Source organism: Helicobacter sp. MIT 99-5507, from assembly GCF_003364295.1.
Taxonomy (GTDB): Bacteria; Campylobacterota; Campylobacteria; order Campylobacterales; family Helicobacteraceae; genus NHYM01.
Genome location: NZ_NXLO01000004.1, coordinates 173,015 through 230,685 on the forward strand (window position 1 = coordinate 173,015; position 57,671 = coordinate 230,685).

The window sequence follows — 57,671 nt, forward strand, 5'->3', positions numbered from 1 at the left end:
GAACATGGGATAAAATGTGAAGAATCTGCAGATTTTTATATGAGTTTTTATTATGCAATAAATGATAAATTAGTTGCGCGATTTAGTCTTGAAGACAAACTAAAAGATAATGCAAAAGATGTGATAGATTATTTTAAAGCAAATGGTTTTAAAGTAGTGCTTTTAAGCGGTGATAGAAAAAGTGTTGTTTGTAAAATTGCTAAAAATCTTGGAATATCACAATATTATTATGAACAAAGTCCAAAAGATAAAAGTGATTTTATAGATTTATTGCATAAAGATGGCTATAAAAATGCCTTTGTAGGCGATGGTATAAATGATGCAATTGCATTAAATAAAAGTGATATAGCAATAAGTATGTGGAATGGAAGTGATATAGCAATACAATCTAGCGATATAGTTTTACTTGATGATAAGCTAAATAGCCTGATTTTGGCACATAAACTAGCATTAAAAACTTATAGCACTATAAAACAAAATATCGCAATAAGTATCATTTATAATTTACTTACAATTCCTCTTGCTTGCTTTGGATTTATCATCCCGCTTTTTGCAGCACTTTCTATGAGCTTTAGCTCTATTTTAGTTACTCTCAATTCACTAAAGATTTCAAAAACAAAACTATAACTTTTTATAAAAGTATGCTTGGTTTATATACTACATCGCCTTCTTTTGCCTCTAGTGTATTTAGTATTTTTATTATTTCATCATTTTTAGAGCATATTTTTATTATTTCATCATTTTTGCCAAACATATTTATATAAGATTCTAGTGTGAGATTCCAATTTATCACTTTTTCTTTGTTGTTTATATTTGCTTGTATTTCATTTAGATAGCTTATATTAAAGATATTATCTAATCTGTTTTTCCAAAATGGTATATCAAAGCAATCTTTTAGAATCTTATATGCCATTTCATAATTATTATTATTTATACAATCAAATGCGCTATCAAATATTTGATTAAAATGATTGTTCATAGCGACATATTCAGTGCTTCCTTTAAATATTGCAAATAAATCTAGTGATTGATAGATTTGTTTGTATGCTTTTTTGTTGTATAGCTCAAGAAATTTTAATCTTAGATTGATTTCATTTTTTTTATCATTTGCTACTAATTTAAATGGAATAAATTGCATTAATACTTCATTTAATTCTAGGGCTTTATTATATTTTCCTTTACTCTCAAGCTCATTTATCGTAGCGATGATTTGCTTGCCAAGAGCTAGAATCTTTTTGTATGTTTTTGTATTTTGTATTTCTTTAAAGTTTTCTGCAAGCCTAAAATATTCTCCAAAATGTTTATTTTTGGCAAGAGATTCTGCTTGAATGAATTTATTTGTATTTCGCAATAAATTATTTATAGAATCTTTTTTACTTGCAACATTCATAAATGGCTTAAGCAGCATGTTTGCTTTATTTGATGATTCTTCAGATGGATTGATTAAGAGATTTTTAGCATTTTCAAATATTTGATGATATATTTCTTCTAGCTTTTCAAATTCACTCATTTGTTTTAGCATCGTATTTTCATCCGCGATTTTATATGCAAGAGCATAGTCTTTATTTGCTATTGCTACATTAAAATCTTTAAAGATTCCAATATTTGATACAAAATCGCTAAATACTTGTTTTTTGCTTTCATCTTCAAAAAATGCTTCAAGATCATTGATAATGTGGCTCATATTTTCATTGCTCAAATCTTCTTGTAATTTTATTTTTGCTTTTTGAAATAGCTCTTGCCATGTATTGTCCATAAAATCTATATAATTTTTTAGTGTTTTTAGTGATATATTTTTATCGCTTATATTTTTTGCATTTTTGTAGTCTTTTTTATTTATTGCAATTTGTAATTTATCTTCAAATTTTGCTAAATCAAATATATGCAAATGCCCATCGCTATAACCTAAATGCAATTTTGTATTTGCAACACGCATAGAAGCTACTCCATATTCAAGCTCTAGCTTTGCTTGATATTTTGGGGAATTAGTTGCTAAATTTAGATATGAAAGCAGATTCCCTCTTGAGCCTATATAAGCATAGTTTCCATCTTTGCTAAGTCCGCCTCTAGTAAGCCATTCATTGTAATTATGCTTTAGATTTAGGGATTTAGATTCTATATCATAGATTCCACTATCACCATTTGAACAAATGCAAAATATTTTTTTATCATCATCAAAAAATACTATATCTTCTACAACGCTATTTGTAACAAAAGTTCCAATAATTTTATTTTCTTCCATATTAAATACACAATTATGTAAATCATATGAGCTATATACAATTAGATTTGCTATTCGTCCAAAATGTATATTTGATATATAATCTGGTCTTGATGGAAGTATATTTACTACATTAAAATCTGGCAATCTAAATAAAAATACTTTTCCATCTTCCCCACCTGTAATTAGAAATTTTCCATCTCTTGAGAATCTTATATTGTATATATCTGCCTTATGCCATTCTAGTGTTTTTATATGTTTTAGATTCTTGTTTTCAAGATGAAAGATCTCACAAATATTGCTTTTTGGGATTCCAATGGCGATATATCCTTGCATGGATACTGCACATGCTTTGCTAAAAGAGTGATGATTTTCAAAATCAAATATTTTTTTTGTATATATAAAAGTATTTGTATTAAATTCATAGACATGATAACTGCTATCTAATAATATGATGTTGTTTTTATTTGAGCCAATGGAGAGAATGCTAGAGTTTAATTTATATTTTGCAATTAATGGTAGCATAAGAGCGCCTTTTTAAGTGATTAGATGGTAATATATCAAATTTTATTAAAGGCTTGTTTAAAAATGAATAGATATAAAACTAAACAGATTTGTGTTGGAAATGTAAAGATTGGCGGTGATGCACCAATTAGTGTGCAAAGTATGACTTTTACTAAAACAAAAGATATAAAAGCTACAAAAGAGCAAATCGATAGATTGCAGCTTGCAGGATGTGATATAGTCCGCGTTGCAGTTAGTGATGAAGATGATGCAAATGCGCTAAAAGAGCTAAAAAAAGAGATTTCTTTGCCACTTGTAGCTGATATTCATTTTAGATACAAATTAGCACTTAAAGCTTTACAAGTTGTAGATTGCATAAGGATAAATCCAGGAAATATCGGTGATAAAAGTCGTGTAAAAGAGATTGCAAAAGGCTGTAATGAATATAAGATTCCAATTAGAATTGGTGTAAATGGAGGAAGTTTAGAGAAACAATTTGAGCAAAAATATGGTCCAACTCCAAAAGGTATGATTGAATCTGCTTTATATAATATAAAATTGCTTGAAGATTGTGGTTTTGATAATATTAAAGTTTCTCTCAAAGCAAGTGATGTTGAACGAACAATAGCTGCATATAGAATGCTTCGTCCTCTTGTTGTCTATCCATTTCATATAGGCGTAACAGAAGCAGGAAGTCTTTATCATTCTATGATAAAAAGCTCTATGGCATTAGGAAATTTATTACTTGATGGGATAGGTGATACGATGAGGGTATCAATAACAGGAGAATTAGAAGAAGAAGTAAATGTAGCAAAATCTATATTAAAATATTCAGGCAGACAAAAAGAAGGGGTAACAATCATATCTTGTCCAACATGCGGTAGGATTGAAGCGGATTTAATAAAGGCTGTAAAAATTGTAGAAGATAAATTAAAAAATATAAAAGCACCATTGCAGATTTCTGTAATGGGCTGTGCTGTAAATGCGCTAGGTGAGGCAAAACATGCAGATTTGGCTATAGCATTTGGCAACAAGAGCGGTCTTATTATCAAAAAAGGTAAGATATTGTGCAAATTAGATGAAGATAAGATTCTAGATGTATTTTTAGAAGAAGTGCAAAAAGCTGCAGATGAGATGGCTAAGCAATGTTAATAAATATAATTAAAATATAAAAACTTGAGTTTTAAGAAATAAATAAGTAGAATGCTATCGTTTTAGGGTAAGCCCTAAAGTTAAATCAACAAAAGAGGTTTGTAATGAAAAAGTTAGTTTTAATTTGTCTTTTTAGTGTGGCTAGTTTAATGGCAGCAGATGGTGCAGCATTGTATAAAAAATGTGCAGTTTGTCATGGTGCAGCTGGAGACAAAATTCCACCAGGTTCAAAAGCTACAACTACAGTTAATTCTCTATCAAAAGATAAAATTGTAGAAGATCTTAAAGGTTATAAAGCAAAAACTTTAAATCAATTTGGTGCTGGTCCTTTGATGTTTGCACAAGCTGCAAATTTAAGCGAAGCAGATATGATTGCTTTAGCTGATTATATTGTAACATTAAAAAAATAATTTAAATTGGGAGTATAGATGAATATTTTAAATCAATACAGAATCTATATTTCCTTGTATCAGATTCTATAAGCTATATGCTTTTTAGGATTTGATATGCCTTCATTTATTATTTCTAAATCTAAACTTTTTTCTAATTTAACATTTTTAAAAAATCATATCAATTCACAAATTGCCTGTGTAATCAAAGATAATGCTTATGGACATGGTATTGATGAGATTAGCTCTTTATTAGTTGAGTTTGGCATAAAAAGTGTGTTTGTAAAAAATAATTTAGAAGCAAATAAAATAAAAGATAAATTTGAACATATAACAATACTATATCCAAGCGCATTTGAAAATTTGGGTAGTAATATTTATTTTAGTGTATCAAGCGTTGATTGTATATCAAAGATTCCGCCAAATGTTGGAATTGAATTAAAAGTAAATACAGGAATGAATAGAAATGGCATAGAAATCTTTGAATTACAAAATGCTTTGAATTTAATAAAACAAAATAATATTAGATTGATTGGTGTATTTACTCATAATGGCTATGGTGATTTTGGAGATGAGAATCTTAGTGATGAATTTATATCACAGCAAAAAAAATTTAAAATTCTAAAAGAAAAAGTATTGGAATTTATTAATAAACACAATATGCCTAAGCCCAGATTCCACTCTCTTAGCTCATCTGGTGCAATTAAATATAAAAATATAGATGATGATTTAGTGCGAATTGGTATTGCAATGTATGGATATTTAGGTATTAGTAATAGATTTGGTTTAAAGCCTATTGCAGAGCTTTGGGCAGATAAAATATCAAGTAGATTCTTATGTGCTGGTAGCAAAATAGGCTATGATGGTAAATATGTATTAAAAAGTGATTGTGTTGTATCAAGTTATGATATTGGATATGGAGATGGTTTGTTTAGATTAAATGAAAATCATAGCGAATTAAGAACAAAAGAAGGCTATCTTGTGCTTCCTAGAATGTCTATGGATTCTACATCAATAATTTCAAATAAAGATAGAGTTTGTATAATGCATGATGCAGATAAAATTGCTAGAATCTTTGGAAGTATTTCTTATGAAATATTATGCAGAATCTCACCATTTATAAAAAGAGAGATAGTATCTTAATGCGATATTTATTACTTTTCTTTATACTTGTTGGTATTATTAATGCAGAATTTATTGGTGAAATAACATTAAAAAAAGATGAAGTAAAAAATATCGAGCTTTTTGTAGAGAATTCTAAAAAAATATTAACTTTTAGATGGACACTTTATAAAGATGGTGTGCTAATTACGCATTTTAAATATGATGGAATCCCATATCAATTTTCATTATACAAAGAGCATTCAAATTCTGCAAAAATCACTTTAAGCAGTATCAATAGCGCAAATAATGCAAATCCATATATGATTTTTTATTTTACAAATTATGATGATATGCAAAAAGAGGCGCGATTTAGGTATTATATATTTAATTTTAATAGCAATGTAGAGGTAATGTAAGTGGAGAAATTAGAGCTTGTTAAATCCACTATAAAGGGTTATTTTGATGATTTAGGAAATGATTCATTTAATCGCTTTAGAGATGATTTTTCATTTGGAAAAATGCTAAGAAGTAAATTAGTCTTTGCTATAGCACCAGATTCTGCTTATAGTGTAAAACTTTGTGCTATTATAGAGCTTATTCATTTTGCTTCATTGCTTCATGATGATGTTATTGATGATTCTACTCTAAGACGCGGCAAAATTAGTATAAATGCAAAATATGGCAATAAAAATGCAATAATGCTTGGAGATATTTTGTATTCAAAAGCATTTTATGAAATATCAACTATAGATTCTAATCTATCAAAAATTATTGCAGATTCTGTATTAAAACTTAGCTTAGGAGAATTAGAAGATGTAGAATTAAGCCTTAGTTTTAATCTTGATGAAAATAAATATCTAAAAATGATTGAATATAAAACTGCTGCATTAATAGAAGCTAGCTCACAATGTGCTGGAATCTTAATCGGTGATAATAGCGATAAATATAAGATTTATGGTAATTGCATAGGGATTGCATTTCAAATTATTGATGATATTCTTGATGTTACTTATAATGATGATACATTAGGGAAAAATTCATTTAGTGACTTAAAAGAAGGCAAAGCAACTCTTCCATACATTTATCTATACAAAAAAATGAATAAACAAGATCAAGACTTGCTATTATCTTTATTTAAAAAAGAATTAGATTCTAAGGAAATTTCTTGGATAAAACAAAAAATACAACAATATAGTATTATCAATGATGTCAAAGAAGTTGTAAAAAAATATGCAAATAAAGCACTTAGCGTGCTTGAAAGTCAAGATTTGCAGCTTGAATTAATCATGAAAGATATGCTTGATAGGAATTTTTAATGCAATATTTAGTTCTTAGTTTTTCTCATAAAAATACACCGCTAAACTTACGTCAAAAGCTTTCACTTAGCGAATCCAATGCTGATTTATTATTAAAATTTGTTTTGGATTCTAATATTATAAAAGAGATGATTTTGCTTTCTACCTGCAATCGCTTAGAATTATTGATGATAGCAGATGATGCTTATGAAGCATTTCAATTATGTTTTAGCAAACTATCTATTTTGTCAAATACAAATAAAGATGAATTAGAAGGCAGAGCAAATACTTTTGAAGGGTATAGTGCAATTCATCATATATTTTTAGTAGCAAGTAGCCTAGAGAGTTTGGTTGTTGGTGAGACGCAAATTTCAGGACAGCTAAAAAAGGCTTATAGATACGCATTACATTGTAATTATTGTAGCAATAATGGTCTTGGGGTTGTTATAGATTTTGCATTTAAATGTGCTTCTATTGTGCGAAATGAAACAGGTATATCAAAAAAGCCTATTTCAATCGCATCTGTTGCTGTATCAAGTATAAAAAATTTTATTTTTGATAAAAAAGAAGCAGTAGTAGTTGGTATCGGTGAGATGGGCAAATTTACTATAAAACATCTCTTGAATCTTGATTTTAAAGTAAGATTATTAAATAGAAATAAGCAAAAAGCCCTAGATTTTAAAGATGAATTAAAGAGCGATAATCTATCTATTGGCAATTTTGATGATTTAAAAAATGAGGTTAATAAAGTAGAATTACTCTTTAGTGCCACTTCAAGTGAGATTCCAATTATTACAAATGATATGATAGAAAATACACCATTTAAAAGGTATTTTTTCGATTTAGCTATTCCTAGAGATATTGAGGATTTAAAAGATTCTAATATCACAATAACTACGATTGATGATTTGCAAAATATTGTAGATGAAAATATAAATTTTAGAAAAGAGAGCTTAAATAGGGCATATGAGATAGTTGGCGATGAGGTAAATGAATTTTTTAAATATTTGAGTGTTTTATCTGTCACACCAATCATAAAAACACTTAGACAGATTGCAAAGGAAGCTTCTATTAGCGAGATAGATAAAGCAATCCAAAAAGGCTTCCTTCCAGAATCTTATAAAAACAATATAGCAAAAACAATTCATAATGTTTTTAATATTTTTTTACACACTCCAACAAAGAATCTAAAAAGTATATCTTCATCATCGCAATTAGGTGAGATAGAACGCACTTTAAAAATGCTTTTTGAAATTAGTGATGATAGCTTAAAAAAAGCAGAGCAAAAGCATGATAATAATGCAAAAATGAGGTAAGTTATGAGATTTTCAAAGTTATTTGCTTTTAGTATGAAAGAGACGCCAAAGGATTGTGTATTAAAAAGCCATGAATATTTAATACGTGGTAGTTTTATAAAACAAGTAGGAAGCGGTATTTATGATTTTCTTCCACTTGGTAAAATAATCCTTGATAAAGTTATAAAAATCATAAAAGAAGAGATGGATAAAAGTGGTGCAAATGAGCTAAGTTTGGGTTTTGTTACGCCCGCAGAGCTTTGGATGAAAAGTGATAGATATAATAAATATGGTAAAGAGCTTTTAAAATTTAATGATAGAAAAAATAATCCATTTGTCCTTGGACCAACACATGAAGAAGCAATAGTTGATTGTGTAAATGGAATGATAAAAAGCTACAAACAACTTCCAATAAATCTATATCAAATAAATTTAAAATTTAGAGATGAGATTCGCCCTAGATTTGGAATCTTGCGTGCAAGAGAATTTATCATGAAAGATTCTTATAGTTTTCATAGTAGCAATAGCGATTTAGATAGAGAATTTGACTTGATGGAGCAAACTTATATCAATATTTTTAATAGATTAGGTGTTGATTTTAGGGTAGTTGAGGCTGATAGTGGTGCAATAGGTGGCAGCGGAAGCAAAGAGTTTATGATACTTGCACCAAGTGGGGAAGATGATATTGTAATTTGCACAAGTTGTAATTATGCATCAAATATAGAAATCGCAAAAAGAAAACCAAAAGAGACGACAAATCCTCCACCACAAGCAGATTTTGCGAAATTTTTTACACCAAATATTAAAAGTATTGATGAATTAAGTAAATTTTTTAAAGTAGATTCATTTTATTTGCTTAAATGTGTAGCAAAAAAGGCAGTATTTAGCGATGGTAAAAATGAAGTTTGTTTTTTCTTTCTTAGAGGTTGTGATGAATTATCGCCTACAAAAGCACTAAATGCGATACCAAATGCACTAGATTTAATAGATATAGATTCTAGAGAACTAGAATCTATGGGCTTATTTAGCGGATTTATGGGACCATATGGAATCAAAAATATTACAAATGCTAAGCATATTTATTTTGATGATGAATTAATTGGTGCTAATAACCTTATTTGTGGTGCAAATATAAAAGATTATCATTTTGTTGGAGTTAATTTAGATTTATTTGAAGGGCTAGAATTTAGAGATTTACTAGAAGTAAAAGTTGGTGATTTATGCCATAAATGCAGTGCTTCACTTGATATCACTAAAGGCATTGAAATAGGACATATTTTTAAGCTTGGTGATAGATATTCAAAAAGCTTAGAAGCGACATTTTTAGATAAAGATGGCAAGGCACAATTTTTTATAATGGGTTGCTATGGCATTGGAGTAAGTAGAATCTTAGGAGCAATACTAGAGCAAAAATCTGATGACAAAGGCGCAATTTGGGGGAATATCGCTCCATTTTGTGTAGTCATAATCATCTCAAATATAAAAAATGAGAATGAAGTAAAACTTGCAAATAAAATTTATAAAGACTTGCTAGATAGCAAAATAGATGTGTTACTAGATGATAGAGATTTGAGATTTGGTGCTAAAATCGGAGATTTTGAGTTGCTTGGAATTAGCAATGCAATCATAATAGGCAAAGAATTGCAAAATAATAAAATAGAGCTCGTAAAAAGGGAAGGATTAAAGAAAATACAACTAGAATCTAACATTACAAAAGATGAGATTCTATATCTATTGGAGAATAAAAATTGAAATTCTTATTGGCTATTATTTATTTTTTTATTGAAATATTTTGTATAGTTGAATTTGCTGATGAGTTTGGGATACTTAGCTTATTTTTAGAGATGATTATTACTGCGATTTTGGGCTTTGGCATATTGCTAAGTCAAGCATCAACGCTTCCTAATGCATACAATGAAATACTAAGCGGCGGAATTAGTAATTTTATAGGACGCAATTTGTTTCGCTTAATTGGTGCAGTGATGCTAATAATCCCTGGAATCTTATGTGATATCGTAGGGATTAGTTTTGTTTTTATATCTTTATTTTTCAAGACAAAAGAGACAAGATATGAATACAAAAAAGATGATGATAGCGATATTATTGATGTTGAAATCATAGAAGATAAAAAATAATTTGCAATATTTATTAACTAAAAAAAGAATAAAAAATATAATACTTCGAGTTGATAGATATGGAAATATCAAGATAAGTGCCCCTATTTGGGTGAAAAATGATGTAATTGATAGATTTATAAACTCAAAAAGAGAATGGATAGAATCTAGACAAAATGCAATAAAAAATAATTTAACAAAATATATTAATGGAGAGAAGATTTCTTATTTTGAAAACACATATACACTAAATCTAATTTACTTTAACAGAAATAAAGTAAATATTATTGATGATGTTTTAAATGTTTATACGACAGATTTGCTAAATACAAAAAAGATTGAAAAACTAATTTTTGGTTTTTTCTCTAAAATTTCAAATGCTTATATAAATGAGATTCTATATAAATATAAAAATGTAATAACTAGAGATGTAAAATCTATAAAATTTAGAAACATGACAAGCAGGTGGGGTAGTTGTAGCACGAGGGCGGCAACCATTAGACTAAATACATGTTTATTTAAAAAACCTCGTATATGTTTGGAATATGTTTTATTGCATGAATTAGTCCATTTAGTATATGCAAATCATGGAAGAGATTTTTATAATCTCTTAGAATCTCTTATGCCTAATTGGCGTAAAATTCGAGATATATTAGAATCTTAAAGGAGTGTTTATGAGTGTTTTGGTTACAGGCGCCTCTGTTGGGTTTGGGGCTGCTATTGTTAAACTTTTAGTAGAGAAAAATTACAAAGTAATAGCACTAGCAAGAAGAGAGGATAAACTAAAAGAATTACAAAACGAATGCGGTAAAAACTGCAAGATTTTAGCACTTGATGTAAGAGATGCACAAAAGATAAAAGATGAGATTGATAAATTTGATGATGATTTTAGAAATGTTGATATCTTGATAAATAATGCAGGACTTGCTCTTGGGCTTTGTAGTGCAGATAAAGCAGATATAAAAGATTGGGAAGAGATGATTGAGATAAATGTGTTAGCACTTGTTAGATTAAGCAGAATCTTTCTTCCTAGTATGGTAGAAAATAAAAATGGACATATTATAAATATTGGTTCTATTGCAGGTAGCTACCCATATCCTGGTGGAAATGTATATGGTGCTACAAAGGCATTTGTAAAGCAATTTAGTCTAAACCTTAGAGCAGATTTATTTGATAAAAATATTAGAGTTACAGATATAGAACCAGGGCTTAGCGGTGGAAGTGAATTTTCTTTGGTGAGATTTAAAGGCGATAAAAAAGCTTCTGATAAAGTATATGAAAATGCAAATCCACTTTTGCCGCAAGATATAGCAGAAGCGGTATTTTTTGCAATTAGTATGCCAAAACATGTAAATATAAATAGAATAGAAATGATGCCTACTACTCAAGCTCCAAGTGCATTAAATGTATTTAGAGGTTAGTTTTTAAAAGCAAAATATTTGCTAAATATGTATCCACTAATTGTGTAAAATACCGAAGCAATAATAGTTGCTATATATTTATCTACACCAAAATTTCTATATAGTATGACCAATACGATAAAATTGATGAGATAAGAGCAAATCATACATATTACAAATCTAAAAAATTCTTTTTTAGATTTTGTTTTTGTCCTAAAAGTATAAATCTTATTTAAGACATATGATATGATGATACCAATTATATAACCAATGATATTTGCAATCTCTGGAATCACCAAAAAAGCCATTAAAATAAAGATAATGCCATAGCCAATAGCTGTATTAAATACACCAATAATCAAATATCTAACGAATTTGGAATCTTTTATCATTTATTGCCTAACTATCCTTATTGTCAGGGAGGATTCTACCTAAAATAAGATAGAATCTCACAATAAAATTAATGGAGATTGCTTGAGATTTCAAAAAATCTATATAGAATTAAGTGATATTTGTGGGCTAAAATGCCAATTTTGTCCATCAATAAAAGGCAGAAGAGGGACTATGTCGCTTAGTTTATTTTCTAAAATTGCACTAGATTGTGCTAAATTTACAAAGCTAATAGCATTGCATATACTTGGCGACCCACTAAAAATCAAGAATCTAAAAGATTATTTATTAATTGCAAAAAAATGTAATCTAAAAGTTGAAATCACAACAAGCGGAATCTATTTGGATGAATTTGATTTTTTATTAGAATCTCCAATTAAGCAAGTAAATTTTTCTCTTGATGCAATTATGGAGATAGAATCTAGAGAATCTAGAGATATAGCTTTTAATAAAATATTTAAATTTTGTAGATATAAAGATTCTATAAATAGCGATATTTTTATAAATCTAAGAATCCAAAATCGCACAGCTCCCAAGACTTTGGAATTGAAAAATATTTTAAAACAAGAGTTTGGTTTGTCGCATTTAAGTTCAAATATAAGAGTTGGCAAAAAAACAATCATTACTTTTAGAGAGCCATTTTTGTGGAATCTAGATAATGATAAAATTGCTAATAAAGGCTTTTGTTATGGGCTTATAAGTCATTTTGGGATTCTATCAAATGGCAGTGTAGTCCCTTGTTGCATCGATGCGGATGGTGATATCATTCTTGGAAATTTAAAGTCTCAATCTTTAGATGATATTTTATATGGAGATAGAGCTATTAGTATAAGAAATGGATTTAAAAACAAAGTTATTATCGAGCAAAAATGCCTAAAGTGTAATTATAGAGAGCAATTTAATAATAATATTGTTATAAAATGATATAATTTGCCGATATTAGTCAAAATCAATTTTTTTAGGAGTAAATTTTATGAAAAAGATTTTATTTGGCTCGTTTGCAGTTGCTGGTTTATTGAGCTTTGCACAAGCAGAATTTGATCCTTATGGACATCTTGGTTTATATGGAGAAACAAATACAAGTAATAATAGCGGTGATTATGCAGGGCTTAGTGCATCTGTTGGATTTAATGTATATGGTAATGGTTTTTCATTTGGATTAGGTGGTTGGGCTGCTATTCCTATTTATGAAAATACTAAGAAAAATGCAGATAATACTTATAAAGATATATTTGTATTAAGTGAAATATATTTTGGATATGATAGCAAGCCATTTGGAATAACACTTGGTAGATACGATACAAATCAAATGGGTTATGAGTGGTTTAGTGGTCATAATGAAGGTGCTTCTATTAGATTTGGTGTTGGTAATTTTATGAATATATGGGCATTATATTCTTATGAACAAGCTTTCCAATTCCAAAGAGTAAATAGAGAGACTTCAAGTCAAATCAATGCTTTATGGAATTATAAAAGACATGCAGGTAATAATCATTTAGCAGCAGGAGGTATTGATTTCTTTTTTGGTGATGTATTTACTATATCTCCATATGCATATTTTGTAACAGATCAAATTGTTGCACCTGGTGTTACATTGGATTTATTACTAGGTAAAAAGACTGATTTATATTCTCAAACTCAATTTAAATATACATATATGGATGGTATTGGTAAATTAAAATCAATTAATTCAGGACAATTATTTTTAATCGATCAAGAGTTTGGTTACAATTGGTTTAAATTAGGTGGTGGTTATTATAAAACTACAGGAAATGGTGTAGGACATTTATCTTCTTATGGTGATAGCAGTAGATTCTATGGTGGTATGGTAGGTGCAAATTTCTACAATAAAGCTACAGCTCCATATTTTAATGGCAAACAATCTACTTGGTATGCTTTTATGGGTGCTAGACATAATATGTTTAAGTTTGACTTATTGTATGCAAATGGTGGATACAAAGAGCTATCAGCATTATTATCACTTGTATTATTTAATCACTTAGAATTTGGTGCTGGATATATAGATTTAGCAAATATTGGAAACAATAAAAATAATTATGTAACTGGATTTATCAAAGCAATATGGTAAATCAAACTAATAAAGGGTTATCCCTTTATTAGCATTTATTGTGGATTTAAAAAGATATATAGAGATACTACTTCAGATACGCTAAGATTATATTTTGGCATAAAACTCTTTCCAAGTTTCAATGCTTCTTCAAACTTATCAAATGAGATACCTGTTATTTTTGGTGCTATTATTGGCTTTAATTTGCCATTTTGCTTGATATAACTTATTATTGTTCCTTCTCCATATTGTCCGTGACATTTAATACAGCCAATGCCTCTTGGATTCTTGTATAATGCTTTGCCATATTCATAAGGGCTTAAAAAATGATTACTATAAGCAATAGAACACAATAATATTGATATTAAAAAAATCTTTTTCATTTTTTTACCTTTAGAATAAAATATAGTAATTCTAGTAAATATTATTCAAACATAAGTATTTAAATCTTTATTTTATTATAATTACACTTTATTTTAAGCAAAGGCATTGTTTGAATATTTTAAATGGAAAGGCATATAGCCAAGAGATTGAAAAAGAATTATCTATAGAAGTCGCTAGATTAAAAGATTTTAATATTACCCCATGCTTATATGTGATTTTGGTAGGTAATGATCCTGCATCATTTAGCTATGTAACAATGAAAAACAAGGCATGCAATAGAGTTGGTATAGAATCTAAGATAATTAGATTTGAAGAGAGCGTATCTCAAGATGAATTATTAAATGAAATATATAAATTAAATAATGATAAAAAAGTCAATGGAATCTTAGTGCAACTTCCACTTCCAAAGCATATTAATTCAAGTGCTATTTTAGAATCTATTGATATCAATAAAGATGTAGATGGCTTTCACCCTTATAATATGGGTAGATTATTTTGTAATTTAGATTCTTTATTTCCTGCCACGCCTCTTGGGATTATGATGCTTTTAAATCATTATAATATAGATGTAAAAGGTAAAGATGTTGTGATTGTTGGTGCAAGCAATATAGTAGGCAAACCACTTTCATTATTGATGTTAAATGCTGGTGCTAGCGTATCTATATGTCATATATTAACAAAAGATGTCAAAAAATATACAAAAGATGCAGATATCGTCTGTGTTGGTGTTGGAAAAGTAAAACTGCTTAGCGATGATATGATAAAAGATGGTGCAATTATAATTGATATAGGTATTAATAAACTTGATGATGGAAGTATAGTTGGAGATGTTGATTTTAAAAATGTATCTATAAAAGCTTCTTATATTACGCCAGTTCCTGGTGGTGTTGGACCTATGACAATTAGTGCATTGCTATCAAACACAATAAAAGCTACAAAATTGCAATATAAGGCTATTAAATGAATTTCTTAAAGAATCTATATAGATTTTCTACTACTTGGACTGGCACAATTATTATTGTTTTGTTTGTTATATTTTTTATAGCACAAGCTTTTGTTATTCCAAGTAGATCGATGGTAAATACTCTTTATGAAGGTGATTTTTTATTTGTTAAAAAATTTTCATATGGGATTCCAATTCCTAGAATCCCTTGGATTGAAGTGCCTATATTGCCAGATTTTAATAAAAATGGACATATCATAGAAGGAAAGCGACCAAATAGAGGTGAGATTGTCATTTTTATTCCACCGCATATAGAAAAACAATATTTTGTAAAAAGGACTTTTGCGACAGGTGGTGATGAGGTTGTTATGGGTAAAGATGGGCTATATTTGCGTCCAAAAGAAGGTGATAACTTTATAAAAGAGAATTTTCCAAATGCTATTACTAAAGATATTTTAGGCAGGACTTTTATCTATGATCCGTATTTAGATAAATATAAAGGTGTGCATTATGGAGATGAACCTACAGCTTATAAATTATTATTAGATATTGCAGATCATGGGGTAGGTGTAATGAGTAGAATACAAGAAAATGGTGAGACTTATTTTTATTATAAAGTTGAAGATGATCATTTTTTTATGATTGGTGATAATAGAGATGGAAGTGAAGATTCTAGATTCTGGGGTTCTATATCGTATTCTGCGGTGATTGGCACACCTTGGTTTATATATCTTAGCCTAAATCTACCAAATAGTAATGAAGCAAAATTGCACCCAGATAATATATATAAGATTCGCTGGGAGAGAATGTTTAAAGGAATTGAAGGGATAGAGAATCTTAGTGCTAAAAATATAGAAAATGATGCATTTAATACAGAAGAATTTAAAATGCAGGATTTTATAGAATCTAATCCATAGGCTTTCAATATGAGTTACCTTAATATAACATCTGTGGTTATATCATTATGTGCGTTACTTGTGGCTATTATTGGTCATGAGATAATGCATGGTTTGGCTGCTTTGTATTATGGCGATGATACTGCAAAAGTTGCTAAACGACTTAGTATAAATCCAATAAAACATATAGATTTAGTTGGTTCTATAATATTGCCTATTAGCTTAGTATTATTACATGCTCCATTTATGTTTGGCTGGGCAAAGCCTGTGCCAGTAAATATTAGAGAAGTTATCAAAAATGGGGGCTATAATGCTGCTATAATAGTTTCTCTTGCAGGAATAATTTATAATTTTTTATTGGCTATTTGTGCATATTTATTGCTTAAAAGTGGAATAATATTTAAATATGACATAGAAGTTGTATATTATTTTTTAATAAATTTAATTATTATAAATATAATACTTGGTTTTTTCAATCTACTTCCTATTCCTCCGCTTGATGGCTCACAGGCACTTGGATACTTATCACTTAAATTTAATAATGATACTATTCCTATATTTTTTAATAAAATAGAGAGATTTGGTATTTTTATTTTGATTGGAATTTTACTAATTCCACCAGTTGCTAAAATTATACTTTTACCACCTTTTCTTATTTCAAAATTTCTTTTAAAGGGGATTATGTGACTTGTGTTATTGGATGTGATCATGCGGGATTGAGATTGGCTTATGAGGTAATTGATTTATTATCAAATATGGATAATGTAGATAAGATTGTTGAGATTATTCCACAAGATTCTACAAAAGTGGATTATCCAGATTTTGCAGCTTTGGTATGTAAAGAAGTAGCAAATAAGCAAGATCATTTTGGTATTTTGATATGTGGAAGTGGCATAGGTATGTCTATTTGTGCAAATAAGATAAGTGGCATTAGAGCGGCTTTGTGTGTCAATGAATATATGGCTAGGTATGCACGATTACATAATGATGCAAATGTATTATGTCTTGGTGAACGTTTGATGGGCTTTGGTATTGCAAGAGATGTAGTTAATATATTTTTAAATACAAAATTTGAAGCTGGTAGGCATAAACTTAGAGTTGATAAGGTAAATGCACTTCTTTAAAACTAGAATAGAAATTTTTATAAAAAAGGTTAATAATGGATTCTAAAAAAGTAGTTTTTTCTGGTATTCAACCAACCGGAAACATACATTTAGGAAATTATTTGGGTGCTGTGAAAAATTGGGTTGATATGCAAGATATGTATGACAATATTTTTTGTATTGTAAATTCTCATGCAATCACAATAAAGCAGAATCCAAAAGAATTAATCCAAAAGACACTAGATTTAGCTTGCATATTGATTGCTTGTGGAATAGATCCAAAAAAATCAAATCTATTTATTCAAAGCAAAATTGATTATCACCCAGCTTTAGCGTGGATTCTAGATTGTAATATTTTTATGGGTGATATGACTAGAATGACTCAATTTAAAGATAAATCAAATAAAAATCCAAAAAATATAAATGTCGGACTTTTTAATTATCCAGCATTAATGGCAGCTGATATTTTATTGTATCAAGTTGATTTAGTGCCTGTTGGAAGCGACCAAAAACAGCATATTGAACTTACAAGAAATGTCGCTATGAAGTTTAATAGAGATTTTGGGGAATGCTTTAAAATACCAGAACCCCTTATACTAAAAGAAGGTGCTAGAGTGATGGGATTGGATGATCCAACAACTAAAATGAGTAAAAGTGCAACAGGTAAAAATCACGCAATATTTTTATTAGATGAACCAGATGTGATTATATCAAAGATAAAAAAAGCAACCACAGATTCTAACTCCAATATAGTTTTTGATGAAAACAGGGCGGGTGTTTATAATCTTTTGTGTATATATGAAGTATTGAGTAAAAAAAATAGAGCAAGTATAGAAGATGAATTTGCTAACAAGGGTTATGGTGTGTTTAAAAATGCGCTTGCAGAAATCATTATCGATACATTGCGTCCAATACAAACAAAATATAGAGAATTAAATAATGATAAAAAATATATACAAGAGATTCTGCAAAATGGCTTAGATTCTGTATTGCCAAGAGCAGAATCTACATATAATAAGGCTAAAGAATTGATAGGTTTATTATAGTGTTGTAATAAAATTTACTTAAAAATTTATAGAGATTGTATTATATTTTGATAGAATCTAAGGAATATTTTACTCTCTAATTCAAGGAATACAATGTCATCTGAAATAACGCACTGGTTCATACTAAGTGCATTTATATTATTTGTATTATTTATGGTAGTAAAAACTTTTTTTTATAAAAATATTGCTCAAAGAGAAGAAAAAACTTCTGCATCTATTAAATTAACACTGCATGAAGCAGAGATCTTAATAAGAAAACATCAATTGCAATTACAAAGGGCACTTGGAAATATAGATATTTTAACAGAAGAAATGAATACAATGAAAAATGAGATAAAAGTCTTAAAACAACGCAATTCTCAATATAAAATTGAAAGTGATAAATATAAAACAAAAATAAGAGATTTAGAGCAAAAAATAGAAGCTTTATTATAAGTTTAAAGGAAGTATATGAATCTAGAAATATTACAAAATGAGTTAAGTGGGACTATTAGAACCGTGCCTGATTTTCCAAAACCTGGCATTCAATTTAAAGATATAACAACTTTGATAAATAATGCAAAAGCATTCAATATGCTTATGGAATTTTTAGAAGAAAGATATAAAAAAAATGATTTAGATTTTATTGCTGGTATTGAGAGTAGAGGATTTATATTTGGTGCGGCTCTTGCTACTAGATTGAAAAAAGGTTTTGTTCCTATTAGAAAAAAAGGCAAGCTTCCATTTACTAGTGTTGCCGAAAAATATGTATTAGAATATGGATTTGATGAAGTTGAGATTCATATTGATGCATTTAGGGATATACAAAAAGCAAAAGTATTGCTTATTGATGACTTGATAGCTACAGGTGGCACAGCAGAAGCTAGTGTAAAACTCATCAATTCAATAGGTGGTAATTGTGTAGAAGCATGCTTTTTATTAAGGTTATTAGACTTTGATGCAGTTGATAAAATAAAACAATATACAAAAGTTTTTACTATTTTAGATATTTAAGATTGTATGGGTATGGAAGCGTATATTATTGATTTATGGAATACTTATGTATCTGATTGGGGCTATCTTATACTTTTTTTATGGAGTATATTAGAAGGCGAATTAGGACTTATATTTGCAGGTCTTGCAGCACATACCGGGCATCTAAATGTATTTTTAGCTATTTTTATAGCTGGACTTGGTGGATTTGTAGGTGATCAGATATATTTTTATATTGGTAGATTTAATAAAGCATACATACAAAAGCGATTTAAAAATCAAAGACGAAAACTTGCCTTTGCTCATTTATTATTACAAAAATATGGCTGGCCTATAATATTTATACAAAGATATATGTATGGTATGAGGACTGTTATACCAATTAGTATAGGACTTACTAGATATAGTGCATTAAAATTTGCAATTATTAATCTTATCAGTGCTTGGGTTTGGGCTGCTGTAACTATCATCTTAGCATATATTTTTGGTGACTATATATTGCAGCTTTTAGAATGGTTTAAAAATAAACCATATATTTTTATTGCATTACTTATTGTTTTTGCTGGCGGGATATTTTATTATTTCGAGATTCAAACAAAAAAAGTAGATAAAAAAATAGAACAATTACAAAAAAGTTTAAAGGAGAAACCAAATGAGTCTTAATATCAAATTTACAAAAGATGATGATGTTAAAAGTGATATAGAAATAGTATTTATTGATCAAAATTTATTTAAAAAACTTCCAAAATCTAAGACTAGTATTTTATCGCTACAAAGTTTTAGTGCTAAAGATGGAGAAGCAGTATTTTTACAAAGTGATAAGATTCTGTATTATGGGACTATTTTAGATGATATAGATTCTATTCGTGAGGCTGCAGCAAAAGCGATTCGTATCGTAAAAAAATACGATATAAAATCACTAAAAATAAAAGGATTTGAAAATAGTGATTTTAATTATGCGTTATTTATTGGGATTTTACTTGGTGATTATGAATTTATCGATTATAAAAGCAAGATTACAAAAACAACTCTAACAGATATTTTTATCATTACAAAAAAAGATTATAAAAGTGAATTACATAAAGCGATGATAGTTGCAAATAGCACAAATTTGGCAAGAAATATTGTAAATACTCCACCACAAGATTGCACTCCAATTGTATTAGCAGATATTGCAAAAAAAATAGCAAAAGATTTTATGTTAGATTATAAAATTGGTGATGTAAAATTTTTACAAAAAGAAAAAATGGAGCTTATATTGTCTGTTGCTAGGGCAAGCACGCATGAGCCACGATTTATAGAGCTTATATATAAACCAAAAAAAACTAAAAAAAGAATAGTTTTAGTAGGAAAAGGGCTTACTTATGATAGTGGAGGACTTAGCCTAAAACCTGCTGATTATATGACTACAATGAAAGCTGATAAAGGTGGGGGCTGTGCAGTGCTTGGTGTAATGCAAGCTATTGCAGGATTAAAGCCAGATATTGAAGTAGTCGGAATTATTGGTGCTACAGAAAATATGATAGGCGGTAATGCTTATAAACCAGATGATATTCTAAGATCAAGAGAAGGTATAACAATAGAAGTTAAAAACACTGATGCAGAGGGTAGATTGGTGCTTGCTGATTGCTTATCTTATGCACAAGATTTAAAGCCAGATTTTATTATAGATTTAGCTACGCTAACAGGTGCTTGTGTAGTGGGACTTGGTGAATATACAAGCGGAATTATGGGCTATAACAAAAAATTAAATATAGAATTTGAAAAAGTCGCAAGTAAAAGTGGCGAGCTAACCGCTATATTGCCATTTAATAAGCACTTAGAAAAATTAATAGATTCTAAAAATGCTGATATATCAAATGTATCATCTACGCGTTATGGCGGTGCATTGACAGCAGGAATATTTTTAGGAAGATTTATAAGAGAAGAATATAAAGATAAGTGGATTCACTTAGATATTGCAGGACCGGCATTTGTAGAAAAAGAATGGGATGTTAATAGTTTTGGTGCAAGTGGTATTGGTGTAAGAAGTGTCATTGATTTTATCTTAAAGGTTGCAAATGGGGCTTAGTGTAGGAATTATAGGATTGCCAAATGTTGGCAAATCAACTACATTTAATGTACTTACAAAGACACAGAATGCACAAAGTGCTAATTATCCATTTTGCACTATCGAGCCAAATAAAGCTGTCGTTCCAGTGCCAGATTCTAGGCTAGGCGATATTGCAAAGATAATAAATCCACAAAAGATTCTGCATTCTGTAATTGAATTTGTTGATATTGCAGGGCTTGTAAAAGGTGCTTCAAAAGGCGAGGGCTTAGGAAATCAGTTTTTAGCAAATATCAAAGAAGCAGATGCACTTTTACATATTGTGCGTTGTTTTGAAGATTCTAATATCACGCATGTTGAAGGCAGAATAGATCCCATAAAAGATATAGAGATTATAGAGTTAGAATTGCTTTTTGCAGATTTGCAGACTTTGGAAAAAAGGATTGAGCGATTAAATCGTGCTTCAAAATCTAGCAAAGATTCTGCTAAATCTTTGCAAATGGCTTTAGCACTAAAAAAGCATTTAGAAGAAAATAAACCAATTAGAATCTTTGAAAATAAAGATGATGAAGAGTTTATAGCTCTAAATAAAGAGCTTAGATTTTTAAGTAACAAAGAGCTAATTTATGGTGCAAATGTAGATGAAAGTATGGATAATAAATATTTAGATTCTCTTAAAGAATATGCTTCTAAGAATGCAAGTGAGGTTATTACAATTTGCTCAAAACTTGAGGAAGAGATGATTGAAATGAGCGATGAAGAGAGAGCAGAGTTTTTAGAGAGTATTGGTATAAAAGAAAATGGGCTAGAGCAAATTATAAAAACTAGCTTTAAGAAACTAAATCTTATAAGCTATTTTACCGCTGGAGTAAAAGAAGTTCGCTCTTGGACTATTCCTGCTGGTGCTACTGCTCCACAAGCTGCTGGCGTGATACATAATGACTTTGAAAAAGGTTTTATTAAAGCTGAAATAATTGCTTATGATGACTTTATTAAATATGGCGGAGAACAAAAATCAAAAGAAGCCGGAGCTATGAGAATAGAAGGTAAAGAATACATTATGAAAGATGGCGATATAGCACATTTTAGGTTTAATGTATAAAAGTAGATTTTATATCGATATCGGCGCAAATGATGGTATAACCCTTAGTAATACATATCTACTAGAAAAGCTCGGATGGAGAGGAATCTGCATAGAAGCAAATAAGGATATTTTCACTTTACTAAAGAAAATGCTATTGTTACAATGTAGCATTTACAGATAGCGATAAAGAAGTGCTATTTTTGAAAGTAAATGGTGAAAATAATATGCTAAGTGGAATAATAGAATCTGACCTAGAGAGCAAATTCTCACAAAATAATCTCTACATAAAAAATAATCACAAAATAGATGATAGCGAAGTGGTAAAAGTCCAAGGAATGAGTTTTGATAGTGTTATGAAAAATCACAATATCGATATTATTGATTATATATCTATTGATGTTGAAGGCAGGGAGCTAAAAATATTAGAGGCAATTGATTTTGAAAAATATAAAATTTTATTGCTTACGATAGAAAACAATAATAAAAAAGATAGAACAATTAGAGATTTTATGCAATCTAGGGGATATAAATGTATAAAGAGATTGACCCAAGATGAAGTTTATGCGAGAGCAGATTCTTTGTAGAATCTATCTTTCATTTTGCCATCGTTATTTTTGTATTATTGAAAATTGCTTTATTTTGTAGTAGAATCTTAGATTTTCTTTTTAAAAAAGATTCTATTAAATAAATGGAGTAGATATGACTAGTATCTTACTAATAACACAAATCATAATAGCAGTAATAATTACAATCGCAGTCCTTTTACAAAAGAGCTCTAGCATCGGTTTGGGCGTGTATAGTGGAAGCAATGAATCTTTATTTGGTGCAAAAGGTCCTGCTGGATTTATGGCAAAATTCACTATGATTATGGGATTGTTATTTATCATAAATACAATAGCACTTGGATGGGCATATTCAAAACAGATGAATAAATCAGTTTTAGATAGCACAAAAGTAGAATCTAGTGTGCCAAAATTGCCTGCAAATAGTTTAGATTCTAATCCTTTAGGCTCTACTAAATCGCCATTTGATGCGCCATCAGCACCATTGTTGCCAAATAAATAAGGAAAATTATTATGTTAAATGATATTTATAATAGCACAAAAGCCAATATGCAAAAGAGTATTGATTCACTAAGAAGGGATTTTGGCACATTAAGAAGTGGTAAAGTCTCTACAATGATATTAGATAATATTAAAATCGATTATTATGGCACACCTACTCCTCTTAATCAAGTTGGTTCTGTTATAGCAAAAGATGCAACTACTATAATTATCACCCCTTGGGAGAAAAATCTATTAAAAGATATAGAAAGAGCGATATTAGAAGCTAATATTGGTGTAAATCCAAATAGTGATAGCGGTAGTGTAAAGCTATTTTTCCCACCTATGACAAAAGAGCAAAGACAAGCAATCGCAAAAGATGCAAAAGCTATGGGCGAGAAAGCAAAGATTGCTATAAGAAATATTCGTCATGATTCTAATAATTCAATTAAAAAAATTGAAAAAGATAAGGCTATTACAGAGGATGAAGGTAGAGCTGGTCTTGATGAAATACAAAAATATACTGATGAATTTGTAAAAACAATAGAAGAAATGGTAAAAAATAAAGAAGATGAAATATTAAAGGTCTGATTTATGGATATCAAGAAATATTACCTAGATGCAAATGCGCTTTTGGAAGGACATTTTTTATTAAGTAGTGGCAATCACTCAAAGTATTATCTACAATCTGCTAAAGTCCTGGAGAATCCAAATGTAGCAGAGATTCTTGCAATTGAATTAGCAAGAAAAATAAAAGAATATGGGATTAAAGTAGATTGTGTTTGTTCTCCTGCATTAGGTGGTATTTTGGCTGGATATGAGCTTGCTAGAGCACTTGGTGTGAAATTTATTTTTACAGAAAGAGTAAATGGCAAAATGACTCTTAGACGCGGATTTAGCATAAGATATACTGATAAAGTAGTCATTTGTGAAGATATTATTACAACAGGTGGAAGTGCTTTAGAATCTGCTAGATGTATAGAAACTACAGGTGGTGAAGTAGTGGCTTTTGCTGCTCTTGCAAATAGAGGATTTTGCAAAAGAGTAGATTCTACTTTGGAGAGAAAAGATGAATGCAAACTTCCATTTAATATTCCATTATTTGCATTAGATGATTTTGTATTTGATATATATGATGAAAAATCCTGCCCTATGTGTGCAAGTGGTAGTGTAGCAATTAAGCCTGGAAGTCGTGGTAATTAGGCTCTAAATTTGTAGATGAAAAATAATAAGGCACATAAGCAAATAGAATCTAATAGCATAATAAAAAAAATGTTTTTGATAGAGCGCATCAAGGCATTTATTACAGATATTTTTATGATATATATGCCTATTTTATATATTGCTACTTATGGAATCTTAGGTTCCAAAGAGGCGTTTCAATCTAATCAATTAGTTATTCTTATTTGCTTTTTAGTGTATGCATTTATCACTTCATTGCTATTTTTTTTAAAGTCTCAAACTCTTGGATATATGTATGCAGAGATTAAATTGGTTAGAGATGATGGTAAAAAAGTGGGCTTTTTTTTAGCATTATTTAGATTTTTTGCATTTTGTTTTAGTATGAGTTTGTTATTTGGTTTTTTTATTCCATTTATGAATAAAAATAGACGCACATTTCATGATCTTGTAGCTAAAACAAATATCATTGAATGCAAAAAATAGAAATAATTTATAAAATAAGTGTAATAAAGTAAAGCATTATTAATTATTTTATACTCTAAACTGCTATTTTTTAAACTAAAATTTACTAATAAAAATATACAATTTAGGCGTTTATATTTTTATTTATTACTGAGGGATTTGATGGAAAACAGGCTTTTTACTTTTGCTAGTTTAATTAATGCAAATCATAATTTTATCATCGGATTTTATACTATTTTGACCGCAATTTTAGTTTTATTATTTGCTAGGTTGGCTACAAGAAAATTAGAGGTTGTGCCAAGTGGATTACAAAATGTCGCTGAAGTGTTTTTGAGTGGAATCTTATTTTTTGCAAAAGATGCAATAGGTGAAAAATTAGCAAGAAAATATATACCACTTACAGCTACTATAGCATTGATTGTATTTACTGCAAATATTATAGGTATCATACCAGGTTTTGAAGCACCTAGTTCAAGCTGGAGCTTTACTCTAGTATTAGCACTTATTGTATTTTTTTATTATCATTTTGAAGGCATTAGAGAGCATGGTTTTATACATTATTTCGGGCATTTTATGGGACCTGTAAAATGGCTTGCACCACTTATGTTTCCTGTTGAGATTATATCTCATTGCTCAAGAGTTGTATCGCTTTCATTTAGGCTTTTTGGAAATATAAAAGGTGATGATGTATTTTTGCTTGTAATGTTAATGCTTGCTCCTTGGGTAGCACCACTTCCTGCATTTGCAATACTTACTTTTATGGCTTGTTTGCAAGCATTTATATTTATGATACTTACTTATGTTTATTTAGCTGGAGCTTTAATAATAGATGAAGAACAGCATTAGAAAAAGGTATTTTAAACCAAAATCATCTATAAAATCAGATAGTGTATTGTTATATAATATCTCATTTATTACTACATTAACAGAAATGCTTATTGGTGCGATACTTGGCATTGCATTATGTCTTGGTGTTATCTTTTCATTTTTCATTTTAAAAGGAAGTATTTTAGTTTCAGTAGTATTATTTTGTGTAATTATGATAATTGCAGTTTTTCTAGTATTTTTGTTTAAATATGTGTTTTTGTCTGTTATTTTGAAGACTAAAGAAATAGAAATTTTAGAAAAGATTTATTTAAAAACTTAAATTTATGAAGTTAGATAAATTTTTAATCACAAGTCATAAATTTTATAGTGATATAGATTCAAATATCTCATATGCTTATGATTGTGGTGTTTCAAAAATATATCTAAGAGAATTTGAGCTATCTAGATTCTATATTTTTTTGGAGATATGCCAAAAATTTAATATTTTATTATTTGTTAATTATATAGATAAACATAAAGAATGTATTTTAAAATATGCTCATGGTATTCATCTAAAAAGTAAAGATTTTACTCTAATAAATTTAATTCCTAGTGAAAAATTAGTATCATATAGTGCACATAATTTAAATGATGTAGATAAGGCTTATAATAAAGATATAGACTTTATTTTTCTAAGCCCAGTATTTTTTGTAGCTGGAAAGAATAAGCCTCTTGGGATTGAGTATTTTTATAATTTACCTGATAAATATAAAAATAAGATTTATGCATTAGGTGGTATAGATTCTAATAATATTAGTATGTTTTATGATACTAATATTAGAGGTGTTGCCGGTATAAGAATGTTTTTAAAGGTTTAATATGTTTAAAAAATTTTTGTATCTTTGTTTATTTTGTATAGTTGCAAATGCTAGATTTATTACTGAAACAGGATATAGATATAGTTTTTATCAATACGAAGAACCTGGTCTTATGAAAATAAATGGCACGCTCCATGCTTTTTTTGCAAAATTAGCATATATTAGTGATTTTATAAGCACAGAAATGAATTATGCCCAATCATTTAATGCAAATTTAAAATACAATGGTTCTACACAAGGTGGGACGCCACTAGTAAATATTCCATCAGAAGATAATTTTTTTAATGCTGATTATAAAATTGGTGCGAGACTTGGACTCTATAATAATTATGAAGGTTTTGGATATCTTGGCATTGGATATAGATATTTAAACAATAGAATCTCTGGAAGTGGTGGGTATAGAAGAGAGCAGGTTTATTATTATGTTCCTGTAGGTTTTTATGCAAGCGATAGCATGTCCTCTCGTGGATTATTTGCAAGATATGGATTTGAATTTAGATATATGTTTTTAGGCATCAATAAGACGCATATAGGTGATGCAATACAAGGTATTAATCCTAGTGTATTAGAGATGGAACAAAAACATGGACTTGGGTTTAGAACACATTTTGGATTTGATTATATTATGATTAATGATTTTAAATTATTTACGCAGCTTAGTGCCGAATATTGGTATATAAGAGAATCTAGCGTAGGCATTACAACTTACAAAGATAATAGCGGAAAGATAGTTCAACAATCTTGGGTGGAGCCTAGAAATAATACAGTTCAGTTTTCTATAGAAGTTGGATTAGGATTCTAAATATGCAAATTGATTTAATATCATTTTTGTATGCTTTTGGTCTTACTATTCTTGCTGGTATTAGCACTGCTTTTGGTGCATTTTTAGCATTTTTCAAAATGAAAGATGAAAGTAGGGTATTATCATTTGGTCTTGGATTTAGTGGTGGAGTGATGATTTATCTTAGTTTTGTTGAAATACTTCCAAAATCAATAGAGCATTTTTCAAGATCTTGTAGTGATACTTATTCAAATATATTTGGTGTGATTTGTTTTTTTGTTGGTATGTTGATAGCATTTGGTATTGATTTTTTAATACCAAAAGATGTGAATCCTCATGAATTAAAAAGCCAAAATGAAGTTTATTGCGAGTTGGCAAATAAGAAACAATATATTTCATCAAACAAACACATACAAAGAACCGCCATTTTTACTGCTATTGCAATTACTATTCATAATTTTCCAGAGGGATTTGCTACATTTGTATCTGCATTGGATAATTTTGTATTTGGTTTAAGTATTGCTATTGCTGTTGCAATCCACAATATTCCAGAAGGTTTGGCTGTATCGCTTCCTATTTACTATGCCACTGGAGATAAAAAACAGGCATTAAAACTTACATTATTATCAGGTTTAGCCGAGCCATTAGGTGCTATTATAGGTTATTTTATGCTTGCTCCATTGTTGGGTGATTATACACTAGCTATTGGTTTTGGAATTATTGCTGGAATCATGGTATTTATCTCTATTGATAGCTTGCTTCCTGCATCAAAACTTAGCACAAAGGGGCATGAATCTGTTATTGGTGTGATGTTTGGTATGGTAATTATGGCAATTAGTCTTATTTTATTATCTTGAATTTTTAAAGGAGGTATTTATGGATAATATTTACTTAGATACTAGAATCTTAGATAAAAATGCAATAGATACATTTAGCTTAAATGAAGAGTTGTTGATAGAAAATGCAGCAAGTGGGCTTGAATCTTGTATTGACAAGCATGCAAGTGCTAATTCATTTATCATTATAGTCGTTGGTAGTGGTAATAATGGCGCTGATGGACTTGCACTTGCTAGAAGATTGCATGGTAAATATAATGTAAAGATATATATGCCAAAAGAGCCAAAAAGTGAATTATCTCGTATTGAATTACAAAGATTAAAAAAATTAAATGCTAAATTTATAGATAAATTATTTTTATGTGATATTGTTATTGATTGTTTATTTGGTAGCGGTTTTGAGGGTGATTTGGATTTAGAATATCAAGAAATTATTTATAATATGAATAATATCGCAAGATTAAATATTGCTTGTGATATTCCAAGTGGTATAGATTCTATAGGTTTTATCTCTAGTGTTGCTTTTAAGGCTGATATTACTATTAGTATGGGGGCGTTAAAATTAGCCTATTTTAGCGATGTTGCAAAAGATTATATAGGTGAGATTGTAGAAGTAAATCTTGGAATTTCTAAAGCTTTATATGAACAAGATTCTAAATATAAGATTCTCCTCAAAAGTGATTTTAATCCACCAAAAAGAAGATTACAAAATACACACAAAGGTGATTTTGGACATTGTTGTATTATTGCTGGTCAAAAAGAAGGTGCTAGTATTCTTAGTGCTCTTAGTGCTTTTGCATTTGGTAGCGGTTTGGTTAGTATTATTGGTGATGTAAAGAATCCACCATATCATATAATGAATTCTATAACATTACCAGATAACTGCACTTCTATTGCCTTTGGAATGGGGCTTGGAGATAGAATTAATAAATACAATTTTGATTTTTTAGGTGAGATTCCAAGTGTCCTTGATGCTGATATGTTTTATAGTCCTGATTTATTAGATATCTTAAATAAAGGAAATATAGTCCTTACTCCACACTTAAAAGAGTTTTCAGCACTTTTGAAAAACTCTCTTTTTGGTGATTTTAATATAGATTATATAGCAAAGCATAAAATCCAGCTAACAGAAGAGTTTTCATATAAACATAAAAATGTAGTTTTACTTCTAAAAGGTGCAAATACGATAATTGCACAAGGTGGGAATCTTTATATAAACAATTTTGGAAATAGCAATCTTTCAAAAGGTGGAAGTGGCGATATTTTAAGCGGCATGATAGCATCGCTACTAAGTCAAAAATATTCATTGCTTGATGCGGCTATTACAGCATCACTTGCTCATTCTTTTGCCTCAAGAGCGATTAAGACAAGTTATGGATTAGAACCTCTTGATTTGATTGAGGAAATTAAGAAATTTTAAGGAAATATTTATGGATAAATTAATTATTGGCGGCATTGAATTTAGTTCAAGACTTATTGTTGGCAGTGGCAAGTATAAAGATTATAAAATAACAAGAGAAGCAACACTTGCAAGTAATGCAGATATGATAACTATTGCAGTAAGAAGAGTAAATATTACAGATAATAAAAGCGAAAATTTACTTGATTATTTCAAAGATACTAATATAAAATTTTTGCCAAATTCTGCTGGTTGCACTACTTGTAATGAGGCTGTTGGATTATTTAGGCTTGTTAGAGAGGCAACAGGAATAAATACAATAAAACTTGAAATCATAGGTGATACAAATAAAACTCTTTATCCAGATGTGCTAGAAACACTCAAGGCATGTGAAATATTAAGTAAAGAAGGTTTTATTGTTTTTGCATATTCAAATGACGATCCAATCATGGCAAAAAAATTAGAAGATTCTGGAGCAAGTGCGGTTATGCCACTTGCAGCTCCTATTGGTAGTGGGCTTGGAATCCAAAACAAATATAATATTATTTTTATCAAAGAAGCAATAAAAGTCCCTGTGATAGTTGATGCTGGGGTTGGTTGTGCAAGTGATGCAGCAATTGCAATGGAACTTGGTGCTGATGGAGTGCTAAGTAATTCTGCTATAGCTTTATCTTCAAATCCAATTTTGATGGCAGAAGCTATGAGAGATGCAGTTATTGCAGGAAGAAAAAGTTATTTAGCAGGCAGGATTCCAAAAAAACCATATGCGACTGCTTCTTCACCTATTGATGGACTTGTGCAGTTGTAGAATCTTCTTATAATTTTAATTATAAGAATTAATTTTAATATAAGCAAATCCTATTACAATCTTAATTTTTAAATATTTTTGAGGTTTGTAATAGTGGATAAAGAAATAGTTATTGCTTTAGTTGGACAACCTAATGTTGGAAAAACTCTTCTTATCAATAAAATTAGTGGTTCAAATTTGCATGTTGGTAATTTTACTGGTGTAACAATAGAAAAAGCTGAAGCTTCATTAGAATACAAAAATCATAAGATTAGAATCATAGATTTACCAGGTACATATTCTATCAATGAGTATTCACAAGAAGAAAAAATCACAACTAATTTTTTATTGAATGAAAAATTTGATGTCATATTAAATGTGGTAGATTCTACAAATCTAGAGCGGAATCTATTTTTAAGCACACAATTAATGTATCTAAATAAAAAAATGATAATCGCACTAAATATGTATGATGAAGCAAAACAAGAAGGCATTATCATAGATTCTAAGCAATTATCAAATATATTTGGAGTAGAGAGTATATTAGTATCAGCCAAAGATGGTGAAAATATAAATTCATTGCTTGATAAGATAATTGATATACATTCAAAGCCATTTTGCCCACCAAAAAGGATTTATGCTGATTTTATTGAAGAAGAAATAGAAAAAATATCTAAATTTTTTGTTCAAAATGATATTTCACTAGATTCTCCAAGATATCTAGCTGTAAGTCTTTTATCTCAAGATAAAAAAATATACAAATTATTTCATGATAAACCTTTTTGGGTTGAATTAAATCTACTTTTGCAAGATTCTATAAAAAGATTATATTTGCAAAGTGATGAAAAAAATATCAAATCGATATTTTTGAATGATGATTATTCATTTGCAAGAGGTGCTTGCAAGGAAGTATGCAAATTTAAAGCAAAAGATAAAGATAATATTACAAGTAAGATAGATTCTATATTGTTAAATAAATACATTGGAATCCCTATATTTTTATTTCTTATGTGGTTGTTATTTAATCTCACATTCAATATAGGCTCATATCCTCAAGGTTGGATTGAAGATTCTTTTGCATGGCTTGGTGATATAGTAAAAGAAAACATACAAAATGATTTTTTAGCCTCTCTTATTTCAGATGGTATTATAGGCGGTGTTGGAACTGTGATTTCATTTTTGCCTCTTATTCTTATTTTGTTTTTGGGAATTGTTTTACTTGAGACTACGGGTTATATGGCTAGAGTATCATTTTTATTAGATGGATTTTTTCACAGATTTGGTTTGCATGGAAAGAGTTTTATTCCATTAGTTAGCGGCTTTGGGTGCTCTATCCCTGCATATATGAGCACTAGAGTGCTAAAAAATCATACTGACAAAATGATTACAATGTTTATTATCGGTTTTATTAGTTGTAGTGCTAGATTGCCTGTGTATGTTTTATTTGTTGGTGCTTTTTTTAGCGAGAAATATGCAGGAAATGTTCTTTTTGGAATATATATCTTAGGCTTTATTGTTGGTTTGATATTTGCAAAGATTCTAAGATTGACAGCATTTAAGGGTGATGACGAACCATTTGTAATGGAGATGCCAAAATACAGAATCCCATCATTTGGGTTAGTATGTCGTTCGGTATGGAATAAGGGCTATTTTTATGTTAGAAAAGCAGGGACATTTATTTTTGCTGCTTCAGTCTTGATATGGTTTGCATCGCAATATCCTATAAATCAAGATATAGTTCAACTATACGACAAAGAAATTGCACAAGTTCAAGAACAATATGAAGTGTTAATAAATGAAAATACCAATAATGATACAGAGGCAAATTCATTACAAGAAGAAATAACAAAGCTAGAAAACACTAGAGATGCAGAATTACTTGAGCATAGTTATATGGGTATTCTTGGCGAAAGTGTAGCACCTCTTTTTGCTCCACTTGGCTTTGATTGGAAACTTTCTATTTCACTTATAACAGGTATTGCTGCAAAAGAAGTTGTTGTATCTACAATGGGTGTTTTATATGCTTTAGGTGAAGTAAGCGAAGATGACACAAAAGCATTAAGCGATGTTATAAAAACAAATATAACATTTCCTACCGCAGTAGGATTTATTTTGTTTGTTATGTTTTATATTCCTTGCTTTGCTGCAACAATAGTTTTCACAAAAGAGGCTAGAAGATCTATATATGCTTTATATTTATTTATATTTACCACAGCAGTTGCTTATATATTAGCATTTATAGGTCATGAAATAGCTAAGTTGCTAACTTAGCATATTGACAATTGTAGCTTGTTTTAATATAATCGACATTTTTATTTGGTATACCTAACTTCTTTGTTTTTACCTAAAATGTTTAATTTTTCGGGGCGTAGCGCAGTCTGGTTAGCGCACTTGGTTTGGGACCAAGGGGTCGAAGGTTCGAATCCTTTCGCCCCGACCATAATGGTAAAAGCATGGTGAGTGTAGTTCAGTTGGTTAGAGCACCAGATTGTGGCTCTGGGGGTCGTGGGTTCGAATCCCATCACTCACCCCACATAAGCGTTCGTAGCTCAACTGGATAGAGCATCAGACTTCGGATCTGAGGGTTAGGGGTTCGAGTCCCTTCGGGCGTGCCATTAGTGTCTTTTGCGTTCGTAGCTCAGCTGGATAGAGCAACAGCCTTCTAAGCCGTAGGTCGCAGGTTCGAGTCCTGCCGAGCGTACCACTAAATCTATCACTAAACTTATCATAAGTCAAATAACTAATTTTACTATTTCTAGATTCTTTTTAAATTTTTTCTTGATTTAGATTTAATAAATTTCTATCCTATAACAGAGGTTTTTATTATAGTTTTGTAAGAATCTAATATTTACTAAAAAGGCTATAAGCTTATTTTTTTATTGCTTGTGGATATGTAAAAGGATGAGTAAGTAGGAAGTGTTGATTTGTTAAAAAGTAATATATGCAACACTATAAATAAACTTTAGTTTTCCACTATATAAAGTATTGCTAAAATGGCTTGAAGTATTTTCTTTCATTTTATCCAAAGCATAGAATCCAAGATTAAAAAGCTTTATCATAGCTTCCTTGTATGTCCAAATTTTATAAAATTCATTTAGCGGATTTGCTGCGTTTTGCACTTGATGTTTTTCATAATCACTAAAACAAAAATCCAAGCAAGGATAAAAATTTCTATTTTTAACACACTCCAAATCTACACCCACTCTAGTTAGGCTAATAGCCAAAATAGCATGATTTGCACTATGACTTATTGATTTGTATATAGTTTGAGTATTTAGATGTATATAATTTTTCTCAAATTCAAATATTAATGCTCGAGATATTTTAAATTCATTTTTGTTATCTAGATTTGGATTAGAATCTACTCTTAATTGATCATTTTTAGATAGATTCTCATATTTATATTTATCAAGCATTTCATCGCTGCCAAAGAGCAATAAAATTTCATTTTGTTTTAGTATCAATCTATCTAAACTCTCAATAAAAACTATCTTAGGTTTTTTAAGTATTTTTAATAAAAAGATTCTCATGTAGCTTTATAGCTTGCATACAAAAGTGCAAAATATGCTGATAAAAACATACATAAAGCAGTGCTAACACCAAAACCAAAAACTGCATAAGTATTGCTAAATCCAAGCATGCCAAAAGATATAATACTAGTCAAGCTAGCCAAAATTATGCCAAAATATCTCTCACGGATGCAGAGATTCTTATTTGTAGCAAATATCACATAATCCACTCCAATGGTGCTTGCTAGTATAAATCCAAATATTGTAAATATATTAAAGCTTACCCCAAAAACAAGCAGTAAAATCACACTAAAATATGTAGCAGAGAGAATAATTCCAAGCATAATACAAGCTTTAATGAATTTAAAAAAATACAAAAATATCAAGAAAGCTAGAGTATATGCAATAATCTTTAGGATGATAGCGTATTCTTTGGCTTGAGTAAAATTGTTACTAATGCTTTGAACTAGATTAAAATAGCTAGCATCATACTTAGCTAGAATCTCATCAAGATTATCAGGCAATACAACACTAGAATCTATAAAAACTAAATTTGTATTATTATCAAACATAAATTGTCTTAGTGGATTTTGTGCTGGATTGAACATATCATTAAATTTATCAAAAGATAGAATCTCTAAATTTGCAAAATCAACCAAAGATTTTTTTGCTAAATTTAAATCAATACCTAGATTTGGGTAATTTTGCATTAAGTGAGAATCTTTTGAATATTTTATTAGCTTATTTTTAAGATTATTTTGTTCATCTTCACTAAGTAACACATTGCTAGCACCATTATATTTGGTAATATTTAGATCATTTAAAAGGGATCTTTCTTTTTTAATCTTATCTTCATTTGCAGAGAATCCTATAGCAATAAAGCTATTTTGAGCCGAAGTTTTACTAATTTGTATAAATTTTTTCGTATCATTAAGCAGCTCTGCATTTAGTGATGAGTAGTTTCTAATATCATCTTTGAAATCTATCTTTGGCAAAATATGTATTAAAAATATAATTGATAATATAAAAATACAAGCAATAAAACCAAAAAAAGATCTTTTATACTTCAAAATAAAAAAGTTAAAAGCAATAAATTTATCAATAAACTTCTCAAAATATCTATGACTTTTAAAGCAGTGATTTTCTAAAACAATGGGAAGTAAAAAATATGTAGAAAAAAATGCACCAATCAAACTAAAAATAGATATTACTGCTATTTCTTTTAAAAAATTCATAGGGGCAAATATAAATAGAGCATATCCCAAAGTCGTGATAGATAATCCAATCAAAAATATATATAAGAATCCTCTAATATCGCCTATTTTGATATGTCTATTTTGCACATAGCCTAAAAAATGCATAGCAAAATCTAAAATAAGTCCAATTAAACTAATGCTAATAACAATACTAAATAAACTAATATAATCAAATATCAAAAAAGCACTACTAAGCCCACATAAAAAGCTAAAAATTATCACTATTATAAGTTTTGAGATTTTCCAGCTACTAAAAGCAAAAAATAGCAAAATAGAGATAAGTATCAAAGATAGAGTTCCCATAAAAACACTCTCAATATTACCCTCTTTGTTTGCAAATGCACCAAAAAGCTCACTGCTCATCACTAATAGTTCATCTTGAGATTCTAAAGCTTTTGCTTTAGAATCTGTATAAAAGCTAATTAAATCTGCGCTTTTAAAATTATCATTAATTGTTGCATATGCAAAATAATAATCCTTTCCTTCATAATTAGCCTTTAGTGTTTGAGTTTTTAAATCCAAAGTAAAATTACTAGGCATCAACAATGTAGAATATGAGCTAAAATTTAAAAAATCACTGCTAATAGTACGAAAGATAAATGGACTATATAGTCCCTGTGCATTTTCTAAAAAAAACTCATCAGGATTATTTATAATCATATTATAGATTTTGGTATTTATTGTAGCTAAGCTAGATATCTTTAAATTTTCTAAAAATTTATCTGTAATATCTTGCTTTAGATGAAATTCTTTAAATAAATGATTCTCTTCAAAGGATTTGAGTAAATCTAAATTTGAGCTTAGAAACATAATTGTTTTTGATTCTCTTTTTTGTATAGATTCTAGTATATAGGCATCTTTAGAATCTAAAGAAATAAGAGTATATACATCACTTTTAATCTTACCAAAAGAGATTAACACTATACAAAGCATCAGTATGCTTAATATAGTAAAGATTATATATATAGATTTTTTATTATTCATCAATATTTTTTAAAATAGAATTTATTTATCGTTTGATCCCCATTTACCTCTTTTAAAATCATCTCTTGGATTCTATCTTTGCCACTTAGAGTGATTAGCGTAAAAATTTTTTTTAGCCATATATTTGTTGGTTTTAAATCTACTTTCCAATTATTCTTATCTCCACTTAAAGATATATCAAATTCATTTTGTATCTCTTTAAAATTAAAGGTTATAAGACTTAAAATTAGCTCTTTATCATAATTTTTATCTAGTTTTTGCCATTGTTTTGTATGAATATCTTCTATATAGATTCCATCTTTGGTGATTTTAGATTTTTGTTGCACTGGCGATAAGATAGACCATATCAAAATACCATTTTGTATTTCAAATTCACCACTACTTTTTAAAATTTGATTAAAATTGATTAGATGTTTTTCTTGGAGAAATTCTCCTTTTTGACTTTTTGAGTGAATCTCTTCTAAATATTTTAAATCAAAACTATATAAACAAGATATAAATAGTATAAAAAATAGAAAAAACCTCATTTAAAACCTTTTTAAAAGCAAATAGAATCTAAAAAATACTTTGTAATCCTATCAAATTTATGTTAGCATTACAAATTTTTATAGCTTAATATGATATTAAATAGGGATAAATTATGCGTTCTGTAGATGTATTAGTAATTGGTGCTGGACCTAGTGGAAGTATCGTTAGTGCTTTATTAAATAAACAGGGGATTGATGTTTTATGCGTAGAAAAAGAAAGATTCCCACGTTTTGTAATTGGTGAGAGTTTGTTGCCTAATTGTATGAATATTTTGCATGAGGCTGGATTCTTGGATGCTGTTGAAGCACATGGATTTCAATATAAAAATGGTGCTGCATTTAGCTTTAAAGATGAATATAGATATTTTGATTTTTGTGATAAATCTAGCACTGGATATGGCACGACTTTTCAAGTGCAAAGAGGTATTTTTGATGAGATTTTAATCAATGAAGCGATAAAACAAGGCGTAGATGTATGCTTTGAGATTGCAGTAGAAGATCTTGAGTTTTTAGATGATTATGTAGAAGTAAAGCTAAGTAATGGCGATATAATAAGGGCTAAGTATATAGTTGATGCTAGCGGATATGGGCGTGTCTTGCCACGGAAGTTAAATTTAGAAGTGCCATCTACATTAACTCCTAAAAAAGCTTATTTTACACATATTCAAGATAATATCAATGAACCTCTATATGATAGAAATAAGATTTTAATTACAACTCATCCAAATTTTAGAGATGTTTGGTTTTGGCTAATTCCATTTTCTAATGGACGATGTAGCATCGGGGTAGTAGGAGAAGAATCTAGAATTAATACAGGAGCTAGCGATGAGGAAATACTAAAGCACCATGTATATCTAGCACCTATGTTAAATCGTCTTTTGGGCAATGCCCTTTGGGATACTCCTGTTAGAACTATTAGCTCATATTCTAAAGATGTAAAACAACTATATGGAGATAGATATATTTTACTTGGAAATGCAAGTGAGTTTTTAGATCCTGTGTTTAGTTCCGGTGTCACTATAGCCATGGTTTCAGCTAAGCTTGCAAGTGATGTTTTGGTTAAAATTTTAACCAATCAAAATGTAGATATGAAAAAAGAGTATGAAGAGCCACTGATGTTTGGTATAAATAGCTTTAGAACATATGTAGAGGGTTGGTATGATGGTAAATTCCAAGATGTAATCTATACAAAAATAGAAAACCATAAAGTAAAAAGACAAATTTGCTCAATCTTAGCTGGATATGCTTGGGATAAAAATAACCCATATGCAACTCGCTCTGATGAAGCCTTAGATGTATTGGCTAAGTTTTGCAAAAAATAATACTAATTTTATTTATAGGATTGTTTTTAGGGTGTGCTAAATATCAACTCTATGATATTGATTTTACCCAAAAGCATTTTAGCGTTGAGATTGATGGAGTAATGCATATACTTTATATATCCAAAAATGATGGCTACAATTTTGCTATTTTTGATACTTTTGGAGTGCCAAAAGCAAATAAAGTGCTAAAAGATGGCGTATTTGAATCTACTAAATTTCTTCCTAGAGATAGCTTTTATGAGCTTTTATTTATTGAGAGTTTAGAGATGATAGATAAAGACATTAAACATAAAGACTTTGTTTTAAAAGATAAAAGAATTAAGATGGTAGAGCTTTGAATATATATATAAATGCTTATGATGGGGCTTGTAGCCTTGGAATCTCTAAAATACAGATAATGCAAAATATCTTTGCAAAGATTCCATCTATCACTAAAAATACAATCCAATCCAGAGATTTTATGGTTGGCAAAATAGAGAATTTACCAGATTTTGATAGAAATATTAAAGAAGTTTATAATACGCGCACAAATCTGATTTTGCATCAAGTATTGCAGAATCTAAATGAGCCATTAGATAAACTATTTAAAAAATATAGCAAAGATAGAATAGCAGTAGTTATAGGCACTACCACTGCTGGAGTAGAAGAAAATTATAAATCGATGCCAGATATTAGTCCAGACTTGTTTTATAGTAGAAATTCCCTATCAAATGCAAGTGAATTTATAAAAGAATATCTAGGGCTTAAATCTTTAGCTTTTGGAATCTCTTGTGCTTGCACATCTGGAGCTAAGGTATTTATAGAAGCTGCTAGACTTTTAGAATCCAATCTGTGTGATGCTGTTATTTGTGGTGGAGTTGATAGCCTAAATACTCTTACTATTTATGGATTTGATAGTCTAGATATTTTAACCCCACCACAAGATAATGCAATACCATTTTCAAAAAACAGAAATGGTATAAATATCGCTGAGGGAGGAGCGCTATTTATACTTAGCAAAGATAGATCTAATATCAAACTAAAAGGATTTTGCGCTAATAATGATGCATTTCACATCACTAAACCAAATGAAAATTTTATAGCACAAAAAAATGCTATTTTATTAGCTCTTAAAATGGCAAATTTAGATTCAAGTGAGATTGATTACATTAACTTGCATGGCACAGGAACATATGCAAATGACAAAATGGAAGCAAATTTGATAAATGATATATTTCCTCAAACTCCATGTAGTAGCACAAAAGGTGTTATGGGGCATACTTTGGGTGCTGCTGGAGCGCTAGAAGCTATGGTTTGTAGTGAAATTCTAAACCAAAGTTCAATAAATAATCAAAGTCAATTACCACCGCATTATTATGATGAAGTATATGATTTAGATATTCCTAAAATTTGCCTAATTGAAGAAAAAATAAGTAAAAATATTAAAAATGCACTATCTCTCTCATTTGCATTTGGTGGAGATAATAGCGTTATTATATTAGGAGTTTAGATGTATGTAAGAGAGCTTATGCCTCATAGTGGAGATATGGTTTTAATAGATAGCATAGTAGAAAGACGAAATGATTTTATTAGCACCAAAACTATAATAAATAAAGATAATCCATTTTTAGAAAATAATCTCTTTCCTGCATTTAATACTTTAGAGATAATGGCTCAAAGCTTAGTGGTATTTCGTGGTTTAAGTGATAAAAGCTCTAGTTTTAGACTTGGTTTTTTACTTGGGGCTAGAAAATTTGAGATATATAAGCCATATTTAAAAATCAAAGATGAGTTAATCACAAAAACTATCATTTCAGAAGATTTTAATGGAATGGGTGTATATGAGAGTTCTGTATTTGTAAATGATGAATTGGTAGCAAGTGCAAATATTAGTTTGTTTAATCCATCTAAAGAACAATTAGATGAAATCTTAAAGGCAAGTAATGAATAAATCTGTATTAGTAACTGGCTCAAGCAGGGGAATTGGTCTTGGTATTGCAAGAAGATTGAAGGCAAATGGATATGATGTAATTTTGCATGGTAAAAGCGATTCTAAGTCTTTAGAAAATGCAAAAAATGAGCTAAATTCAAAAGCGTTGATTTTTGATGTAGCAGATACAAATGAATGCAAAAGAGTGCTTGATGAGTTTGCTAATTCAAATCAAGCTCTATGGGGAATAGTATTAAACGCAGGAATCACAAATGATAATACTTTTGTAGGTTTAGAAGAAGATGATTGGAAGAATGTAATTAATGTGAATCTAAATAGCTTTTATAATGTATTAAAGCCACTTTTAATGCCAATTATTAGAAAAAAACAAGGTAGAATCGTAGTAATTAGCTCTGTATCTGGAATCATAGGCAATAGAGGTCAAAGTAATTATAGTGCATCAAAAGCAGGATTAATAGGAGCAGCAAAATCTTTAGCTATAGAGCTAGCTAGTCGCAATATAACCGTAAATGTAGTAGCACCAGGACTAATTGATACTGAGCTAACACAAGTAAGCATTCCGCTAGATGAAATATTAAAGTTAATTCCTGCTAAACGTAGTGGTAATGTAGATGAAGTAAGTGGGCTCGTAAATTTTTTATTAAGTGATGAGGCTAGTTATATTACAAAACAAGTTATTGGAGTAAATGGAGGATTGTGTTGAGAGTATTTGTCGTAGGATATGGGATTGTAAGCACTTTTGGCAAAAGTTGGAGTGAATTTAGAAGTGCTTTGCTTAAAAAACAAAATGCTGTAAAATATATGCAAGAATGGGAAAAATATCAAGAATTGACCACATATTTGGCTGCACCAATTATAGATTACTCACATCCAAAAGAGTGGAGTAGAAAAGATTTAAGAAGCCTTGGAAGAGTATCGCAATATAGTGTTGAAGCAGCTGGACTTGCTTTGAAAATGGCTGGGCTTTTTGGAGATGAGAGTATTAAGGATGGAAGAATGGGTGTTGCAAGCGGATCAAGCACTGGAAGCACTGATGCAATCATGCAGCTTGCAAAACTTATGTTTGCAGGAGAGAGTGATTGTAATGCAAACTCGTATATAAAATCTATGCCACACACAACAGCTGCAAATATTGCAATTTTTTATGGATTAAAAGGGCGTATGATACCTACATCATCAGCTTGCACATCTGCATCCCATGCTATTGGGTATGCTTATGAAGCAATCAAATATGGCAAAATTCCAATTATGTTAGCAGGTGGTGCTGAAGAGCTTTGTCCTAGTGAGTGTTATGTATTTAATTCATTATATGCTACAAGTCAGAAAAACTCTACACCAAATCTAACTCCTAGTCCATTTGATATCAATCGTGATGGGCTTGTTCTTGGTGAGGGAGCTTGTATGCTAGTATTAGAGGGAGAAGAAAGTATGATTAAAAGGGGAGCTAAACCTATTGCTGAAGTTGTAGGTTTTGGCTCAACTTGTGATGGGACTCATGTTGTAAAACCTGAAGCAAAAACTATGCAAAGTGCAATGAAATTAGCTCTAAAAGATGCCAATATCACTCCAGATAAGATAGGTTATATCAGTGCCCATGCTACAGCTACAAAATGGGGAGATATAGTAGAATCTCATGCTACAAATAATCTTTTTGGAGATAGGGTTGCTATTAGTTCATTAAAAAGTTATATTGGTCATACTCTTGGTGCTTGTGGAGCAATAGAGAGTGTAGCTAGTATTGAGATGATGAATGAAGGTTTGTTTGCCCCAACTATCAATTTAGAAAATGTAGATAGTGAATGTGCAAAATTAGACTATTTAAAAGATTTTAAAGAAATAAATACAAACTATGTGATGAATAATAATTTTGCATTTGGCGGTGTAAATACATCTTTAATCTTTAAAAAAGTATAGACAAATATAAAGATTTAGCTAGAATTGCACCTTTTAATCAAATATTTTTTAAGGAGAATATTATTTGCAAATTGGAATTTCTAAAGTAAGTGCCATAATATCTCCTAATTTTATTTTACCTAGTGAATTTAGTCATTTAGAACATTACAAAAAAGAGTTTAATCTTAAATTTGGAGCTATGGAATTAAGGAGAATGCTGAATGCTTTAAAATGTGCATTAAACATAGTAGATTCTCTAAATATAGATAAAGAAATATTGCAAAATATACCCATAGTATTTAGTTCTTTTAGTGGAGAGAGTAATCATTGTGTTAAGTTGCTTAAAAATTTAAAAGAGGATTTTGTATCTCCTACAGCTTTTTCTTTATCTGTATTAAATGCTACACCTGCACAAATGGCTATATTTTATAAAAATCAAAATGAAATATCTAGTATTAGCTCTAAAAATAGCCTAGAATATGGTCTTATTAATGCTATTATCAAACCAGATAAAAAAGTGCTTTTAATCAACTATGAAGAGATTTCGAATGATTTTGAGAATTTCTCATATTATGCTTTAGGAATGCTTTTAGATAAAGAATATAAAAAATGTGTTTGCACTCTTAATTTTTCTTCACAAGAGCCAAAAGATAATCATATTTATCAAAGCCCTTTTTTACTTTTAAGCAATCTTATTGATGTGAAAAATCATTCTTGGAGCGTAGATTCAAATTTAAAATGGAATTGGACTATAAGCTGTGCAGATAGTTAGAATCTTACTTGCAGGTTTTTTATTTTCTTTATTTGGCTTGATATGTTTAGTAGGCAATATTGTATTTTTACCAATAATAATCCTAAGACTAAATAAATTTAAATTTTTTGAGAATCTTGCACGTGATTTGGTGTATTTATCTTGGAATTTTTTTATATTTTCTACTAAGATTCTTGGATATTTGGATTATGAATTTGAAAACTTTAACAAGCTTGGTAAGGCTAGTCAATTAGTAATTGCCAATCATCCTTCTTTGCTAGATGTTGTTTTTATCTTATCAAAGGTTAAACGAATCAATTGTATAGTAAAAAATGATTTATCTAAAAATATATTTTTAAGCCCTGCTATTAAAGCATCTAACTATATATTAAACACAAAAGATGAATATCTTTTAAATAGAAGCTTAGAAGTTTTAAAAAATGGAGAGAGTTTGTTGGTATTTCCAGAAGGCACAAGAACAAAAGAAATAATCAAATTTCACAAAGCTCCATTTTATATTGCTATTCATGGTGCAAGGGTTATTACACCAATATTTATTTATATGAATCCACGATCTTTACAAAAGGGAGCTAAATGGTATCAAACCCCAAAAACTAAGATAAAGTATAAGATCAAAATTAATAAAAATTTAGAAATAAGTGAATTTTTACATGATAAACCAAATTCAATTCGTGTAAAAGCACTATATCAAACTATGAATGAAATTTATAAAAAGGAGATAATATGCTAATTGATGAAGTTAAACAATTAATTATTACATCATTAAATCTACCAGATTTAAAACTAAGTGATATTGATGAAAACGCACCACTTTTTAATGATGGCTTAGGACTTGATAGTGTCGATGCTCTAGAGCTTAGCCTAGCTATTAAAAAAGAGTATAATATAGAGCTAGATGCTAAAACAATGGATTTAAAATCTATATTTTATAGTGTTAAAAGTTTAAGTGAATTTATAGCAGAACAAAGGAAATGATATGACTAAAGAACAAATTTTTACTATGCTTCAAGAAGCTTTAATTGAGCTTTTTGAGATACCAAAAGATAAAATCACACTTGAAGCTAAAATATATGAGGATTTAGAAATTGATAGTATAGATGCAATCGATATGCTAGATTATATCAAGAAAAAAACAGGCTACAGAATGGATGCTGCCGACTTTAAAGAGATCAGAACTTTGGGTGATATTGTCAATGTTGTCTTTAAGAAATTATCCCAGATTTCTTAAAATATTTAATATTATATTAGTATGTATTGGGATTTGTTATCCCTTTTTGTTATTCCTATTCCCTGAAAATACATTTATTTTTATAGCTATGATAGGGATTTGTATATTGAGAGCTTTAAGTATTAATTCTTGGCAAAGATTGGCTTGGATTCTGCTTGGCTCTATATTTTTAATACATTTTTTAATAGGACTAAAAGATTTAATATATATATATCCAGTATTTATAAATATGCTTTTTTGCATAGTATTCTTACTATCACTAAATGGTGAGGCACTAATCACGCAAATAGCAAAAAAACAAGCTCAAATAAGAGGAAAAGTATTAGATAACAAAGCTATAAAATATACTAGAAATTTAACTAAAATTTGGATTTTATTTTTTATTATAAATGGTTTGATATCATTGTGCCTTATATTTTTAGAAGATAAAGTGTATTGGATGATTTATTGTGGCGTAGTTAGCTATATTTTAATTGGAATCTTATTTATAGCTGAGTTTTTATATAGAAAATTTATTTTACAGGTATCATAATGCAGGTATATTTTAATGTTAAATAATTTTAATCCAAATTCATCTTTTATTTTTAATGGTTCTAAAAAAAGCTTTGATAATTTTTTAAAAGATATATATAGTTTTTCTAAACATTTAAAATCACAATATATAGAAATCTTTACCAATAATAGCTATCTTTTTATGGTTGCATTTTTTGGAGCTATTTTAAATAAAAGCAAACCTTATTTATTATCATATAATTTGCCAAGCAAGGATAGAGCATTTTTTGATGATGAATCTATAAGCAGTCTTTTGTCAGATTGTAGCGATTTTGATTCTACTTTGATGAAATTGGATTTAGATTCTGTATTTTTTATACAGACTTCAGGTAGCAGTGGAAATCATAAAAATATAGAAAAATCTATAAATCAAATGATTAAAGAGGCTACTTTTTTATCTAATCATTTTAATATCAAAAGCAATACTACAATTTTATCAAGCATTTCACATCAACATTTATTTGGGCTTACATTTAAAATATTTGTAGCATTAAAAAGTGGAGTAAATATAGATTGTCAAACTCTAAATTATCCTGAATTATTAAGTGCTAATATAGCAAATCTAGATTCTAAAAATCACAAAATTATACTTTTAAGCTCTCCTGTACTTCTTGATTCACTATCTAAGAAAAATAATATAGATGAATTTAATAAAATTACGACCATATTTACCGCTGGCTCTAAGCTAAATGAAAGCACAAGAGCGATTTTAAATAAGCTAATAAAATCACAAATTATAGAGATTTATGGTAGTAGTGAGACTGGAGTGATTGCTAGTAATATAGATGGTGCATTTAGGGTATTTCCTGATGTTAAAATTAGCCATGATGATAAATCGCGTCTTATTGTAAGATCACCATGGCAAGATTGTGAAGGTGGATTTTTATCTAATGATTGTGTAGAGATAGAAGGTGATAGATTAAAAATTATTGGTCGCTATGATAGAATAATCAAACTTCATGATAAAAGACTTAATCTTGATGAGTTAGAGAATATCATTAAAAAAAGTCCAATTATAGAGGATGTAGCAATATCACAAGATGATAGATATAAAAGATTGGCTGCAATCTTAGTATTAAACAAAGATGGCAAGAATCTCTTTAGAAATAAAGGTAAAAAAGAAATAATAAAGCAGATAAACACTCTAGTAACAAAAGAATATAATAGCAAATTAAGATACTTTTATATACGTTCAAAACTTCCTAAAAATACTAATGGTAAGCTCCCTAAAAATGCAGTTTTAGATTCTATAAATGCAAAAATAAAACCACAATTTAAGCTAGTCTCAAAAGATGCAAACTCATTAAAACTAAATGCATATATTGATGAGGGTTCTTTTTATTTTAGTGGACATTTTTTAGATTATCCATTAGTTCCTGGATTTATCCAGCTTGGTTTTGTTTTTAATGCGATAAAAGAGCATTTAGGATTAGAATATGAGAATATAAAACATATTGAAACTATCAAATTTATGAATTTCTTACGTCCTTGTGATGAAGCCAGCCTAGAGATAAAAACTACAGAAAATAAGCTATATTTTAAAATATTTGCAAATGATAAAGAGTGTTCTAATGGTCGCTTAAAGATTAATATTTAGGATATATATGAAATTTGCATTTTTAATTCCATTTTATAATCATCCTGAATCTATAGAAAAATTAGTAGATTATATATCAAAGTATAAAATAGATATTATCATCGTAGATGATGGTTCTAATGCAGACTCAAAAATAGTCTTAAATAACCTAAAAGATGTAAAGATTCTGACAAGAAAACACAATGGTGGCAAAGGTGCTGCTATTAAGAGTGGATTAAATTTGGCAAAAGATCTTATGTATTCTCATATATTTCAAATTGATGCAGATATGCAACATGAATTAAGCAAAATTGATGATTTTATAACTTTATCTAAAAGCAATCCAAACTCACTAATTTGTGCTAATCCCATATATGGTAAAGATGCACCAAAATCTAGATTGTATGGTAGAAAAATAACAAATTTTTGGGTGTATATAAATACTTTAGGTGGTAATTTAAAAGATACAATGTGTGGAATGAGAATCTATCCACTATATTTAATTTATCCTCTTTTAAAAGAGTGTAAAAGTAATAGAATGGATTTTGATATAGATATTTTAATATTAGCTTACAAAAATATGATTGATTTTAAATGGATTGATGTAAGAATCAAATATGATAGTGATGGTGTATCGCATTTTAAAGCCCTAAGAGATAATATTTTAATTAGCAAAATGCATGCTAGGCATTTTTTTGGATTACCTAAATTTATATTTAATAAATACATAAAAGAATAAATATGACTAAAAATTGGTGGCAAAAACAAGAGAAAGCTGGAATCTTTTGGCTAAATCTAACTATAACCTTAGTCGATTTGCTTCCTAAGTTTTTACTTTATACATTTGTATTTTTTGTAACTTTAATATATTTTTTAATCTCTAAAAATGAAAGATTGAAATTAAGAGAATTTTATAAACAAATTGCAATTTATACCAATCAAAAAAAAGCTGGATTCTTTAAAGAAAGTTTCATGATTTATCGTAATTTTTATGAATTTGGAATATCAATATGCGATAAAATTGCTGTTTGGAAAAATAAAATACAATATAAAGATTTAAATATAATAAATGTAGATACTTTAAATAAAGAATTAAAAGGTGGGCTTAAGGGTTCAATCTTGCTTACAAGCCACTATGGAAATATAGAAATAGCACGTGCTTTGTCAAATTCTTTTTCAAAGTTAAATATAGTGATTCTAGTTTATAAAAGTAATTCTAGTGCATTTTTGGATATGATAAATAAAATAAGCAAAAATAAACTAAAAATGATTTTTATAGATGATTTAGATTTTGCTACTATTTTAGAATTACAAAATATAGTAGAAAATGGTATGCATATAGGGATCATGGGAGATAGAGTCGCATTATCAAGTGATAAAAATATTAAGCTAGATTTTCTTGGCAAAAGTTGCTGTTTTTCTATGGGTGCTTATTTAATAGCAGGGATTTTAAAAACTAGAATCAATACTCTTTGGTGTGAGAGGATTGGTGGAAAATATCATATAGAAATAGAGCAAATCAGTCGTAGTGATGATAATAAAGATGGAGTAGTAAATCTAAAAAAAGATAGAGCAAAGAGTGTTATTTGGATAATGCAAGCATATATCAAATCTCTAGAAAAAAGAGTGATAAAAAATCCACAATTGTGGTTTAATTTTTATGATTATTGGAATCAAGATGTTAAAACGAAGATATGAATTTAGGGCTGAATTTTTTGATGCTGATCCTATGGGCATTATGTGGCATGGTAATCATGTAAAGTATCTAGAAATGGCGCGTTGCAGACTCTTTGATGAGCTAGATTTTAACTATATCAAAATGAAAAATAATGGCTTTGCTCTACCTATTGTTAAAATTGATATAAAATATATTAATCCCATACATTTTAATGATGATTTTATAGTAGAAATAAGCCTACTAGATTGCGATATAACATTAAAGTTTTGTTATATCATCTTAAGCAAAGATGGGATAAAAATCTCAAAAGCTAGCACAACTCAAGTAGCAGTAACATTGGACAATCAGACATTATATTCTATTCCAAATGAGCTAAAAACAGCCATATTAAAAGCTAAATCTTTATAAATATAGATAGATTGTTATAGTTTTTAATTAAAGATTCTATGATTTTTAAAAAATGTAAGATATAGATAAATTTATATATTATGATATTTCTTTTATATTCTTTTATTGCAACTTAAATTCGTAATTTATAATTGTTTGTTAAATTAATTATCTTATAATTGTTAGAAAAATAAAAAGGTTTATGTTAATGAGAGGATTTAAGATTTTTACAGGCTCTTCCCACCCAAGTTTTGCAAAGGAATTAGCAAGATATTTAGATATTATATTATCTAATGCAGAAGTAAATAGATTTAGTGATGGTGAAATTAATGTCAAAATAAGCGAGAGTGTGCGAGGCAAGGATATTTATATCGTGCAACCGACTTGTTGCCCAGTCAATGATAGTTTAATGGAGCTTTTGATTATGGTTGATGCTTTTAGGCGAAGTAGTGCAGAAAATATCAATGCTGTTATTCCTTATTTTGGTTATGCAAGGCAAGATAGAAAAGCAGCCCCTAGAGTTCCAATCACTGCTAAACTTGTAGCAAATTTATTGCAGAGTGCAGGTGTAAATAGGGTTATTACTATGGATTTACATGCAGGTCAGATTCAAGGTTTTTTTGATATTCCTGTTGATAATTTGTATGGCTCTATTGTTTTTTATGATTATATAAAATCAAAGAATCTAGTAAATCCAATCATTGCATCTCCAGATATAGGAGGCGTAGCAAGAGCAAGGCAGTTTGCAAATAAGCTTGGACTTGGGTTGATTATCGTTGATAAAAAACGCGAAAGAGCCAATGAGAGTGAAGTTATGAATATCATAGGTGATGTAAATGGTAAAACCGTGATACTTGTAGATGATATCATTGATACAGCAGGCACTATGGTAAAAGCTGCTGAAGTATTGAAAAAAAATGGAGCTATAGGTGTTATTGCCTTTGGCACGCATGCGGTATTTAGCGGAAATGCAGTAGAAAAAATAGAAAATGGAGCAATTGATGAAGTAGTGGTAACAAATTCTATACCATTTAACAATACTAGCTCAAAAATAAAAGTTTTAGGTGTCGAACCACTATTTGCAGAAGTTATACGCAGAATCCATCATAATGAGAGCGTGAATTCATTATTCTTATAATGTAATCATTGATACTTTGATTTTATTTTTATTGATTTTGTGTTAGTATTGTAACTTTTAATCTTAACAAGAATGGTGGTGATGATAGATGCCCGGAATTAAAATAAGAGAGAATGAAAGCTTTGATGAAGCATATAGAAGATTCAAAAAACAAGCTGATAGGAATCTTGTTGTAACCGAAAGTAGGGCTAGAAGATTCTTTGAATCTCAAACAGAAAAACGTAAAAAACAAAAAATAAATGCTAAGAAAAAAATGTTAAAACGTTTGTATGTTTTAAGACGTTATGAATCTAGGCTATAAGGTTGTATTATGAAATTTAGTGGTAAAAATGTTTTAGTTACTGGTGCCAGCAAAGGTATTGGTGCAGATATCGCTAGAGTTTTAGGTTCTTATGATTTAAAGGTTTGGATTAATTATAGAAGTAATCAAGATATTGCTTTAAAAGTAAAAGATGATATTGAAAGTAATGGCGGTAGTGCTGCTATCATTTCTTTTGATGTTTCAAAAGAGAGCGAATTCTTAGATGCGCTAAAAGTTATTATAGATTGTGATGGTGGGCTTAGTTACCTTGTTAATAATGCTGGAATCACAAATGACAAGCTAGCAATGAGAATGAAAAATGAAGAATTTTTAAATGTTATAGAATCTAATCTTCTTTCTACATTTATAGGGTGTAGGGAAGCACTAAAACTTATGTCTAAAAACAGGTTTGGCAGTGTAGTAAATATTTCATCAATTGTTGGCGAACGTGGCAATGCAGGTCAGGCTAACTATGCTGCATCTAAAGGTGGAGTAATAGCAATGAGTAAATCTTTTGCATATGAGGGTGCTCCTCGTAATGTAAGATTTAATGTTATTACTCCAGGATTTATAGATACGGCGATGACAGCAAATCTAAAAGATGATATTAGAGATGCTTATGTCAAAAATATACCACTTGCTAGATTTGGTAGTGGTATTGATGTCGCTAATGCTGTAGCATTTTTACTTAGTGACAATTCTAGTTATATTACAGGTGAAGTATTAAGAGTAAATGGCGGTTTGTATATGTAGCAAATTGTTGTATTATTTTTTGCTACAATTAATTTTTTATTTATAAAGGAGTTTATTATGGCAGTTTTTGATGATGTAAAAGCAGTTATTGTTGAGCAATTAAGTGTTAATGAAGGCGAAGTGAAGCTAGAATCTAGATTTGTTGATGATTTAGGTGCAGATTCTCTTGATGTTGTAGAGTTGGTTATGGCATTAGAAGAAAAATTTGAAATCGAGATTCCAGATGAAGAAGCTGAAAAAATAGCAACAGTGAAAGATGTAGTAGATTATATAGAAAAGAAAAAATAATTTTTCTAAAACTTTAGGAGATAAAATGCGAAGGGTAGTTGTTACTGGTATTGGTATGATCAATTCTTTAGGATTAACTAGAGATAGTTCTTTTAAGGCTATTGTTGAAGGCAAATGTGGTATTAAAAAGATTTCTTCATTTGATACTGCTAATATGCCTGTTAGTATAGCTGGAGAGATAATTGATTTTGATCCTGCTGGTGTCATGGATGCTAGAGAAGTAAAAAAAGCAGACAGATTTATACAATTAGCCCTTAAATCTTCAAAAGAAGCTATGGAAGATTCTGGTGTATTAGATGATAATACTATCAATTATGAGAGATTTGGTATTAGTTCTGGATCTGGTATAGGCGGTCTAGGAAATATAGAAAAGAATTCTATAGCTTGTTTTGATAAAGGTCCAAGAAGGATAAATCCATTTTTCATACCTTCTGCATTGGTTAATATGCTAAGTGGATTTATCTCTATAGAATATAATCTAAAAGGTCCAAATTTAGCTAGTGTTACAGCTTGTGCAGCTGGTAGCCATGCTATTATTGATGCTTATAAAACTATAGTTTTGGGTGGTGCTGATAGAATGCTTGCTGTTGGTGCAGAATCTGCGATTTGTCCTGTTGGTATAGGAGGATTTGCTGCTATGAAAGCATTAAGCACTAGAAATGATGATCCACAGATAGCAAGTAGACCATTTGATAACGATAGGGATGGTTTTGTTATGGGTGAAGGTGCGGCTACTCTTGTATTGGAAGATTATGAAATAGCAAGAGCTAGAGGAGCAAATATATATGCCGAGATTATTGGTTTTGGTGAAAGTGGTGATGCAAATCATATTACAACACCAGCTCCAAATGGTGAAGGTGCGTTCCGTGCTATGAAGGTTGCATTATCAATGGCTAATACTAAGATAGATTATATTAATGCACATGGAACAAGCACTAAATATAATGATTTGTATGAGACTATAGCTATTAAGAATCTATTTGGTGGCAAAGATAATACACCTCCTGTAAGCTCTACAAAAGGACAAATTGGTCATTGCCTAGGAGCTGCAGGTGCGTTAGAAGCTGCAATATCGATTCTATCTATGAAGCATTCAGTATTGCCACCAACTATTAATCAATTCACACGAGATCCTGAATGTGATTTAGACTATGTGCCAAATGTAGCTAGAGATGCAAATGTGCATTGTGTGATGAGCAATTCATTTGGATTTGGTGGAACAAACGCAGTATTAATCTTTAAAAAAATATAAACAATGCTTACATATTTAGATTTTGAAAAAAACTTAAAAACAATTCAAGATGATATAGAAGCTGCTATTATTCGTGGGGATGTGCATGCTAAAAAGATATTATCAAAAGAGTTAGAAAATGAAGTAAAGATTTTATACTCTAATCTAACTGATTATCAAAAACTTCAATTAGCTCGCCATCCTGATAGACCATATTCTATGGACTACATTGATATTTTTTTAAGTGATGCTTATGAGATTCATGGTGATAGACATTTTAAAGATGATATGGCAATAGTTTGTTTTCTTGGTAAGATTCAAGGGCAAACTACTATGGTAATTGCTGAGGAAAAAGGAAGAGGTACTAAAAATAAAATTGCAAGAAATTTTGGTATGCCAAATCCAGAAGGCTACAGAAAAGCTCTAAGAGCAGCTAAACTTGCAGAAAAATTTAATATTCCTATATTGATGCTTGTTGATACTGCTGGTGCATACCCTGGACTTGGTGCTGAAGAAAGAGGGCAGAGTGAAGCAATAGCAAAAAACTTGCAAGAATTTAGCTCTATAAAAGTGCCAACTATTGCTATTGTTATAGGTGAAGGTGGTAGTGGAGGCGCACTTGCTATTAGCGTGGCAGATAGACTTGCTATGATGGAATATTCGGTATTTAGTGTAATTTCACCAGAGGGTTGTTCCGCGATACTTTGGGGCGATCCGCAAAAAGTTGAAAATGCAACAAAATCATTAAAAATTGTTCCAGAGTATTTATATCAAGCTAATTTGATTGATGCGATTATAAAAGAGCCTGTTGTTGGCGCCCATCGTGATAAAATAGGTGCATGTAATGCAATAGTTGATTATTATTTGACTTCTTTAGCTGAAATCAAAAAAGACAAAAATTTTGTTCTTTCTAGATATGAAAAGATTATTTCATATGGTGTTTTTACAGAATCTTAATGACTAAATTTATTTTCATACTTTTTATTTCTTTTAGTTATATCTTTGCTTCAAGTTCTATTTCAATCGATGGCGATATAAAATATAAAAATCTAAAATATTTTGATTATGTCAATCCAAATGCCCCAAAAGGTGGGAAAGTTAAAACTTATGCTATTGGCACATTTGATACACTAAATCAATTTGTAATAAAGGGCAATAAAGCCGAAGGACTTGCTTTGCTTTATGATACGCTTATGGTGCAAAGTAAAGATGAGCCATTTAGTCAATATGGGCTTGTTGCAAGCGATATTGAAGTGGGAAATAAATATGTCATTTTTACAATCAACAAAAATGCTAAGTTTAATGATGGCGTGAAAATCAAACCAAGTGATGTGAAATTTAGCTTTGAAGTGCTTATGAAATATGGGAATCCACTCATAAAGCAATATTATGTAGATGTAGATAGTGTAGAATTACTAGATAATAATAAGGTTTTATTTCATCTTAAAACAAATCAAAATAAAGAATTACCGCTTATTTTAGGACAGCTAAGTGTTCTACCAGAACATTTTTATAAAGATATTGAATTTGATTCTAATCCTTTGCTTATTCCGCTTGGTAGCGGTCCTTATAGGATTAAATCTTTTGAAGTTGGCAGAAATATCGTATATGAAAGAAATAAAGATTATTGGGCTTTAAATCACCCAACTCGCATTGGTCAATTTAATTTTGATGAAATATCCTATATTTATTACAAAGATGAAAATGTCGCATTAGAGGCTTTTAAAAGCAAATCTTATGATTTTAGATTAGAAAATAGCGCAAAAGTATGGGCAAATGGCTACAATGGAAAAGCAAAAAATGATGGTTTGTTAAAACAAGTATCTTTTAAACACTCTCTTCCTAGCGGAATGCAAGGATTTTTTTTAAATACAAAGAGAAGTTTTTTTGATGATATAAAAGTAAGAGAAGCATTATTGCAAGCATTTGATTTTGAGTGGAGCAATAAAAATCTCTTTTTTAATCAATACACAAGGACAAGAAGTTTTTTTGATAATTCTATTTTTGCATCAAGTGGAATCCCAAGTGGCTTAGAACTTGAGATTCTAAAAAAATTAAAAGTAAAAGATGAGATTTTAGATTCTGCATTTTCTTTGCCTACATATAGCGATATGGAAGGTAAAAGAGATGCATTATTGTATGCACAGGCTTTGCTTAAATCGGCTGGATTTGAGAGTGTCAATCATAAATTATACAAAGATAATAAGCAATTTAAATTTGAGATTCTACTCGTATCAAAAGCAATGGAGAGGGTTACTCTGCCTTTTGTCAAAAATCTAGAAATGCTTGGCATAGAAACAAGTGTTCGCACTATTGATGTTAGCAGCTACATAAATAGACTAAATAATTTTGATTATGATGTGATTGTAGCTGTCATTCCACAATCTTTATTTCCTGGAAATGAGCAGAGATATTTTTGGAGCTCTAAAAGTGCTAATACAAATGGAAGTCAAAATTATGCAAGGATAGAATCTAAAGATATAGATTTTTTGGTTGAAAAAATCATCAATGCAAAAAGTAAAAATGAACAAATAGCGTATATAAGGGCTTTAGATAGAATCTTATTATGGGGATATTATGTAATACCACATTTTTATTCTAATTCTTTTCGGGTTGCATATTGGGATAAATTTGGATATCCACAAAACTCGCCACCATATGATTTTGACATTTGGACATGGTGGGTTAAGTGATAAATTATTTATATAAGCGATTATTTTTATTATTACCTACATTATTTGGAATCATGTGTATTAATTTTATTATTATTCAGTTTTCTCCGGGCGGTCCAGTCGAACTTATGCTTGTAAAATATAATACTCTCTCCACAAATGAAACATATCAAAAAAATGATTTTTATAGAGGCAAAGAGGGACTAAATGAGGATTTACTAAATGAAATAAAAGAGTTATATGGTTTTGATAAGCCACTTTTGACTAGATTTGTATCGATGATAAAAAGCTATGCTATGTTTGATTTTGGTGAGAGTTTTTATAGAAAAGATAAAGTTATTGATATCATAAAAGAAAAACTTCCAGTATCAATTTCGCTTGGAATCTTTAGCACGATTTTAATATATCTTATTTCAATTCCACTTGGTATAAAAAAAGCAATAAAAAATGGCTCAAGATTTGATACTATCTCTAGTATTTTTATTGTTTTTGCATATTCTATTCCATCATTTTTACTTGCAATTTTATTTATCATTCTTTTTTGTGGTGGGAATTATCTTAGTATTTTTCCATTACAAGGAATTGTAAGCGAGGACTTTGCAACACTTAGCCTAACTTCAAAGATATTAGATTATCTTTGGCATATTATACTGCCTGTGATTTGTATCACTATAGGAGGCATTGCTACTTTAAGCTTACTTGTAAAAAATTCTTTTTTAGATGAATTATCAAAGCAATATGTATTGATAGCTAAAACAAAAGGATTAAATGATAGACAAGTTATTTTTAGACATGTTTTTAGAAATGCGATGTTGCTTGTAATCGCATCCTTTCCATCTGCAATTTTATCTATGTTTTTTACAGGTTCATTGATGATAGAAATTATATTTAGTCTTGATGGATTGGGATTGTTAGGGTATGAAGCAATTATAAATAGAGATTATCCAGTAATTTTTGCATCATTATATATTTTTACTTTACTTGGTCTTATTATGGGGATAATTAGTGATATTATCTATGTATTGGTTGATAGACGAATAGATTTTGAAAAGAGAGAATAATGAGAGATTTTATATATAAATTTAAAAAAAATAGACTTGCTTATTATTCTTTTATACTATTATCTTTTATATTTATTTTTAGCTTATTTGCTGAATTTATCGCAAATGATAAGCCAATTTTTGTATATAAAGATTCTAGATTCTATTTTCCTATTTTTTATGATTATGCTGAAGTTGATTTTGGTGGGGAATTTTTAAATCACATAGATTATAGTGATCCATATTTTAAGGAATTGACAAAAGATTCTATTGTTATTTTTCCACCTATTGCTTATAGTTATGATACTATCATCTATGATTTATCCTCTCCACCGCCTATCTCTCCAAATACTTCACATTTGCTTGGAAGCGATGATCAAGGTAGAGATTTGCTCTCTAGGCTTATTTATGGAGTTAGAATCTCGCTTTTATTTGGTTTTGCATCAAGTTTATTTAGTGTTTTGCTTGGAGTTTGTTTTGGTGCTGTTTGTGGATATTATGGCGGAAAAATCGATTTACTTACACAGAGATTTATAGAGATTTGGGCTTCTATTCCAATTTTATTTTTAATTATTATATTATCAAGCTTTATTACACCTACATTTTTTATTGTTTTATTTTTTATTATTTTATTTTCTTGGATGGGGCTAGCATTGCTTGTTCGGGCTGAATTTTTAAGGATTAGAAATTTTGATTATATAAAAGCATCAAAGGCTTTAGGAGTGAGTGATTTTGGTATTATTTTTAGGCATATTTTGCCAAATGCACTAATTTCTGTAACTACATATTTTCCATTTATTGTTGCAGGTTCTATTGCGACTTTGATATCACTTGATTTTTTAGGTTTTGGTTTGCCGCCAAATTATGCATCTTTGGGTGAGATACTAAATCAAGGAAAAAACAATCTAAACTCTCCACATATTGGTATCATAGGATTTGTTGTATTAAGTATTATCTTATCTTTGCTTGTTTTTATTGGTGATGGTGTAAGAAATAGCATTGATAATAAAGATAGAGTGATTAAAGGCGATTAATGGATAATATTTTAGAAATCAAAGATTTTAATTTCACACTTTTTAATGGCTTTAAGTTACAAGAAATAAATTTTAATCTTAAACATGGTGAGATTTTTGGAATTATTGGTGAGAGTGGGAGTGGAAAAACACTTCTTTTGCAAAATATATTACAACTAATAAACAAAGATTGCATTAAAGATATAAGTGGAAGCATCATTTTTGATGGCAACAACCTTTTGGATTCTAAAGAGTTAGAAAAAATTCGTGGAAATTTGATTTCTTATATTCCACAAGAGCCACTTGTGGCATTAAATCCACTCCATACGATAAAAAAACAAATATTTGAGATTATAAAAATACACAATCCTAAGATTTATTCTAAAACTTTACAAGAAAGAAGTTTAGAGCTTTTAGAGTTAGTTGGGCTAGATTCTAGCTTTTTAGATCGCTATCCTCATGAATTAAGCGGAGGACAAAGACAAAGAGTTTTAATTGCTATTGCTATTGCAAATAAGCCAAAGATAATTATTGCAGATGAGCCTACTACGGCACTTGATGCAAGCTTGCAAGTGCAGATTCTGGATTTGCTTATAAAATTGAGTATGAAATTTAACATCGCTATTATTTTAGTAACTCATAATATAAAAATCGTATCTAAATACGCGCAGAATCTAATCGTATTTAAAGATGGTAAAATCGTAGAAAAAGGCGATAAATCTATACTTGTTTCACCAAAAAGTTTATATTTGCAAAATCTCATATCATCGCTAAAAATAAATAGATTAAAAAGCTATATTCAAGATGAAAAGATTCTAGAAGCAGAAAATCTAAGCACAAAATATATTGCAAAAAAGAGGATTCTAAGAAAAAATATCTATAAAGATATTTTGCTAAATATTAATTTTACTCTAAATAAAGGTGAGATTCTAGGTATAGTAGGGGAGAGTGGTAGTGGAAAAAGCACATTTTGTCTATCATTGATAAAGTTGATAGATTTTAGTGGAGATATTATTTTTGATGGTGTAAATTATAA

The 57,671-nt window shown here is 29.4% G+C and carries 67 protein-coding genes and 4 tRNA genes (2 of these 71 running past the window's edge); 65 read left to right on the forward strand and 6 right to left on the reverse strand.

Features of this window, described 5'->3' with window-relative positions:
* Positions 1-627, forward strand: the 3' end of a protein-coding gene (locus CQA42_RS07635) for a heavy metal translocating P-type ATPase (RefSeq protein ID WP_115584099.1). 1,758 nt of this gene lie to the left of the window's left edge; the window shows 627 of its 2,385 coding nt (coding positions 1,759-2,385); its start codon lies off the left edge, out of view; the stop codon is at positions 625-627.
* Positions 628-631: 4 nt separating this feature from the next.
* Here CQA42_RS07635 and CQA42_RS07640 read toward each other — a convergent pair whose 3' ends face one another.
* Complete coding sequence (locus tag CQA42_RS07640; protein ID WP_115584100.1) at positions 632-2,746, reverse strand: hypothetical protein; 2,115 nt, start codon at positions 2,744-2,746, stop codon at positions 632-634.
* A 63-nt stretch (positions 2,747-2,809) separates the two neighbouring features.
* On the opposite strand from CQA42_RS07640, the gene ispG reads away from it, so the two are divergent.
* From ispG to CQA42_RS07690, 10 genes are all read left to right on the forward strand, one after another.
* Positions 2,810-3,877, forward strand: a complete 1,068-nt coding sequence (gene ispG / locus CQA42_RS07645) for a flavodoxin-dependent (E)-4-hydroxy-3-methylbut-2-enyl-diphosphate synthase (RefSeq protein WP_115584101.1) — start codon at positions 2,810-2,812, stop codon at positions 3,875-3,877.
* Between the two features lie 104 nt (positions 3,878-3,981).
* Positions 3,982-4,287, forward strand: a complete 306-nt coding sequence (locus CQA42_RS07650; protein ID WP_115584102.1) for a c-type cytochrome — start codon at positions 3,982-3,984, stop codon at positions 4,285-4,287.
* Positions 4,288-4,383: 96 nt separating this feature from the next.
* Positions 4,384-5,409, forward strand: a complete 1,026-nt coding sequence (locus tag CQA42_RS07655) for an alanine racemase (RefSeq protein WP_115584103.1) — start codon at positions 4,384-4,386, stop codon at positions 5,407-5,409.
* Positions 5,409-5,786, forward strand: a complete 378-nt coding sequence (locus CQA42_RS07660) for a hypothetical protein (protein ID WP_115584104.1) — start codon at positions 5,409-5,411, stop codon at positions 5,784-5,786. Before CQA42_RS07655 ends, CQA42_RS07660 begins: the two co-directional genes overlap by 1 nt.
* Positions 5,787-6,686 (forward strand): polyprenyl synthetase family protein, encoded by a 900-nt coding sequence (locus CQA42_RS07665; RefSeq protein ID WP_147289274.1) that lies wholly within the window; start codon positions 5,787-5,789, stop codon positions 6,684-6,686.
* Positions 6,686-7,981, forward strand: a complete 1,296-nt coding sequence (hemA, locus tag CQA42_RS07670) for a glutamyl-tRNA reductase (protein WP_115584105.1) — start codon at positions 6,686-6,688, stop codon at positions 7,979-7,981. The genes CQA42_RS07665 and hemA overlap by 1 nt, the downstream gene beginning before the upstream one ends.
* Positions 7,982-7,984: 3 nt before the next feature.
* Positions 7,985-9,712, forward strand: coding sequence for a proline--tRNA ligase (locus tag CQA42_RS07675; protein WP_115584106.1), 1,728 nt, complete (start codon positions 7,985-7,987; stop codon positions 9,710-9,712).
* On the forward strand, positions 9,709-10,095 hold the full coding sequence (locus tag CQA42_RS07680; protein WP_115584107.1) for an FxsA family protein: 387 nt from the start codon (positions 9,709-9,711) through the stop codon (positions 10,093-10,095). The genes CQA42_RS07675 and CQA42_RS07680 overlap by 4 nt, the downstream gene beginning before the upstream one ends.
* Before the next feature lies 1 nt (position 10,096).
* The gene (locus CQA42_RS07685; RefSeq protein WP_181881528.1) at positions 10,097-10,738 is read left to right on the forward strand and encodes a M48 family metallopeptidase; all 642 of its coding nucleotides are present in this window, start codon (positions 10,097-10,099) and stop codon (positions 10,736-10,738) included.
* A 10-nt stretch (positions 10,739-10,748) separates the two neighbouring features.
* Entirely contained in the window at positions 10,749-11,495 is a 747-nt protein-coding gene (locus CQA42_RS07690; protein ID WP_115584109.1) for an SDR family NAD(P)-dependent oxidoreductase, read from the forward strand.
* Here the strand turns inward: CQA42_RS07690 and CQA42_RS07695 are convergent.
* Positions 11,492-11,866 (reverse strand): GtrA family protein, encoded by a 375-nt coding sequence (locus CQA42_RS07695; protein ID WP_115584110.1) that lies wholly within the window; start codon positions 11,864-11,866, stop codon positions 11,492-11,494. The two genes, CQA42_RS07690 and CQA42_RS07695, sit on opposite strands and share 4 nt — an antisense overlap.
* A gap of 82 nt (positions 11,867-11,948) precedes the next feature.
* Between CQA42_RS07695 and CQA42_RS07700 the strand changes: the two genes are divergently transcribed.
* Positions 11,949-12,788 carry a radical SAM/SPASM domain-containing protein gene (locus CQA42_RS07700; RefSeq protein WP_115584111.1) on the forward strand — a complete coding sequence of 280 codons (840 nt, stop codon included), beginning with the start codon at positions 11,949-11,951 and terminating at the stop codon, positions 12,786-12,788.
* Positions 12,789-12,837: 49 nt separating this feature from the next.
* Positions 12,838-13,953, forward strand: coding sequence for an outer membrane family protein (locus CQA42_RS07705; RefSeq protein ID WP_115584112.1), 1,116 nt, complete (start codon positions 12,838-12,840; stop codon positions 13,951-13,953).
* 35 nt (positions 13,954-13,988) lie between these two features.
* Here the strand turns inward: CQA42_RS07705 and CQA42_RS07710 are convergent, their stop codons facing one another.
* Positions 13,989-14,315 carry a cytochrome c gene (locus CQA42_RS07710; protein WP_115584113.1) on the reverse strand — a complete coding sequence of 109 codons (327 nt, stop codon included), beginning with the start codon at positions 14,313-14,315 and terminating at the stop codon, positions 13,989-13,991.
* A 110-nt stretch (positions 14,316-14,425) separates the two neighbouring features.
* Here CQA42_RS07710 and folD point away from each other — a divergent pair, with 110 nt between their 5' ends.
* The 27 genes from folD (at position 14,426) to CQA42_RS07845 (ending at position 33,289) form a co-directional block, all read left to right on the forward strand.
* Positions 14,426-15,280 (forward strand): bifunctional methylenetetrahydrofolate dehydrogenase/methenyltetrahydrofolate cyclohydrolase FolD, encoded by an 855-nt coding sequence (gene folD / locus CQA42_RS07715; protein ID WP_115584114.1) that lies wholly within the window; start codon positions 14,426-14,428, stop codon positions 15,278-15,280.
* Complete coding sequence (lepB, locus tag CQA42_RS07720; protein WP_115584115.1) at positions 15,277-16,176, forward strand: signal peptidase I; 900 nt, start codon at positions 15,277-15,279, stop codon at positions 16,174-16,176. Before folD ends, lepB begins: the two co-directional genes overlap by 4 nt.
* 9 nt (positions 16,177-16,185) lie before the next feature.
* Positions 16,186-16,842, forward strand: coding sequence for a site-2 protease family protein (locus CQA42_RS07725; protein ID WP_115584116.1), 657 nt, complete (start codon positions 16,186-16,188; stop codon positions 16,840-16,842).
* Entirely contained in the window at positions 16,839-17,279 is a 441-nt protein-coding gene (gene rpiB / locus CQA42_RS07730; RefSeq protein ID WP_115584117.1) for a ribose 5-phosphate isomerase B, read from the forward strand. The genes CQA42_RS07725 and rpiB overlap by 4 nt, the downstream gene beginning before the upstream one ends.
* A 35-nt stretch (positions 17,280-17,314) precedes the next feature.
* Positions 17,315-18,304, forward strand: a complete 990-nt coding sequence (gene trpS, locus CQA42_RS07735; protein ID WP_115584118.1) for a tryptophan--tRNA ligase — start codon at positions 17,315-17,317, stop codon at positions 18,302-18,304.
* A 93-nt stretch (positions 18,305-18,397) separates the two neighbouring features.
* Positions 18,398-18,739 (forward strand): hypothetical protein, encoded by a 342-nt coding sequence (locus CQA42_RS07740; RefSeq protein ID WP_115584119.1) that lies wholly within the window; start codon positions 18,398-18,400, stop codon positions 18,737-18,739.
* Between the two features lie 15 nt (positions 18,740-18,754).
* Complete coding sequence (locus tag CQA42_RS07745) at positions 18,755-19,297, forward strand: adenine phosphoribosyltransferase (RefSeq protein WP_115584120.1); 543 nt, start codon at positions 18,755-18,757, stop codon at positions 19,295-19,297.
* 12 nt (positions 19,298-19,309) lie between these two features.
* Positions 19,310-19,939 carry a DedA family protein gene (locus tag CQA42_RS07750; protein ID WP_115584195.1) on the forward strand — a complete coding sequence of 210 codons (630 nt, stop codon included), beginning with the start codon at positions 19,310-19,312 and terminating at the stop codon, positions 19,937-19,939.
* Positions 19,929-21,347 carry a leucyl aminopeptidase gene (locus tag CQA42_RS07755; RefSeq protein WP_115584121.1) on the forward strand — a complete coding sequence of 473 codons (1,419 nt, stop codon included), beginning with the start codon at positions 19,929-19,931 and terminating at the stop codon, positions 21,345-21,347. The genes CQA42_RS07750 and CQA42_RS07755 overlap by 11 nt, the downstream gene beginning before the upstream one ends.
* On the forward strand, positions 21,337-22,428 hold the full coding sequence (gene ychF / locus CQA42_RS07760; RefSeq protein ID WP_115584122.1) for a redox-regulated ATPase YchF: 1,092 nt from the start codon (positions 21,337-21,339) through the stop codon (positions 22,426-22,428). The genes CQA42_RS07755 and ychF overlap by 11 nt, the downstream gene beginning before the upstream one ends.
* A 182-nt stretch (positions 22,429-22,610) precedes the next feature.
* Complete coding sequence (locus tag CQA42_RS07765; protein ID WP_220271583.1) at positions 22,611-22,994, forward strand: FkbM family methyltransferase; 384 nt, start codon at positions 22,611-22,613, stop codon at positions 22,992-22,994.
* A 115-nt stretch (positions 22,995-23,109) separates the two neighbouring features.
* Complete coding sequence (secG, locus tag CQA42_RS07770; protein WP_115584123.1) at positions 23,110-23,475, forward strand: preprotein translocase subunit SecG; 366 nt, start codon at positions 23,110-23,112, stop codon at positions 23,473-23,475.
* A gap of 11 nt (positions 23,476-23,486) precedes the next feature.
* Positions 23,487-24,044: a ribosome recycling factor gene (gene frr, locus CQA42_RS07775; RefSeq protein ID WP_115584124.1), complete on the forward strand. Its 558-nt coding sequence runs from the start codon at positions 23,487-23,489 to the stop codon at positions 24,042-24,044.
* Positions 24,045-24,047: 3 nt separating this feature from the next.
* On the forward strand, positions 24,048-24,656 hold the full coding sequence (gene pyrE / locus CQA42_RS07780; RefSeq protein ID WP_115584125.1) for an orotate phosphoribosyltransferase: 609 nt from the start codon (positions 24,048-24,050) through the stop codon (positions 24,654-24,656).
* 15 nt (positions 24,657-24,671) lie between these two features.
* A complete protein-coding gene (locus CQA42_RS07785) occupies positions 24,672-25,118 on the forward strand; it encodes an RDD family protein (protein ID WP_115584126.1) in 447 nt (148 codons plus the stop codon).
* A 141-nt stretch (positions 25,119-25,259) separates the two neighbouring features.
* On the forward strand, positions 25,260-25,943 hold the full coding sequence (locus CQA42_RS07790) for a F0F1 ATP synthase subunit A (protein WP_115584127.1): 684 nt from the start codon (positions 25,260-25,262) through the stop codon (positions 25,941-25,943).
* Positions 25,927-26,244, forward strand: a complete 318-nt coding sequence (locus tag CQA42_RS07795) for a hypothetical protein (protein WP_115584128.1) — start codon at positions 25,927-25,929, stop codon at positions 26,242-26,244. Before CQA42_RS07790 ends, CQA42_RS07795 begins: the two co-directional genes overlap by 17 nt.
* Before the next feature lie 4 nt (positions 26,245-26,248).
* Entirely contained in the window at positions 26,249-26,782 is a 534-nt protein-coding gene (locus CQA42_RS07800) for a thiamine phosphate synthase (protein WP_115584129.1), read from the forward strand.
* Position 26,783: 1 nt separating this feature from the next.
* Positions 26,784-27,584, forward strand: a complete 801-nt coding sequence (locus CQA42_RS07805) for a hypothetical protein (RefSeq protein WP_115584130.1) — start codon at positions 26,784-26,786, stop codon at positions 27,582-27,584.
* A 2-nt stretch (positions 27,585-27,586) separates the two neighbouring features.
* Positions 27,587-28,420 (forward strand): zinc transporter ZupT, encoded by an 834-nt coding sequence (zupT, locus tag CQA42_RS07810; RefSeq protein WP_115584131.1) that lies wholly within the window; start codon positions 27,587-27,589, stop codon positions 28,418-28,420.
* Positions 28,421-28,439: 19 nt separating this feature from the next.
* The gene (locus CQA42_RS07815; protein WP_115584132.1) at positions 28,440-29,819 is read left to right on the forward strand and encodes an NAD(P)H-hydrate dehydratase; all 1,380 of its coding nucleotides are present in this window, start codon (positions 28,440-28,442) and stop codon (positions 29,817-29,819) included.
* Between the two features lie 10 nt (positions 29,820-29,829).
* On the forward strand, positions 29,830-30,606 hold the full coding sequence (locus tag CQA42_RS07820; RefSeq protein ID WP_115584133.1) for a thiazole synthase: 777 nt from the start codon (positions 29,830-29,832) through the stop codon (positions 30,604-30,606).
* A gap of 93 nt (positions 30,607-30,699) precedes the next feature.
* The gene (feoB, locus tag CQA42_RS07825) at positions 30,700-32,856 is read left to right on the forward strand and encodes a ferrous iron transport protein B (protein ID WP_115584134.1); all 2,157 of its coding nucleotides are present in this window, start codon (positions 30,700-30,702) and stop codon (positions 32,854-32,856) included.
* A gap of 91 nt (positions 32,857-32,947) precedes the next feature.
* Positions 32,948-33,025, forward strand: a tRNA-Pro gene (locus CQA42_RS07830).
* Between the two features lie 16 nt (positions 33,026-33,041).
* Positions 33,042-33,118, forward strand: a tRNA-His gene (locus CQA42_RS07835).
* 5 nt (positions 33,119-33,123) lie between these two features.
* Positions 33,124-33,200, forward strand: a tRNA-Arg gene (locus CQA42_RS07840).
* A 12-nt stretch (positions 33,201-33,212) separates the two neighbouring features.
* Positions 33,213-33,289 (forward strand) — tRNA-Arg (locus CQA42_RS07845).
* Positions 33,290-33,512: 223 nt separating this feature from the next.
* On the opposite strand, the gene CQA42_RS07850 is transcribed toward CQA42_RS07845, so the two are convergent.
* The 3 genes from CQA42_RS07850 to CQA42_RS07860 are packed head-to-tail and all read right to left on the reverse strand — an operon-like array spanning position 33,513 to position 36,861.
* Positions 33,513-34,115, reverse strand: a complete 603-nt coding sequence (locus CQA42_RS07850; RefSeq protein ID WP_115584135.1) for a 4'-phosphopantetheinyl transferase superfamily protein — start codon at positions 34,113-34,115, stop codon at positions 33,513-33,515.
* A complete protein-coding gene (locus CQA42_RS07855; protein WP_147289275.1) occupies positions 34,112-36,283 on the reverse strand; it encodes a hypothetical protein in 2,172 nt (723 codons plus the stop codon). The genes CQA42_RS07850 and CQA42_RS07855 overlap by 4 nt, the downstream gene beginning before the upstream one ends.
* Before the next feature lie 50 nt (positions 36,284-36,333).
* The gene (locus CQA42_RS07860; protein WP_115584137.1) at positions 36,334-36,861 is read right to left on the reverse strand and encodes an outer membrane lipoprotein carrier protein LolA; all 528 of its coding nucleotides are present in this window, start codon (positions 36,859-36,861) and stop codon (positions 36,334-36,336) included.
* Between the two features lie 113 nt (positions 36,862-36,974).
* Here CQA42_RS07860 and CQA42_RS07865 point away from each other — a divergent pair, with 113 nt between their 5' ends.
* The 25 genes from CQA42_RS07865 to CQA42_RS07985 all read left to right on the forward strand — a co-directional run.
* Positions 36,975-38,183, forward strand: a complete 1,209-nt coding sequence (locus CQA42_RS07865) for an NAD(P)/FAD-dependent oxidoreductase (RefSeq protein ID WP_115584138.1) — start codon at positions 36,975-36,977, stop codon at positions 38,181-38,183.
* Positions 38,171-38,521: a hypothetical protein gene (locus tag CQA42_RS07870; protein ID WP_115584139.1), complete on the forward strand. Its 351-nt coding sequence runs from the start codon at positions 38,171-38,173 to the stop codon at positions 38,519-38,521. The genes CQA42_RS07865 and CQA42_RS07870 overlap by 13 nt, the downstream gene beginning before the upstream one ends.
* On the forward strand, positions 38,518-39,672 hold the full coding sequence (locus CQA42_RS07875) for a beta-ketoacyl synthase N-terminal-like domain-containing protein (protein WP_115584140.1): 1,155 nt from the start codon (positions 38,518-38,520) through the stop codon (positions 39,670-39,672). The genes CQA42_RS07870 and CQA42_RS07875 overlap by 4 nt, the downstream gene beginning before the upstream one ends.
* Positions 39,673-40,113 carry a thioester dehydrase gene (locus CQA42_RS07880; RefSeq protein ID WP_115584141.1) on the forward strand — a complete coding sequence of 147 codons (441 nt, stop codon included), beginning with the start codon at positions 39,673-39,675 and terminating at the stop codon, positions 40,111-40,113.
* On the forward strand, positions 40,106-40,816 hold the full coding sequence (gene fabG, locus CQA42_RS07885) for a 3-oxoacyl-ACP reductase FabG (protein ID WP_115584142.1): 711 nt from the start codon (positions 40,106-40,108) through the stop codon (positions 40,814-40,816). Before CQA42_RS07880 ends, fabG (CQA42_RS07885) begins: the two co-directional genes overlap by 8 nt.
* Positions 40,810-42,027 carry a beta-ketoacyl-ACP synthase gene (locus CQA42_RS07890; protein WP_408941443.1) on the forward strand — a complete coding sequence of 406 codons (1,218 nt, stop codon included), beginning with the start codon at positions 40,810-40,812 and terminating at the stop codon, positions 42,025-42,027. The genes fabG (CQA42_RS07885) and CQA42_RS07890 overlap by 7 nt, the downstream gene beginning before the upstream one ends.
* Positions 42,028-42,091: 64 nt before the next feature.
* Positions 42,092-42,778, forward strand: coding sequence for a beta-ketoacyl synthase chain length factor (locus CQA42_RS07895; RefSeq protein ID WP_115584144.1), 687 nt, complete (start codon positions 42,092-42,094; stop codon positions 42,776-42,778).
* Positions 42,765-43,508: a 1-acyl-sn-glycerol-3-phosphate acyltransferase gene (locus CQA42_RS07900; RefSeq protein WP_115584145.1), complete on the forward strand. Its 744-nt coding sequence runs from the start codon at positions 42,765-42,767 to the stop codon at positions 43,506-43,508. The genes CQA42_RS07895 and CQA42_RS07900 overlap by 14 nt, the downstream gene beginning before the upstream one ends.
* On the forward strand, positions 43,502-43,753 hold the full coding sequence (locus CQA42_RS07905) for a phosphopantetheine-binding protein (protein WP_115584146.1): 252 nt from the start codon (positions 43,502-43,504) through the stop codon (positions 43,751-43,753). Before CQA42_RS07900 ends, CQA42_RS07905 begins: the two co-directional genes overlap by 7 nt.
* A gap of 1 nt (position 43,754) precedes the next feature.
* Positions 43,755-44,006, forward strand: coding sequence for an acyl carrier protein (locus CQA42_RS07910; RefSeq protein ID WP_115584147.1), 252 nt, complete (start codon positions 43,755-43,757; stop codon positions 44,004-44,006).
* Between the two features lie 106 nt (positions 44,007-44,112).
* On the forward strand, positions 44,113-44,538 hold the full coding sequence (locus CQA42_RS07915) for a hypothetical protein (protein ID WP_115584148.1): 426 nt from the start codon (positions 44,113-44,115) through the stop codon (positions 44,536-44,538).
* Positions 44,539-44,553: 15 nt separating this feature from the next.
* Positions 44,554-46,155: an AMP-binding protein gene (locus CQA42_RS07920; protein ID WP_115584149.1), complete on the forward strand. Its 1,602-nt coding sequence runs from the start codon at positions 44,554-44,556 to the stop codon at positions 46,153-46,155.
* 7 nt (positions 46,156-46,162) lie between these two features.
* On the forward strand, positions 46,163-46,873 hold the full coding sequence (locus CQA42_RS07925) for a glycosyltransferase family 2 protein (protein ID WP_115584150.1): 711 nt from the start codon (positions 46,163-46,165) through the stop codon (positions 46,871-46,873).
* Between the two features lie 2 nt (positions 46,874-46,875).
* On the forward strand, positions 46,876-47,832 hold the full coding sequence (locus tag CQA42_RS07930) for a hypothetical protein (RefSeq protein ID WP_115584151.1): 957 nt from the start codon (positions 46,876-46,878) through the stop codon (positions 47,830-47,832).
* Entirely contained in the window at positions 47,813-48,220 is a 408-nt protein-coding gene (locus CQA42_RS07935) for a thioesterase family protein (protein WP_115584152.1), read from the forward strand. The genes CQA42_RS07930 and CQA42_RS07935 overlap by 20 nt, the downstream gene beginning before the upstream one ends.
* 187 nt (positions 48,221-48,407) lie before the next feature.
* Complete coding sequence (locus CQA42_RS07940) at positions 48,408-49,337, forward strand: ribose-phosphate pyrophosphokinase (protein ID WP_115584153.1); 930 nt, start codon at positions 48,408-48,410, stop codon at positions 49,335-49,337.
* Positions 49,338-49,425: 88 nt separating this feature from the next.
* Entirely contained in the window at positions 49,426-49,638 is a 213-nt protein-coding gene (gene rpsU, locus CQA42_RS07945; protein ID WP_112060695.1) for a 30S ribosomal protein S21, read from the forward strand.
* 9 nt (positions 49,639-49,647) lie between these two features.
* Complete coding sequence (gene fabG / locus CQA42_RS07950; RefSeq protein WP_115584154.1) at positions 49,648-50,391, forward strand: 3-oxoacyl-ACP reductase FabG; 744 nt, start codon at positions 49,648-49,650, stop codon at positions 50,389-50,391.
* 57 nt (positions 50,392-50,448) lie between these two features.
* Positions 50,449-50,679, forward strand: coding sequence for an acyl carrier protein (gene acpP, locus CQA42_RS07955; RefSeq protein ID WP_115584155.1), 231 nt, complete (start codon positions 50,449-50,451; stop codon positions 50,677-50,679).
* A 25-nt stretch (positions 50,680-50,704) separates the two neighbouring features.
* The gene (locus CQA42_RS07960; protein ID WP_115584156.1) at positions 50,705-51,931 is read left to right on the forward strand and encodes a beta-ketoacyl-ACP synthase II; all 1,227 of its coding nucleotides are present in this window, start codon (positions 50,705-50,707) and stop codon (positions 51,929-51,931) included.
* Between the two features lie 3 nt (positions 51,932-51,934).
* On the forward strand, positions 51,935-52,867 hold the full coding sequence (gene accA, locus CQA42_RS07965) for an acetyl-CoA carboxylase carboxyl transferase subunit alpha (RefSeq protein ID WP_115584157.1): 933 nt from the start codon (positions 51,935-51,937) through the stop codon (positions 52,865-52,867).
* Positions 52,867-54,603: an extracellular solute-binding protein gene (locus tag CQA42_RS07970; RefSeq protein WP_115584158.1), complete on the forward strand. Its 1,737-nt coding sequence runs from the start codon at positions 52,867-52,869 to the stop codon at positions 54,601-54,603. The genes accA and CQA42_RS07970 overlap by 1 nt, the downstream gene beginning before the upstream one ends.
* On the forward strand, positions 54,600-55,643 hold the full coding sequence (gene yejB / locus CQA42_RS07975; RefSeq protein WP_115584159.1) for a microcin C ABC transporter permease YejB: 1,044 nt from the start codon (positions 54,600-54,602) through the stop codon (positions 55,641-55,643). The genes CQA42_RS07970 and yejB overlap by 4 nt, the downstream gene beginning before the upstream one ends.
* Entirely contained in the window at positions 55,643-56,656 is a 1,014-nt protein-coding gene (locus CQA42_RS07980; RefSeq protein ID WP_115584160.1) for an ABC transporter permease, read from the forward strand. The genes yejB and CQA42_RS07980 overlap by 1 nt, the downstream gene beginning before the upstream one ends.
* Positions 56,656-57,671: the 5' portion of an ATP-binding cassette domain-containing protein gene (locus CQA42_RS07985; RefSeq protein WP_115584161.1), read on the forward strand. Its footprint extends 526 nt past the window's final position; only the first 1,016 of its 1,542 coding nucleotides appear in the window; it begins with the start codon at positions 56,656-56,658; its stop codon lies off the right edge, out of view. Before CQA42_RS07980 ends, CQA42_RS07985 begins: the two co-directional genes overlap by 1 nt.

Excerpts from the sequence above, each read along its gene's own strand:
- CQA42_RS07790 (WP_115584127.1), top strand. The coding sequence starts at position 25,260 with ATGGAAAACAGGCTTTTTACTTTTGCTAGTTTAATTAATGCAAATCAT.
- CQA42_RS07745 (WP_115584120.1), top strand. The coding sequence starts at position 18,755 with ATGAATCTAGAAATATTACAAAATGAGTTAAGTGGGACTATTAGAACC.
- ychF (WP_115584122.1), top strand. The coding sequence starts at position 21,337 with ATGGGGCTTAGTGTAGGAATTATAGGATTGCCAAATGTTGGCAAATCA.
- CQA42_RS07650 (WP_115584102.1), top strand. The coding sequence starts at position 3,982 with ATGAAAAAGTTAGTTTTAATTTGTCTTTTTAGTGTGGCTAGTTTAATG.
- pyrE (WP_115584125.1), top strand. The coding sequence starts at position 24,048 with ATGGATATCAAGAAATATTACCTAGATGCAAATGCGCTTTTGGAAGGA.
- CQA42_RS07970 (WP_115584158.1), top strand. The coding sequence starts at position 52,867 with ATGACTAAATTTATTTTCATACTTTTTATTTCTTTTAGTTATATCTTT.
- CQA42_RS07850 (WP_115584135.1), bottom strand. The coding sequence starts at position 34,115 with ATGAGAATCTTTTTATTAAAAATACTTAAAAAACCTAAGATAGTTTTT.
- CQA42_RS07880 (WP_115584141.1), top strand. The coding sequence starts at position 39,673 with ATGTATGTAAGAGAGCTTATGCCTCATAGTGGAGATATGGTTTTAATA.
- trpS (WP_115584118.1), top strand. The coding sequence starts at position 17,315 with ATGGATTCTAAAAAAGTAGTTTTTTCTGGTATTCAACCAACCGGAAAC.
- CQA42_RS07905 (WP_115584146.1), top strand. The coding sequence starts at position 43,502 with ATGCTAATTGATGAAGTTAAACAATTAATTATTACATCATTAAATCTA.
- hemA (WP_115584105.1), top strand. The coding sequence starts at position 6,686 with ATGCAATATTTAGTTCTTAGTTTTTCTCATAAAAATACACCGCTAAAC.
- CQA42_RS07910 (WP_115584147.1), top strand. The coding sequence starts at position 43,755 with ATGACTAAAGAACAAATTTTTACTATGCTTCAAGAAGCTTTAATTGAG.
- CQA42_RS07860 (WP_115584137.1), bottom strand. The coding sequence starts at position 36,861 with ATGAGGTTTTTTCTATTTTTTATACTATTTATATCTTGTTTATATAGT.
- CQA42_RS07725 (WP_115584116.1), top strand. The coding sequence starts at position 16,186 with ATGAGTTACCTTAATATAACATCTGTGGTTATATCATTATGTGCGTTA.
- CQA42_RS07755 (WP_115584121.1), top strand. The coding sequence starts at position 19,929 with ATGAGTCTTAATATCAAATTTACAAAAGATGATGATGTTAAAAGTGAT.
- CQA42_RS07815 (WP_115584132.1), top strand. The coding sequence starts at position 28,440 with ATGGATAATATTTACTTAGATACTAGAATCTTAGATAAAAATGCAATA.
- CQA42_RS07800 (WP_115584129.1), top strand. The coding sequence starts at position 26,249 with ATGAAGTTAGATAAATTTTTAATCACAAGTCATAAATTTTATAGTGAT.
- ispG (WP_115584101.1), top strand. The coding sequence starts at position 2,810 with ATGAATAGATATAAAACTAAACAGATTTGTGTTGGAAATGTAAAGATT.
- zupT (WP_115584131.1), top strand. The coding sequence starts at position 27,587 with ATGCAAATTGATTTAATATCATTTTTGTATGCTTTTGGTCTTACTATT.
- CQA42_RS07865 (WP_115584138.1), top strand. The coding sequence starts at position 36,975 with ATGCGTTCTGTAGATGTATTAGTAATTGGTGCTGGACCTAGTGGAAGT.
- fabG (WP_115584142.1), top strand. The coding sequence starts at position 40,106 with ATGAATAAATCTGTATTAGTAACTGGCTCAAGCAGGGGAATTGGTCTT.
- CQA42_RS07940 (WP_115584153.1), top strand. The coding sequence starts at position 48,408 with ATGAGAGGATTTAAGATTTTTACAGGCTCTTCCCACCCAAGTTTTGCA.
- frr (WP_115584124.1), top strand. The coding sequence starts at position 23,487 with ATGTTAAATGATATTTATAATAGCACAAAAGCCAATATGCAAAAGAGT.
- CQA42_RS07820 (WP_115584133.1), top strand. The coding sequence starts at position 29,830 with ATGGATAAATTAATTATTGGCGGCATTGAATTTAGTTCAAGACTTATT.
- CQA42_RS07935 (WP_115584152.1), top strand. The coding sequence starts at position 47,813 with ATGTTAAAACGAAGATATGAATTTAGGGCTGAATTTTTTGATGCTGAT.
- CQA42_RS07795 (WP_115584128.1), top strand. The coding sequence starts at position 25,927 with ATGAAGAACAGCATTAGAAAAAGGTATTTTAAACCAAAATCATCTATA.
- CQA42_RS07750 (WP_115584195.1), top strand. The coding sequence starts at position 19,310 with ATGGAAGCGTATATTATTGATTTATGGAATACTTATGTATCTGATTGG.
- CQA42_RS07675 (WP_115584106.1), top strand. The coding sequence starts at position 7,985 with ATGAGATTTTCAAAGTTATTTGCTTTTAGTATGAAAGAGACGCCAAAG.
- CQA42_RS07930 (WP_115584151.1), top strand. The coding sequence starts at position 46,876 with ATGACTAAAAATTGGTGGCAAAAACAAGAGAAAGCTGGAATCTTTTGG.
- CQA42_RS07710 (WP_115584113.1), bottom strand. The coding sequence starts at position 14,315 with ATGAAAAAGATTTTTTTAATATCAATATTATTGTGTTCTATTGCTTAT.
- CQA42_RS07660 (WP_115584104.1), top strand. The coding sequence starts at position 5,409 with ATGCGATATTTATTACTTTTCTTTATACTTGTTGGTATTATTAATGCA.
- accA (WP_115584157.1), top strand. The coding sequence starts at position 51,935 with ATGCTTACATATTTAGATTTTGAAAAAAACTTAAAAACAATTCAAGAT.
- CQA42_RS07925 (WP_115584150.1), top strand. The coding sequence starts at position 46,163 with ATGAAATTTGCATTTTTAATTCCATTTTATAATCATCCTGAATCTATA.
- CQA42_RS07705 (WP_115584112.1), top strand. The coding sequence starts at position 12,838 with ATGAAAAAGATTTTATTTGGCTCGTTTGCAGTTGCTGGTTTATTGAGC.
- rpsU (WP_112060695.1), top strand. The coding sequence starts at position 49,426 with ATGCCCGGAATTAAAATAAGAGAGAATGAAAGCTTTGATGAAGCATAT.
- CQA42_RS07690 (WP_115584109.1), top strand. The coding sequence starts at position 10,749 with ATGAGTGTTTTGGTTACAGGCGCCTCTGTTGGGTTTGGGGCTGCTATT.
- CQA42_RS07980 (WP_115584160.1), top strand. The coding sequence starts at position 55,643 with ATGAGAGATTTTATATATAAATTTAAAAAAAATAGACTTGCTTATTAT.
- CQA42_RS07655 (WP_115584103.1), top strand. The coding sequence starts at position 4,384 with ATGCCTTCATTTATTATTTCTAAATCTAAACTTTTTTCTAATTTAACA.
- lepB (WP_115584115.1), top strand. The coding sequence starts at position 15,277 with ATGAATTTCTTAAAGAATCTATATAGATTTTCTACTACTTGGACTGGC.
- CQA42_RS07920 (WP_115584149.1), top strand. The coding sequence starts at position 44,554 with ATGTTAAATAATTTTAATCCAAATTCATCTTTTATTTTTAATGGTTCT.
- fabG (WP_115584154.1), top strand. The coding sequence starts at position 49,648 with ATGAAATTTAGTGGTAAAAATGTTTTAGTTACTGGTGCCAGCAAAGGT.
- acpP (WP_115584155.1), top strand. The coding sequence starts at position 50,449 with ATGGCAGTTTTTGATGATGTAAAAGCAGTTATTGTTGAGCAATTAAGT.
- CQA42_RS07640 (WP_115584100.1), bottom strand. The coding sequence starts at position 2,746 with ATGCTACCATTAATTGCAAAATATAAATTAAACTCTAGCATTCTCTCC.
- CQA42_RS07805 (WP_115584130.1), top strand. The coding sequence starts at position 26,784 with ATGTTTAAAAAATTTTTGTATCTTTGTTTATTTTGTATAGTTGCAAAT.
- secG (WP_115584123.1), top strand. The coding sequence starts at position 23,110 with ATGACTAGTATCTTACTAATAACACAAATCATAATAGCAGTAATAATT.
- CQA42_RS07960 (WP_115584156.1), top strand. The coding sequence starts at position 50,705 with ATGCGAAGGGTAGTTGTTACTGGTATTGGTATGATCAATTCTTTAGGA.
- CQA42_RS07740 (WP_115584119.1), top strand. The coding sequence starts at position 18,398 with ATGTCATCTGAAATAACGCACTGGTTCATACTAAGTGCATTTATATTA.
- CQA42_RS07785 (WP_115584126.1), top strand. The coding sequence starts at position 24,672 with ATGAAAAATAATAAGGCACATAAGCAAATAGAATCTAATAGCATAATA.
- CQA42_RS07695 (WP_115584110.1), bottom strand. The coding sequence starts at position 11,866 with ATGATAAAAGATTCCAAATTCGTTAGATATTTGATTATTGGTGTATTT.
- CQA42_RS07855 (WP_147289275.1), bottom strand. The coding sequence starts at position 36,283 with ATGCTTTGTATAGTGTTAATCTCTTTTGGTAAGATTAAAAGTGATGTA.